Source organism: Paenibacillus sp. JT22N1 (assembly GCF_059692155.1).
In genome coordinates, this window is sequence record NZ_JCAUAW010000016.1 from 115,343 (window position 1) to 173,013 (window position 57,671).

Here is a 57,671-nt window from a genome sequence, read left to right on the forward strand (position 1 = left end):
AAAAGAGGATACAATGAACCGGAAGCAAATGCTCCTGATCAGTACAATGGCCCTTACCTTAAGCATGGGGGGAACCACATGGATTGATCCTTTAAGAGCTAATCAAATTGCAAATAAACAGAATACTGTTCCTATAAAAGAAGATCTGCTGCATGTACTGGGGCTATCCTCAGAGGAAGACATTTACATTGCCCAGTATAATGGGTTATCTCTTGCAGATATTGCCGAAGCCAACAAAGTGGATGTTCAGAAAGTCATCGAGCTTCAATTAGCAGAGTTAACCGAACAATTAAATTTACGGCTGTCCAGCGGCAGCATTACGCCTGAGCAATATGAAGCACAACGTGCAGAATTACCTGAAATTATTATCAAAAGTGTATACGCCATATAAGGATAAAATAAGGATAACCGACTTCGTCGTCCTTCAGGGACAACTAAAAAACGCCCGCTTGGGCGTTTTTTTTATGTTACTAACTTGTTGTGAACACACATCTATGTCACTATCAATGAAGAGAAGCTCATTAGGAAAGGACTACGACTTGATCATGAATTTTCATCAACTTATTCCGCTTATCCCTCTCATTTTGGCCTGATCGCGCCCCATATCGCGCGGAGCATCGTCGGCGCTCGGCATCAATGGCTGATCCCGCTAGCGGCTTTGATCGGCGCAGATTTGATGCTGCTGGGCGACTTGCTCGGCCGCATCATTATCCTCCCGCGGGAAGTGCCTGTGGGCATCATGACCGCCGTCATCGGCGCGCCCTATTTTATCTACTTGCTGCGTAGGGAGCGTCTGCGTAGAGGGTAATACATCAAAAAAAGGATGCAAAACCGATTCACGGTTTGCATCCTTTTTTGCCTAGATTTTTTTAGGATCTAGGGGGAGTAAAGTCAGTTGACTAGGCTTGTTCATGAGCTAAAGTTGTACAACATACAACAATTTCGTTGGTTTCTCCTTACAAAACTGTCAATGTTGTATATTGTGCAACAATTTAACCGTATTTCACCCCATGGAGCTACTTTGGGGAGAAATTGTTGTATTTTCTGCAACAATCACAGGAAAAAAACGGATTAGCTGGCCTAATGTTGTACAAAATACAACTTTTTGTACTCTTGCACCTTCCCCGAATCAGCAACGAGAAGCGACGCCGCTTTAATGGCTCTTTTATGACTGTCTAATGGATAGGCCTATTTTTTTGATCATTAACAATTCGATCACTCCCTTAATAGGTGTTTTTCACGATATTGTCCTGGTGTCATCCCTTCCTGCTTACGAAAATAACGAATAAAATTTTGTGAATTATTATAGCGCAGCCTTTCCGCGATCTCCGAAATTTTCAATTCGGTATCTACGAGCATCTCCTTAGCCTTCTGCAAGCGGAAGTTAGATAAATATTCACTGAAATTGACACCCGCTTCCCTACGGAAAACGCCCCGAATATAGTCGGGATGGTAGCCAAGTCTAGTGGCGCAAAGATCCAGTGATAGATCCGTCTCCACCTCATGGTGAATCATATCCAGCATCAGATCGGAAATTCGCATATATTGCGTTTTTCTTTTCTTTTCGAACAACTCCATCATCGGATAAATTAACGCCTCACGAAACCATTGGCCGATTTCCTTAACGGTTCTCATCCTATAGAGTTGATCGATCAACGACTTTTCTCCATCATACAAAGAGGCGATAGGTTCACCCAGGTTTTGTGCCATACGAACCAATTCGAGCAGAAAGGCCGTCAAAGGGACAAAATACTCCCGATGATTAACTTTCTCTTGAAAAATCTCCTGTAAATAGTTCTCCAGTAATTGATCGACCTGAGCAAAATCAGCCAGCTTCACCGCATCCAGCAGTTCCTGTTCAATCCGCCCCTGAAAGAGGGATAGAATGGTCCCTTCCGGCTCTACGTCCTCGATATAAATAACAGAACCGGCCCCCGTCCTGATCGTATATTTCAAAGCCTCTGTCGCATCCTGATAAGCCATTCTCGCTTCTTCAACCGTGTTGTAGAACCTACTTATGCCCACACTGACCTCAAGCTCCAGAAACTGACCTACCTTCTGCCGAATCTCTGCAGCTAATTCATTAACTCTTTTCTTGTAAGCTTCCTCCTGTTCTCCTCTGCATTCAAGCAAGGTGACTTGAGTTCGGTGAATAACCGTAGGCTTAAGTCGCTCTGAGACAGGAACAATCTCATCCACAATATTATTGATCGCAAACAGGAGCAGATCCTCATCCATTTCATCATAACGCGTGCCATTCAGCGTATCGATCTGGACAGCCATCACGTAGATCCGGTTCCAATCCTTTTTATACGCGAAGCCAGTTAACTTCTCCTGAATCTCCTGAACTCGTACTTCCCCTTGAAAAAGCTTGATCATAAACAGCTCTTCAACCTGCCGACGCTGTCCTTTAATAATGTCGGTCATTCGATGCTTCGTATCTAGCATTTCATTCACCTGACGACCAATAAAGCGCAGCTCATCCCTCTCCGCAGGCTTCGTAAGTTCCGGCTCGGCTTGCAGCGACCGGTACAGCAAATGAATGGGACTGTACATCCGTCTGGAGCCCAGCCAGGATAGCAGCATCGTAACAACAAAAATCAGCAGGCAAGCGGTATAGGTGTACCATTCAATCGCCTTGGAATCCTTCGTAATAAGGTCCACCGAGGAGACTGAAATATAGGTCCAACCATTATAAGGCGATTTACGGAAGGTTACTCCCATATCTCCATGCTGGGAAGAGGTGTATGTACCCACTGCTTCCGCATTACTGAGAATAGATAGTAATTCCCCTCTATCGCTGTAATCGTTACCGATTTGCGTAGAATCACTATGTGCCAATACAAGACCATTCTCATCCAGAATCATGATGTCGCCAAGCTCACTGTTATTAGCCAGCAGCTTATTAATCTCTTTGCTCTTGAATTTAACGATAATTATACCGGAAGGCGTAGAGGAATGAAGCGGAAGCTTTTTGACCATATGTATCTCCTCACTAGCAGAGCCGGCATGTGTCCAAAAGCTCGTCTTGCCAGATTGGGTGTAATTTTTCACCATATCGGCTTGAATAAAGCTTTCTAATCGATGGACCTCCGTTGTATTATCAATCGCCCAGCCTCGATTCAAGCTGACCAGCAGGATATCATGAATACCTAGATCGAAGCTTTGAAGCTGGTGAAGCCCCTGCAGCATGCTGTTCACCGTATCAAACTGATCTGGGGTCAAAGACATATTCAAAGCCGAGTTCACCAGTGATGAGCTCATAAATTGGGTTACCGATTTGTCCGCCGTCTTCAGAATCTGCTCCACCCTCATCTGGGTTTGCTCCAGATTCAGCATATTTCCCTTGGCTACCTTATCCTGAATGATTTCAGAGGATTTCTGGTAAGACAGAACCCCTAATATCAAGACGGGAAGAGTCCCCAAAAGCACGCTGAACAGAAACAACCTTAATAAAAATTTGGGTGGACGAATTCTCATGATCGGGCTAACCTCCAAAGGGTGCGAAATACACGAGGAATTCACTTCCGATAACGAAAAGTGAATTCCTCTGACTCTATTGTAGTCGAGCTAACGTCTTGCGCCTAGCTATGGCTTATTTTTTCAGTTTCAGATATTGAGCGGTGTATTCTTCAATGACCTTGTCCCCGCCACTTTTCTTCCACTGCTCCAAGGCTTGATTCCAGCCTGCCTCATCAATCGTACCCATAATGAACTTAACTCTCGCATCCTGAATGATTTTCGTAATCTCGGAGCCCTTTTCCGCGAGTGTAACCGATTGGAATGATTCAGCCGGATTCGCTACAGCAATCGAGGCATTGTCCTTGAACATTTGCTTGTATTTGCGCACGATAGGAGCATCCTCGCCGGCATCCACCAAACTGCCATCATCAAAACGGATTTGATAGATCGAACTGATATCGGTTTCATAAGCTTTGCCGTCTGTACGTGCAGGCTTGCCATTTTCCACCTTGTAATGTTTGCCTTCTATACCCCATTCGAACAGGTTTTGCAGCTTTTTGTCTGCTAATTTATCCATAAAGCCCAGGATTTGTTTCAAGTCTGCCTCGGTCTTCACACTTGTCTTCGGGAACATATACGTACCGACATAACCGCCATTAAACAGCATTAATCGTTCGCCCTTCGGCCCATTGATCCGGCTGACTACATCAAGCACCGCTTTCGGATTAGCCTTAGCCAAGTCGTTGAAGCCCGCATTGACATCGTCCAACGTACTGATAATTAAACCAGCCTTACCTTGATTCATTACTTCCTGACGCTTCGGTCCCGGCACCACAGCGAAATCCTGGTTGATCAGCTTTTCATCATATAGCCTTTTATACATCTTGAGCGCATCCACATATTCTTTGGTCATGAAATCAGGAACGACCTTGTTATCTTGGATTCCATACAGATTTGGACCTCCATACCAGCTAAGTATCGTCTGAAACCCATTCATACCCCGGCCCTCGTACATTCCGAAGGTATCATCCTTGCCATTCTTATCAGGGTCCTTGGTACTAAAGGCTTTAATCACATTATAAAACTCATCAATCGTTTTCGGCTCCGCCAGCCCAACAGCATCCAGCCAATCTTTTCGTAAAATAACGCCTTCACGCGCCACAGGACGGCTGCGGAAAATACCATATACCTTCCCATCCACAGCAATATTGCTCAGCACCAGAGGATTAAGCTTGCTTAGATTCGGATAGTCCTTCAAATACGGGCCGATCTCCCAGAACATACCAGACCGGACCGCATTAATAATTCCTTGGCCTTTATTACTAGCAATCATCATGATCTGTGGAAGCTCGCCTGCGGCAATCGTCGCGTTGATTTTATCGTTGTAGGCGGAATTGGGCACCCACGTAATATCCAGCTTCGTCCCTGTATGCTCCTCAATGATTTTGACCGCCTCATTGTCTGCTTTTGGCGGTTCGGTTGAATAGTACATGTTCATCATGGAAAGTTTAAGCGGTTCCTTCGGTTTAGCCGATTCCTTGGTGGCGTTGGGTGTGCTGTTAGCTGCTTTCTCTGTACCTCGACTGCATCCTGCAAGCAGAACTGCTGTAAGCAACAATGCCCCTGTGATCCTCAATCCCCTGTGTCGTTGTCCGTTAGATCCCTTCATGGTGATCCTCCCTTTTCTTCCTTGTCATTTTATATTAAAAGATTACACCTCCAGCGTCACTCTGAAATATAATCAAACCTACAACAGAGTGAACCTTCCCTGTTATCCTTTAACCGAACCCAATAGTACGCCTTTTGCAAAATGCTTCTGTAAAAATGGATACACGATTAAAATCGGCAGCGTAGATACCGTAATCACCGCCATTTTGATCGACTGCGGTGGAATGGTGAAGTATTCGCTCCCCTGATTGGAATCGCCGATTCCGCCTTCCGCCATGATGACGACCTGTCTGAGAATGACCTGGATCGGCCACTTGGTCGTATCGTTGATATATAGAATAGCTGAAAAAAACGAGTTCCAATGGCCTACCGCATAAAATAAGGAGAAGGTCGCAATAGCAGGCAGCGATAAGGGCAATATAATTTTGATCAGGATGCCCAGATCGTTGCAGCCATCGATTTTCGCTGATTCCTCAATCCCTTCCGGCATTTGCTGAAAGAAATTTTTCAAAATAATAAGATTGAAGGCGCTGATTGCCCCCGGTATCAATAAGGACCATAGTGAGTTCATCAGCCCTAGTGACTTGACGACAAGGAATGTAGGAATCATCCCACCGCTAAACAGCATCGAGAATATCACCATCAGCATCACTGACCTGCGCCCCAGCAATTCTCTGCGGGACAACGGATAGGCCATTAAAGCGGTGAAAATAATATTGATTAAGGTACCTACCACCGTAATATAAATGGTGTTCAGCAGACTTCGAACAATCGTGTTGGTGGAAAAAATATAGGTATAGGCGTCCAGTGAGAACTTTGTCGGTATCATCACCATGCCTTGTTTGGCAAATTCCTCCGGCGATGCGAACGAGCCGAGAACCATGTATAAGAACGGAAGCACAGTTAAGGCAGCGAATAGAAAAAGCAATGTAATATTAACGGTATCAAACAACCGTCCTCCGAATGATCGATCTTTCATCCGAATTCCTCCTTTCCTCTTAATAAATCCCTTCTTCGCCTGTCTTTTTGGCCAATGCGTTCGTAGCCAGCACCAGCACCAAGCCCACTACGGATTTAAAAAGTCCGACAGCTGTACTGTAGCTGAATTGGGATTGGTTAATACCCACAGAGTACACATAGGTGTCGAAGACCTCTCCTACCTCCCGATTCATCGCGTTAAGCATCAAAATGATCTGCTCGAAACCTGTATCCATAAAGTGCCCTAGCCGCAGGATGAATAAAATAATGATCGTGCTTCGGATTGCAGGCAGTGTAATGTGCCAAAGCTGGCGCCAGCGTCCCGCTCCATCGATCTTCGATGCCTCATACAAGCCTGGATCTACCCCCGCCAGAGCAGCAAGGAAAATAATAGTGCCCCAACCGGTTTCTTTCCAAACCACCTCGGTCATGATCATTGTTCGAAACCACTCGCTGCTGATGAGAAAATTGACCCGTTCGCCTCCAACTCTCACAATAAGCTCATTAACAACGCCGCCCTCTACGGTAAAAAGAATGTAGAAAATCCCTACGACGACGACCCATGAAAAAAAATGCGGGATATAAACCAGCGTTTGCACAAATCGTTTCAGAAACTCTTTGCGAACCTCATTAAGCATCAAGGCAACCACAATCGGCAGCGGGAAAAAGAAAACCAGATTATAAAGCGCAAGTATCACCGTATTTTTAAACAGCATCCAGAAGGTAGGCTCACTGAAAAAACGAGTGAAATGCTTAAGCCCTACCCAATCGCTGTGCCAGAAGCCCAGAAAGGGCTGATAATTCTTAAAGGCGATCAATACGCCCCACATCGGTAAATATTTAAATAAAATGAAATAAATAATGCCCGGCAGTAACATAAAATATAACCATCGGTCGCGAGCGATAATCTTGCTGATCCGCCTGGTGTTTTTCCGCTGGGGCTGAGAGCCGAATCCTGCGCCCGCTGCTGTGAAGGATCTTTCCCCCATTTCCATATATGTCCCTCCATTTATTTAGCGATTTGGTTCATGGCGAACAATCGTATATCCCTCTAGCTGTTCACCCGTCACTTTGAATTCATTTTGCTTCAAATCGTAGGTCACTATCGCTACTTTATCCAATGAATCCAAAATAACGGAAAACTCCTTTGTAATCAGATAACCAGCGACGGTAAATACGCCAGAGCTCGGTATTTCTATAGGGGCTTGATGCTTATAACGATTGTATTCGCTGCGCTCTCTCATCGCCTGCATCTGTTCTTCCGTCGAATTTCCCCAGTGCTCTCTCGTTCCAACGCCTTCCAGCTCCATATAGCGGACTCGTTCGCTAAAGCCAAGCTCCTTGGCTTTCTCCATGTACATCCGTGCATGCTCTACCGGGACACGAACATCCGTTTCGCCATGAGCAATAAACAAGGGAGTTAGCACATTGCCAATCAAGGCCAGCCCGCTTCGTGATTGATAGGCGGTAGGGTTCGTATGCGGCGGAAATCCGATCCACACATCTAATTCATCCCGAAACTCGCCGATCTCATCCTGCTCATACCAAACCGTATAATCGGTAATCCCGCACATTGCCGTAGCAGCAGCAAAAAAATCAGGAAATTTACCTATAATCGCATACGCATTCCCACCGCCACCGCTTCCACCTTCAAAATAAACAATCTCAGGATCAATAATGCAATCGGCATAATGCTTGCGGACGTAATTCACAGCATCAATTACATCCAGCAGCTCCCAGCCGTTGCAGTCCGGTTCTCCGTCAGAGAATGCTCTGCCGCGCATATCGACCTCAACCATTAAATAATCACCCTCATGATGAGGTGTATCCATGTACGTAAAGGAAGGGATACTCATATGCCAACCATGGGTGGTTACACATATCCGGGATGGCCTTTGCGGTTTCAGAATCCTCATTGCCAGGCTAAGCTCCGGTTGGATTGAAGAAGGATAATAAATCAGATCACAATAGGGAGAATATCGATTGATCCGCTGCTCTCCGCTTTGCTTTTGCAATCTGACCCTATCCTCATATTGCTCATAAGTCATGCAACACTTGCCTCCTGTCATATCGATTGACTACACCGAGCTTAACGAACACAGCTCATTGCCGTCTACAATCATTAGCGAGCGAGTTCAAGTAATTACGCCTAATAATCTTCAGCGAGTGGCTGATAATCATTAGCGAGGTATACAAAAAAGCCTTATCTGCAGCTGGTTAGCAGACAAAACGAAAAAGATGCTAAACCAATTCACGGTTTGCATCCTTTATGCCATTTTCACTTCGCGGGTTACTCCCCTAAACCATACCGCGCAGCCGATCTGCAATAACTCTCAGTTGCTGTTCGGACACTAAAAACGAAAAGAAACCGCTCCAGCAACGGAACGGTTCTATGCGATGACGATTTTCTTTCAGTTCATCTCTTTAAGGCGAAGAACTGAGCCCTACTAGATGACTGATCTACTCCTTATTTGGATCCCTCATGCTCTTGCGTGCCACCCCTGTACGATAGGCTGCTTCAACAACAGCCTCCCTTACCTTCTCCACCACTTTCTGGTTAAAAACGCTGGGGATAATATAAGTTTCGTTCAATTCTTCATCGGTTACTACGGATGCAATGGCCTTAGCAGCCGCGAGCTTCATTTCCTCATTAATCTCACTCGCCCTGCAATCCAAAGCACCGCGGAAAATACCGGGAAAGCAAAGAACGTTGTTGATTTGATTCGGCTTATCAGATCTCCCCGTAGCCATCACTCTCACATATGGCTTGGCAAGCTCGGGATCGATCTCCGGCGTTGGGTTCGCCATCGCGAAGACAATCGGGTCCCTCGCCATGGATCGGACATCATCTACCGTTAAAATGTTCGGAGCGGAAACGCCAATGAATACATCCGCATGTTGGATAACGTCGGACAAGCTCCCTGCTTCCAAGTTCGGATTCGTCATCTGGGCAAACTCGGTCCAATGCGCATTGTCGTACTGTGTATTTCGGTTAATGGCGCCATAGCGGTCCACCCCGATCAAGTTACGCACTCCGGCGGCGAGCAGCATCTTAGAGCAAGCGATACCTGCCGCCCCAATGCCGTTAACAACAACTTTAATGTCCGACATTTGTTTACCAGTTATTTTCAACGCATTCAACAAACCAGCTAGCAGCACGACCGCCGTGCCGTGTTGGTCATCATGAAACACGGGAATATCGAGTTCACGCTTCAGCCGTTCTTCGATCTCAAAGCAGCGAGGCGACGATATGTCCTCTAGATTGATGCCTCCAAACCCCGGAGCTATCGCTTTGATGATGCTGACGATTTCGTCCGGGTCCTTCGTGTCAAGGCAGATTGGGAATGCATCCACGCCCCCGAATTGTTTGAACAGCATCGCCTTGCCTTCCATCACCGGCATCGCGGCCATCGGTCCGATGTCGCCAAGCCCAAGTACAGCTGTACCATCCGATACCACCGCGATCATATTCCGTTTGATCGTAAGCAAATAGGCTTTGCTTGGCTCTTCCGCAATGGCGGTACAGATTTGAGCGACCCCAGGGGTGTACACCCGAGACAAATCATCACGGTTTTTGACTGGGATTTTCGAATTAATCTCAATTTTCCCACCTAAGTGGACAAGGAAGGTCCGGTCCGATACGTGAATCACCTTTACACCGCTTAAACTTTGAAGAGACTCGCCGATAAGCTGGCTATGTGTTTGATCGAAAACATTCACAGTAATATCTCGGACAGTACTCGTGCGGCTGGAAGAAATGACGTCTATGCCTACAATATCTCCTCCTGTCTTTTCTATCGTAGCCGCGATATCGCCGAGCGAGGTTAATTCTTTATCGATTTGAAGCCGAAAAATCATATAAGTCGTTGCACCGCTTGGAACTGACATGTTCCTGTTCACTCCCTTTAATTTTGCTCTTGTTAAGCTTTACCTTCAAGTAACTCAGCTCCCGCGATCCCCGGGTTTGTCATCTCATATGGATCGAGAATAATCTGCAGTTCCTCTTCCGTCAGAACATTATAGATCAGACAGAGCTCTCTAACAGGCTTTCCTGTTAAAATGGCTTCACGCGCGATTCGCGCCACTACTTCGTAGCCGAGATGTGGATTAAGCGCCGTAATCACGCCTACACTTTGCTCCACATATTGTTTGCAGCGCTCCACGTTAGCTTCGATCCCTTCCAAACAATGCACACGGAATGCTTGGAATACTTGATTCATCATGCTAAGCGATTGCAATAAATTGAACACCAGCACAGGCTCCATCACATTAAGCTCAAGCTGTCCCGCCTCGGACGCCAGACATATCGTGTGGTCGTTGCCGATGACCTGGAATGCTACTTGATTGACGACCTCTGCCATTACGGGATTCACCTTGCCCGGCATAATCGAAGAACCCGGCTGGCGCGCAGGCAGCTGAATCTCCCCGAGCCCAGCGCGAGGTCCTGAAGCGAGCAATCGCAAGTCGTTGGCAATCTTGGACATATTGATCATGCACACCTTCAATGCAGACGACACTTCGGTGTACGCATCCGTATTCTGCGTCGCATCCACCAGATGCTCGGCATTGATAAGCGGCAATCCACTCAGCTCGGCAAGCACTTCCACAACCCGTTTAATGTAGCGCGGGTCTGCATTTAGGCCAGTTCCAACGGCTGTTGCGCCTATGTTGACTTCATATAAATGATCACGTGTTTGCTTAATCCGCTTAATATCGCGAGCCAGCACTCGACTGTATGCCTCAAACTCCTGTCCCAGTCGAATGGGTACGCCGTCCTGCATATGGGTCCGGCCCATTTTGATAATACCGTCGAATTGAACGGCTTTGATGCAAAACGCCTCGAGCAGCTCTTCCATCGTCACAAGCAGCTTCTCAATCTGAGAGAGTGTGGCAATATGAATCGCGGTCGGAAACGCATCATTGGTTGACTGAGCCATATTCACATGTGTATTGGGACTTACTGCAAAATAATCTCCCTTAGTACCCCCGAGCAGCTCGATAGCCCGATTGGCGATAACCTCGTTGGCATTCATGTTGATGGACGTACCTGCTCCGCCTTGTATCGGATCGACGATGAATTGATCGTGCCATTTCCCATCTATAATTTCCTGTGCCGCTTGAACGACAGCATTCCCGATTCGAGGGTTTAACTGCCTGATCTCCATGTTCGCTACTGCTGCCGCTTTTTTCACAGTCGCCATTGCACGAATTAATTCTTCATGAATGCGGTAACCTGTTATCGGGAAGTTTTCGACTGCACGCAGTGTTTGAATCCCGTAATAAGCATCTATAGGCACTTCCTTTGAACCAAGAAAATCTTTTTCCACCCTTAGCTGAGCTGTTGTCATTGTCTTATCCCCCAAGTGATTTCAATTACGCAGCTTTCTTAACAGACTCTACATATTGCTTTCCTTTTTTCTTATCGTACTGCCCTTCCCACTTCGCCATAACAACCGCGGCAATGGAATTACCGATCACATTGACTGCCGTACGGGCCATATCCAGAATACGGTCAATACCTGCAATAAAAGCAAGCCCTTCTAGCGGAATCCCAACCGATCCCAGCGTAGCCAGCAGCACGATAAAAGATGCACCCGGCACACCGGCAATTCCTTTGGATGTGAGCATAAGAGCAATCATCAAGGTGATCTGAGCGCTGATCGACATGTCAATGCCATACATTTGAGCAATAAATAGAGCAGCTATGGCTTGATACAGCGTAGAGCCGTCCAGGTTGAACGAATAGCCCGTAGGTATGACGAAAGAGGTGATAGCCTTCGGTACACCGAATTTCTCCATTTTCTCCATCATCTTAGGCATTGCCGTTTCAGAGCTTGCTGTTGAGAAAGCGAGGATCAGCTCGTCTTTTAGAATGCGAATAATGGTCATTACACTGGTGCCGCATAACTTCGAGATCAAGCCGAGTACGACGAACACAAACAGGAACATCCCGAGATACACAGCAAACACCAACTTACCAAGTGGAACCAAGGAGCCTACCCCGAATTTGGATACCGTCACACCAATCAATCCGAAAACACCAAGTGGTGCGAATTTCATAATTTGGTTGGTCACCCAAAACATCGATTCTGAGAGTCCCTGAAAGAAGGATAGAACCGGCTTCCCTTTCTCACCAACTGCGGCAATACCCAAGCCAAGAAATACCGAGAAGAAAATAATGGCCAGCATATCACCTGCAACCAATGATTCAAACACGTTTTTCGGAACGATATTGACGAACGTATCAACGAAGCTGTGACTGGTCATCTTCTCCGTCGCATCGACGTACTTGCTAATATCCGTCTTTGCAAGCGCAGACATATTGACGCCCGCTCCAGGCTTCAACACATTGGCCACGACTAATCCAAAAATAATGGCGATCGTCGTTACGATTTCAAAATAAAGAATCGTCTTTCCGCCAAGCTTGCCCAGCCTTTTCATATCCCCAACGCCCGCTACTCCGACAACAAGCGAAGAAACGACGATAGGAACGACAATCATTTTAATCAAACGGATGAAAATATCGCCCAATGGCTTTAAGTAGCTCTCAACAGTTGGGTTTCCAAAAAATATAGCTCCTACGATAATCCCCAAGATGAGACCAAACAAAATTTGAAATGCTAATCCGAACTTTTTCATGATGATTCCCCCTTTTGTTAAGCGCTTTCTTTTTCATGAAAGCTTGGTGGTGCTTTAATAGATTTCATCTTAGTGGGGAATCTACAGAAAGCTAGACGAATCTACAATTTCTTAATAATTTTTTTTCAAAAAAATATACGTATGTAAAAGCAAGCTATAGGTATAGAAGGAATAACGCAAACTATGTCGAATGACTTTTACTTCATGTGAGAAGGAGGGAAACAAGACACTTTGAAGGAAAAATGGTTCCTGCTTATACTCATGATCATTTCGGTTCCGATCGCAGGTGAGTTGAATTTCTATCCGTTTCGAGATGAGTTTCGGGTTAGTTTAGGCACCCCCACCTTCTTCCTTTTCCTGTTGTGGCTGCGGACTCCTTCCCCTCTTCTCTCAGGTCTTCTTGTCGGGATATCGGTTGCGCTCTTTCGCACAGGGCTTCAGGCGTTCCTTTACTCGGATTGGGACTGGTCCGCTTCCTTTCATCATCATTATCCGGTATTCTTCTACTACCTGACCTATGGAATCGTCTTCACGGCGGTTCGTATGAACCGGTATCATAATCGGCCGCTTATCGTCGGCTTTCTCGGCGTTTCGATTGAAATCGCCGCGACGTCGGCGGAACTTCTATTTCGATACTCATCCATCGCCGAGATGACTTCCCTTACCACCTGGAATCAGATTGCATTAATTGCTTTTTTTCGCAGTTTTTTCGTGCTAGGTATTTTCAATATCGTGAAGTTGCGACATTCGAGGGCAGCTGAAGAGCAGCAGCGTAAAGAAAACGAGAAGATGATCATGCTTATCTCCGAGCTCTATGAAGAATCTATTCAGTTGAAGAAAACGCTGCACAATGCGGAATATATAACGCGGGTTAGCTATGAACTGTATCAGTCTCTAAAGGATGCGCATCTTCCGGGACTCGATGACCTGTCGCAAAAAGCGCTCCGAATCGCTGGTCAGGTTCATGAAATCAAAAAAGATAATCAACGGATTTATGCGGGGTTGTCCGGTTTAATTTCACATGATAGCGAGTACTTACCAATGGATGAATTGTCCGGAATCGTCTTACGTTCTAATGAGAAATATGCCAGATCCCTCGGCAAGAAGATTGCATTCTCACTACAGATAGATGGCGAATGTCCATCATGTCACGTGTATGCCACCTTATCCTTGCTCAATAACCTAGTGACTAATGCCGTTGAAGCAATTCGTGAAACGGGCTATATCAGGATTAGCGTAATACGAAACGGAGATGATATCGTTATCAGTGTAGTTGATAGCGGTCCGGGTATTGCGCCTAAGTATCAGGATCGGATCTTCATGCCAGGGTTTACTATGAAATACGATGAATCCGGCAACCCTTCCACGGGTATAGGACTCGCTTACGTGAAACAAGAAGTCGAGCTGCTTCATGGAACCATACGGGTTCAAGCCGGCAGTGACGGAGTTGGTGCTAATTTCATCATCACATTGCCAGTGAGCCAGATAGGAAAGGAGGAATAGAATTATGCGTTTTTTTATTATCGATGACGATCCGGCCGTACGTTCCATGCTGGAGCATATTATCGAGGATGAGGATTTAGGAACTATCGTAGGTGAGGCCCCAGATGGTGCGCACATTGACAGTGATCTACTAGCCCTCAAACAAGTAGATATCGTTCTCATCGATTTATTGATGCCTGATCGTGACGGCATAGAAACCGTTCGTGAGATTTCCGGAAACTTCGAAGGCAAAATCATCATGATTTCTCAAGTAGAGTCGAAGGAAATGATTGGGTTGGCTTATTCCTGCGGAATTGAGTATTACATCACGAAACCGATCAACCGATTGGAATTAATCGCCGTTATTCGTAAGGTTTCCGAGCTGCTTAGGCTGCACCAATCTATAAGAAACATTCAGAAATCACTAAGTGCCATCGGCATGAACGGCGTCCTTACGGAGAAAGTTTCGTCTTCCAGTGCAAAAACGATAGTAACAAGCGGGAATTATGTCTTATCCGACCTTGGATTAATCGGCGAGTCCGGCTGCAAGGACTTATTGGAGATGCTTGATTATTTGTATCGTACCGATATGTATCAACCGCTCGCGCTTAACTTTCCGCCGCTTCATGAAATTTTTCAAAAAGTTGCCGAGAAAAAATTAGCCCCCTCAGCCTCCGACAGCGATTTGAGAAAAGAAGTCAAGGCAGCCGAGCAGCGGGTACGACGGACTGTGAACCAAGCGCTAACAAACCTAGCCTCCCTTGGATTGCTTGATTATTCGAATCCGAAGTTTGAGGAATACTCGAATAAATTTTTTGACCTCAGCGATGTCCGCAAAAGAATGAGGGAACTGGAGAATAAAGAAGATGAATCTCAGAGTATAATCCGACAAAATACCAAAAAGTTTATTCAGGTGCTTTATTTGGAAGCCAAAAGATTGATTAGCCAGCAGTGAGGAAGTTCCGAATAATTTGACCCAAAAATCGTAAAAAAAAAAAAAAAAAAAAAAAAAAAAAAAAAAAAAAAAAAAAAAAAAAAAAAAAAAAAAAAAAAAAAAAAAATGGCAGAGCAAGAATAAACCTTGCACCACCATTTTCTACTTTTCTAACATAAAGGAGCCTTACTATACTCGATAGTTATCGCTTCTCCAGCTCTTGATCGACTTCTTAATCGCGTCAGGTGACAACTGCTCCGCGGCAGCTTTCTTACAAAGTGTAGGAAACTCCTCATCGGAAGCAAAACGCAAAGCCGTAATTTGCCCCATCGTGAGCTTGGCATCCAGCAGCTTCTGGGTCAACACAAAGTGCCTGAGATTCTCTTCTGCCCGTATCGCGCGATCCTGCGCTTTTAACGGATAGGACCGTACAAGCAGGAATACAATGACTAAAATAATAGAAATGAGCAGAAAAATAACCGCGGGCAGCACATCTGCCCCAGATTGCACTGACCTAACGAGCTGAGTAAGTGATAAAATCACTAAACCAAGCGCCAGTACACTGTAAACAAAGTGAAACAGCGGATGCATTCTACGATGATTCGCATAGTTTTGATTGTCGTTATTCATGATTTCCCCACAATCTCATCAATCTCACTTTTTAATAACAGGTAACGATGCACACTTCTCATAATAGGCACTTTGGTTAACTTGTTTTTGTCCACATAGAGTTTCATTTGATCTTTGGAGAGACCCAATGATTCTCCTGCCTCCATAACCGTTAATACGACTTCATTACTAGTAGCGTTGAACGTTGACTTCACTTTTTGATTCCAGTCTTCAAAAGTATTCATTTACTCGCACCCTTCTAATTCCGTTACTTTGATTATACCACAGAAATTAAAAGAGGCATCATCCAATTAGCGGATACTACTTGACGTCCTCATCATTTAAAAGCTCCAGCAGCGCTTGTGGCAAGGCAAATTGCTGGTTGTTAATGATAATTCGATTCAACTTATCGTCCATTGTTTCCGATTGCTCTTCTTTTATAACTTCAATTTCGGCATGCAAGCGTTCCATTTGCAGATCCAACGCTGACGCGGCTGCAGCCGCTTGCTTTAATTCATCCAGAAGCCGTGCTGGTACAGCTTGATTGCCTTGATTAAACTTATAATAGATTTTATGCTCCAAACTTGCCCAAAAGTCCATCGCAATCGTTCGAATCTGAACTTCGATGCACACACTTTCTAGTCGATCCGACAGATGTACAGGCACTTCGATGATCAAATGAAGACTTTGGTAGCCATTAGGCTTCGGGTTCTTAATATAATCTTTCTCATCCAGCACTTTAAGGTCGCTTTGACTCTTCAGCATCTGGCTTATGACATAAATATCAGAGACAAACGAACACGTAATCCGCATACCTGCAATGTCCTTAATACTCTCCTTAATCCCTGAGAATGAGAGATCTCCTCCCTTTCTATTGAGCTTGTGAAAGATACTTTCCGGAGACTTCAAGCGCGATTTAGTATGTTCAATCGGATTATATTCATGCAGCATTTCGAACTCCTGCACGAGAATTTCAATTCTGGTCTCTATCTCATCCAGTGCGAACTTATACGTCATCATAAATCGTGTCAGTTCGTTCTTGAATCGTTTTAAATCATTGATCGAAAGTTGATTCATCATAGTTGTTTCCATCCTTTGGTCGTGGTTATTTTACCAGTCCTAGCTAGTGTAATTCACATGTGTCACTCGGCGCAAATTTGGTGTTCTTATTGACATCTTCCATGGCGTCTTGGTATAGTACTCCTATCATATTCGAGTGAATACTTACGACGGAAGCACCCGTAAGATAAGGCCGATGGCCTTTCTTGCAGGTGCTTTTTTTGTTGTATTTACATCGCATTTTCAAAATTGAAGGAGGTTGTCTATTGAAAAATTTCACTGCTTTGCTCACCGCTTTAGCCCTCGCCTCGGCCATTCCAGCAGAATTGGCTTCAGCCGCTTCATTCGAAATCACAACCACGATTCAATCCTCTCTCGACAAAACGATTGCCGGCGCGACTCAAACTCAAGCTAATAGAATCAATTCACTTTACACCGAATTCCTCACCCTTCAGAAACAAGAACAGGACTGGGACGCCAAGATCAATACGCTGCATAGCAGAAATAAGGATACATCGGCTGAGCTGGGCAAGCAGGCCAAAGATATCGATTCCGCCAAATTGGCGAAATTGGAGGAGGAGATCACACGAACGAGAGCTCGGCATCAGCCCTTATTATCTCAATACGCCGCGCTAAACAAACAGATCGAAGCCGCCCGATCACTGAAAAGTAAAAGCTTGAGCGCCCTGCTAAGATTCCAAGCTGCTGCTATGAAAATCCCCGTACAACTAGCTCGTATCGACATCAGCGCCAAGGTAAAAGCTTCCCAAGCTGCTAAAGACAAAGCATCCAAGGCGACGAAAAAAATCCGCAGCAGCCTGAATGACATTGACCCCATAAACGTACAGATCAAAGCTAAGCAAGGTGCTATCAAAACGATCCAAAACAGCCTCTCCCCGATATGGACCGCATTTAAACAAGGAGCAAAAAAAGAAGATACGAATGCTGTTCAAAGCTCACTCACCTCCATGATTTCTCTATCCCGTCAAATGAATGCAGAAAAAGAAAGCATCTTTAAGCTTGAAACGAAGATAAGTGAGGCACTCACAGTGATTAAGGCTCAAATCCCTTAATGCGACAGCTACGTTAGCCTACACGAATGATTTTAAAACAAATGGAAGCATTTCTGCTATCACTATCAAATAGAAACGTGTATACTCTTCCCTCGCTGTAACACCCATATAAATCAAAAAAGCACCCTCTCAGGTGCTTTTTGTGCGAGCTAGCAAAGTGCCCATTAACGTTCCCACTTAACTTACCTTACAAGACTTCTGGTTTGAAATACGGGGGCGCTTTTAACCACCCTTTTCTCATTAATAAATCTTTTAACGTTATTGCGTATGTAAACTTCTTCATCTGATATTTGGCGAACAACGCCGCAACATCCGGCCGTACTGCCTCTGTCATGCCCCTACAAGCATAATTTATTCCCAGTACAATATTGAAGCTGAGAAGACTCGCTATTTCCTCATCAGACAGTTTGGATCCCTCCGGAATATTCCGAAAATCGCCAATCGGTTTATCTGGTGATGTCTCGGGCATCGGAATGCCTTCTGCTTTTAAAAACTCAATTAACTCTGCAAATATTGGACCATGAACATCGTTAATGACTTCTTTCAGCTTCTCCTTAAGTTCCAGGTCCTCTACAATATTATAAGATACCTGTTCTCCGCGCATGGTTTGATCTGTTGCAGTCAAATAAAACCAAAGATTCATGACTTCTCCTACGTTTAAAGGCGGCTTTTCACCATCCAGAAAAGGCTTAATCGCATCATTAAGTACTTCCATGATATTCATGTTCGCAGCTCCTTTTTGCTAGTTAGCGTTCCCATCTGCCTGGTTTTTATTTCAAAAAATTACTCCCATGGATACTGCGTTACCAAATAATCAGCGAACTTCTTGCTTTCCTCACGGCGGTGTTTCCTCATTTCAGTTCTATGTTCAGCTGTTTCATGCAGCTTTTTTTCTTCTTCAGTCTCAGGTATTATGCGAGGTACAAGTATCGTCTTATTCTGCTCATCCAAGGCAACAAAAGTAAGAAAAGATGTCGCGGCGATCTTCCTCTCACCACTTCTTAAATCTTCTCTGATCACTTTCACAAAAACCTCTATCGAACTCTTGCCCGTCCATGTAATGAAGGACTCTAGAGAAACAGAATCAGTTGGCCTAATAGGGTGTAAGAAATCAACGGAATCCGTAGAAGCTGTCACTGCCGTCACACGACATAATTTGCTAGCAGATATTGAAGCAATATCGTCGATATAAGACATTAGCTTGCCTCCAAACAATGTATTATGGTTATTGACATCCGTTGGAAAAACTCTGGAAACTTTAAAACACCGCGTTTCTCTTACATATTTCTTTTCCAACATATTCACACAACTTTCTTACAGAATGTAGTCCCTTCGGACATTTTTCCCCGTTCATGATGCCGCTATGCTTTGATTAAAAAACACTACCCAATTCATATGAATGGATAGTGTCTTATTAGGAAGATATTCTCCCCCCGCCTTCGCTTGGGTCTAGATTTTAACAGATTTTCCACCTACAGAGGAAAGCCTGCTATCTCTTTTCTTTAAAGTCCCTATCACAATACCAACCGTGGTAAGAATAAAGGCCACAACGTGAATCCAACCAATTTTTTCATCCAAAAAAATAATTCCCCCAACCATACTGGCAAAAGGCAGCCCGTTTAGGAACATAGCTGTTTTATTGGCACCTAGAAATTTAATACCATGATTCCACCCTAGTGTACCCAGTGAAGATGCTACCCAAGCTGACATCAACATAACAGCCCAAGCCATGGCTGGCAAATGAATCTGAGCATACGACGAAGGCCCAAAGAAAATCACTGACCCCAGATTTAACATGACTCCCCCAATTAGCGTGGAATAGGTAGTGACAACTAAAGTTGGCATGGAGGTTGTCGACAACTTCTTGATGAACAATGCACCAACAACATAAGCCAACATGGATAGAAGCATGATGACATCTCCCCATCCAGATAAACCAACCGAACTATCTGCCGATTTGGAAGTAACGACCAAAACGACCCCTGTGAATCCAAAAAGAATGCCGAGGCCCAATCTCATACTGAATTTTTCCCCAATGAAAATGGATGCAAGCAGCGCGGTAGTTAGCGGGTTTAATCCTAGTATCAGCGATGCGTTTGTAGCTGTAGTTGTTACAACCCCGTAAGCTAAAAACAACTGATGAAAGAAGATAGATGTTAGTCCTATAAGAAAAAGAAGTCCCCACTGCTTTGCATTGGGTTTATAGAATCCATACTTTTTAAATACAAACGGAAGCAACACAATTCCAGCGAGCGGTATCCTAATTGCGGCTACAAGCATGGGCGAGATAAACTGTGTAAGGTATTTTACCATTACAATATTTAAACCCCATGAGATGACCACCAAAGCTAGGATGAAATAAATGGTTTTCTCTGACTTTACCAAGTTGATGCACGCCTACCTCTCTATCGATTATCGACTAATATTATCTTATTACACCACAAAAAGACACCTAAGACGGTGTCTTCTTGTACCTATCATCTTACTACACTCTTTGCTTCCATTCTAATGGATCATGTAGTAACTATAGTTTCCTACTAGCGTTTAATTCATAGTTACTTCTATGAAACTTTTTAACCATATCTTTATAACAATTATTTTCTTGTTCACTCAAACCAAACTGATTATCTTTAATAATCAGATTTCCAATGATACGTTTCAAAATTTCGCTCCTGCGTCCTAACATCTCTGTATAGTTCACTCCTGCCAACTCCTTGCTTATTTTCATTTCGCATCGGTCCTATTAAGTATAACAAATAGCGTTTTGGGTGAAAAACCGTCTATGGCTACCTAAAGCCAAGTATTCCGCCCTAAGAATGGATTAGACTTAACCAAGGCTATGTATTCGAAAACATCCTGCTCTATCCTCCCAATTAAGTACCTCATAATGCAAAAGACACCCTCACGGGTGTCTTTGATCCACAATTCACCGCTGCGTGAAGGTTGTCTCGTGGGAAGTTAGACGGAACGATTAACAGGATGCTCAGAAAGAATGGAGCCAACCAAACTCCTCACACTGGGGTGTGGCGATTGAAAAAACTCCGATTTATCTTCGCACAGCTCGACCACTTCCCCCTTCGAGCTGCTTTTTAGATTTACATATCTGTGCATAGACGAGCTAAATGAATCATATTTATCAAAAGAGAATCCCCTGGAAGGATGCGATTTACTACATATGGAACACCTTTTACCACTACAAATAGAACTTATTCTACAGTTTGGCATTGTCTTTTTTTGGACAATCGCTTATATATGGATCATTTATAAAGGGTTCCGGGATCGAACCTGCGGAATGCCAATAGTCGCCCTATGTGCCAATATTACTTGGGAATTTCTGTTTTCCTTCGTCATGCCTTTCAACCCACTTCAGCAAATCGTAACTCTACTATGGTTTTTATTAGACTGTATCATCCTGTTTCAATTTCTCTTTTATTCAAAAAACCTATCTCCAAAATGGCCTACAAAACCTATAATCCTCTCCTTACTTGTCATTGCTCTGCTGCTTCACTACGGAATGGCTATCGAATTTCATGATCCTGAGGGCAAGTATTCCGCATTTGGAATCAATCTAATGATGTCCATACTTTTTATAAAAATGCTGCTACAACAAGATCTACACGGCCAATCCATCTACATCGCCTATTCTAAAATGGTCGGCACCCTGTGTGCATCTATTTGGTGCTATTCCCTAAACCCGCATTCAATCTTGTTAACTATGATGTACATACTTATTTTTATTCTAGACGTCGTTTACATCTTGTTGGTTTATAGCAAGTCAGTAAAGATCATTCATAGATCCACAATAACTCACCGTTCCATCTATTAATGGGCTATAATCTTCCATTGACAAATGTATCTATAGCTGCAACCTGAGCATTGGATATGTAATGAACCATTCCTAAGTCATTAGCTTCTTGTACATCAGCAAGTAACATTTTTGACGCTTCATTCTGTTCCCCATCTAGTGCTTTCTTCATCAAATCACCGTTCGGTAGTAGACACAGAAGAAAAAAAAGAGCTGCAAAGAAGTGAAGAAATCCTATAATCTTGTAGCCCAAGGAGGACATCCTTGGGCTATTTTTATTTGGAAGGATGACTGAAATGAAAGTTGCCTATCTCATTTTAAACAAGCTATCTTAAGAAACATATTAGATCAGTATTTGGTGACTATGTCACTGAAGATCGATTCGAATCCCTATAAATTAATAATAGATCCATCAAATTTTTATGGGAGGTTAACAATGAATCATTATTACAACCGCTCGAATCTAAAACGAATTCCTGAGCTTATGAAGCTCGCCCCACAAGCTGCCGCTTCTTTTTTGTCCTTTGAAAGGGACGTCTTTCATTCTACAGATGCCATACCTTTAAAGATGAAAGAACTAATTGCTGTGGCCATTGCCCACGTGACGGGTTATCCCTACTGTATTGATGTACATGTAAAAAAGTGTAAAGAGCTAGGTGGTACGAAAGAAGAAATCTTAGAGGCAATTTTAATTGCTACGTCTACGCGAGCAGGGGCTATTCTCAGCCATGCGACACATCCCTTAATAGCATTCGAGGATAATCCAGAACAGTTATCTGAACAAACAACAGACCAGCAGTCCTCAGTTCCTGATTGCTTCTGTTAATGAAGTGATACCTGTATTCAGATAACTGCAGAGGCAGGTTCGCTTCCGCATATTATTGAATCATGTGTCTCTTCATCATCTTCGCGATATGGTATAATGAAAACCTATTTACTTGTCAAAACCTAATGTTGGGAGAATATAATGACACATACCAGTAATTCTTCACCTCATATAGATCCAATCAACAAAAGGGTTGTACTATATGTTGTCGTTTTTTTAATAATCGCTATTGTTGGTTTAACGTATGTGAAATGGTGGCCTTACTATCATAAAGCATTCGATGCTGCAACTAAACATTCTATAGGGTCGTCCATAATTTCTGGTAAAAACCCTACAGCCCCCGTCCCTTCTTGGCAAGCTGCATGGGATTATGCGCTTACTTATTACAAATCGGTTTGGAAGGCAGCGCTGCTAGGCATTGTCCTTGGTTCATTGTTGCAGATACTTCTACCGTCTACATGGCTTCTGAGGGTGCTTGGTAAAACTTCTTTCAGAAGTACTTTAATCGGAGGATTTTCCTCCCTACCAGGTATGATGTGCACATGCTGCGCAGCGCCACTTGCAGTTGGGTTGCGTAAAAAGAATGTATCCGTTGGCGCAAGCCTAGCTTTCTGGCTTGGAAATCCGACCATTAACCCAGCAACCTTGGTGTTTATGACCTTTGTTTTGTCTTGGAAGTTCACCTTAATTCGGTTGATATTTGGTTTAATATTAACCTTTGGAGTAAGCTATTACGCCAACCTTTTTGCTGGAAAATCGAAACTTCCAGAGAATCTAACGGTTAAAGCAGAGGAAGTAACAGAAGAAAAATCTGGCTCATTCATACAAAGATGGTTCAAAAGTATGTGGTCGATGATTCTTCATATTGTTCCAGCTTACATCATCGCGGTACTTTTGTTAGGAGCAAGCAGAGCTTGGTTATTTCCTGCGGTTGGGGAAACTGCAGGAAATAGTATTCTTCTTATTATTGGTTTTGCTATTGCAGGTATGCTGTTCGTAATCCCCACAGCAGCAGAGATACCGATTATCCAATCTTTAATGTCCTTTGGCCTTGGGACAGGTCCCGCAGCCGCATTATTGCTTACGTTGCCTTCCATCAGTTTGCCTTCTCTGTTAATGATTTCGAAATCATTTCCTAAGAAAGTCATTCTGTTTGTTACCATTTCAGTAGTTGGGCTCGGTATATTAAGCGGCATAGTCGGTGTTATAATTCTTTAAAATTTACCATTCGAATAACAAAAAGCTTCATCTAGCAAAAACTGTTAGATGAAGCTTTTTATTTAGTTCATTACAATTTCCGCATTGAGTACATCGTCCAGTGGAATCCAATCTATGCCCTCTTCGTGAGAGACCTTTAATCTTCGCAATTCCTGATCGATCTTGGTAATTAGACCGGAGATTATATTCTGGACATCATATTCGGTAAAGCTAGCATTATGATATACCAATAAACATCAATAATTTTTTCTTAATATCTGCTTTTGGTTATATTCTCGGCTATGTAGTTTGCATCAGCTCCAACGCCACCGATTAAGGCAGAACCTCTTCTATATTGCCACGGCAATCCCAAAAAGTATAATCCTTTGCCTTTGAAACTCCTCTGCTTGAATCGGCTTCCCTTTTTCGACGCAAGAGAAATTGAACATATTCTGATCAATCATGTAGGTGCTGATATAGAACAATAAGATCGTACTTTCCCCTTTTTGTAAACAATTTATTTACTTAGTGATAATACTCCAAATACATATGTACCCTACAATTGAGTTATCTTATTGTGGCGGAGGCATCGAAATATGACAGCAAAAATAGTCCTTGTATTTGCCTGTATGTTATTCCTATCTGCCTTTGGTGTCAGTGCATCAGAAAGTCATATTGTTCGTCTGTACTCACCAGAACTTTATAGCTCAACCGAACAATTTGAATATGAATTTGAGTGGCAAAATGGCAAAATCATAGCGAATCCTTAATAATAAGTAATTAATTATTCCACCTAAAGTAGAATTAAACATACGTTTGATACGAGTTCATAAAAGCACCCACTTGGGTGCTTCTTCATTTTGTTTTTAAGTGTCGGTTTCCCCTCTTAACGTAATCCAGAATCTCCTAACAATATTTCCATCATCTTCGATAAACTCTGATTCAAAGGTGCCACCCTGCTTGAGAATTGTCTTCTCAGAACCAATGTTGCCTTTATCGCATACCACTAGTACTTTATCCAAGCCCATCGATATTGCTATTTGTAATGTCTGGTGTAGCAAGGCACTCGCATACCCTCTTCGTCTAAAGGAGGGCCGTATTCCATAACCAATATGACCACCGCTATTTAGAAGCTTTTGGTTCAATCGGTGACGAATGTTTACAGCCCCCACTAGAAAGTTCTCTTCATTTAATAACCAGTAGGTTGAATGGGGAACCCAATTAGAAGTGACTAATTTCTTTTCACTGTCTTCCGAATAGAGAAATTCTAGCATTGTATGGAAATCACTAGGATCTTTTTCAACAACCCAAGGCACGATATCTTCACCACTGCTGATCCAGTCTTTATAGAACGATAAATACTGATCACGGAATTCCATTGAAGGTTTAATTAGTCGGACTTTGTTCATTCGATTCATCTCCTGACTGTTAAACTAAAATTCTCCCCCAGCGCATTCAAGAAGCTATATCTCAGTCACAGCAACGTTATGATAGTTTTCTATCGGCACCGATTTTATGCCCACATGTGTCATTGATTATTTTAAAGTTATCCACTTATTCAAACGAACTACGCCCTTTCATTGTCAAAAAGCGTGATTATTTCTGTGTTTTTCGCTCAATTCAATGTAATCCAGTTCATAGCGATTCATCCACGTTTGGATTTCTTCTTCTGCAAGCTTTTTTTCGAACTTGTTCCACTCGTCCCAAATATCCAATTCATAAAGCGTATCCTTAAACCTTCTAAAAGGTTTATTACCATCAAGAGCATCAAATAACTTATCTTCTGGATCAGATTCAGTACGTTGAGCAAACTTCGTCATCACATAAAATGCCTCATTTGAATCAATCTTTGGAATGTCGATATAACGTTCTTCGTTTTCCTCATCATCCCAGTCAATGCCCGGTTCCCCTGTGTATGCTTCATCCATATCCAGAATGACTTGCCCAGTATGCAGATCCAAATAATACGGGTGCTCAAAGTTGTTATCCAAGTAAGCGTCAATTAGCTCGTCTATTAGATTCATTTCGATCAACCTCGTTTGAATTTTATGATCCCATTTTAGCAGAATCCTGTCAGATTGAACAAGATTAAGCCGATAATCAAGAAGACCGAAAGATTACTTATTGAATGTCGTACTTTTCACTTCATTCTTGGTAATTTCATGACTTAATCTTTTGCAATTCATCCATGAAAGCAGGTCTATTCGGATAAACAAGACGAAACTGTTGTATTAACTTTTCTGCATGAGCCGATCCCTTGGCTTTGATCAGTTGACGGATAATTTGACACACCTTCTGATACTCTTTGCGATTAGTTGCTCGAGCTGCTTGCTCCACAATGTGTTGGACAAACAATCCAAAAACTTCTTCTGCATGCTCGCCTACCAGATGCTTATAAAAGTCCACTACATAACTTTTATGCGTTTGGACATAATTCAGCAGTCTCCGTGTCTCTTTCTCTTCTATAAGTAATTGGGTGTATAAGGAATTTACACGCCAATTTCCTCTCTGATTATTTTCTAGTTTGCTTAAAATCCTCTCATAAACAGATGACCATTCATCCTTGCTAAATAATTCTTTTAATTGCACGTAATAGGAATACTCACCCGATACTAGAAATTCCTCCGCCAGCTTTTTTTGATGTTCAACTTGGTGTGTAAGCTGATATATTTCATAGCGATATCTTTTCCACTGATCAACCAGACCCGGATAACCTTTTCTTGTATCATGACGCTCGCCTTCCTCGGCTAACTGCAAAGCCTTATCATATTGCTGATGTTCCATAGCAGTAACAATCGCCATTTTACGAAAAGCGGTAAATTCGAGATGATCTTGTGAAAATTTCATTGCTTGTTCATCACCATCAAACTTCTGAATCATTTGATACCTGAGCCTAGCAACATTTTCAGCAAAATACGATCTATATGAGGAATTTCGTGTCTCTTTCTCTTCTAATTTCACTACTTGCTGTTCCCACTCTGTCCTCTCCTTATCATTCTTTATCAAACATGCACCACTTTCCAAAAGGGATAATTGCCACTCACTCCATCCTTCGAGGTTCGGATGAAATGCCTCTTTGAGAAGCAGCTGCAGCATGGCGTGTCTATCTATTTCGAAATTGCTTTCGAGATCACATGCCACATCATGAACTAAATCCATACACTGTTGAATCATCCCACCTACAATGCCATCAGAGTCATCACACGACTGAAGCAATTCCCCCATCTCATGCAAAATGCAAAAACTTATTTTAACAGCAGACAGGTGCTGCCCTTTTTCCAATTTTTCCTCGGCTTTTTCAATAACTAGTTCAGCACCAGTTACAGCAGCGGACACATTGCGATAAGGCACAAAACCATTTCGGTCAGAGTTCTGCTTCACATAGGATCGAATCATTTTTTTATATTGAGCTAACCCCTCGTCACTGCCGGAGTCATGAAATTTCAGAGTAAGCATTTGCTCTACTTCCTTAATCTCTTTCGAAAAATGGACAAGTAACGCAACCAACTCCTCTTTACTAAGCTTAGACAGTTCGTCAGATAAACTTACTTTACGTGAGGGCTTAGATTTAGAAGGATCCGAGGCTGTTTCCCTATCAGATAGCTCGTCTCTAATTTCCAAAAGCACAGCAGCCACATGCTTACATATTGCCCCCATGTCGTAAGGGCAGTCGCACGCTGTATATACCACTTCACCGCGGGAGCCAAGATGAACCTCCACATCGTAAAGCTCATTCCCCTCAACTTCAGCTCGGTACAATCCTGGCCCCACCTCTTCAATGGATAAAATATGACCGTTCTCTCGATACCTTTCCCCGCGCTCAAGAATGATAGGATCTATGCTATTCTCAATTACTTTCAATTTCATCTATGTATCCCTGCTTTCTTAACTATATTATCTATTTAAATGTTAAATGAAATGAGCCGTTCACGTTCTCATTTTCTCAAATATGTCTCTTCTTGCCTACTATTTTTCATGGAGGGGACTATTTAAAAGTCAAATGAACTGGTTTATTAAGCAAACTCCACGTCAACAAACTATAGCAGTACACTCCAATGCCGTGCTCCCTCCGCTTACGCTCCAGTCCGCGCGGACTGAACCCTCGAGGGGTTCTCCTCCCTATACCCATACAAATAAAAAAAGCACCCTCATCGGGTGCTTCTTTCATTGTATGGAGGTGAGGGGAGTCGAACCCCTGTCCGAAAATATCGCCACACAGGCATCTACGGGTGTAGTCACAGTTTTGATGTCACCCGAGCAGCGCCCCGTAACCGGCTATGCGTTGGGTCAGCCTGATTGTCTTCCTACGTCCGACCCCAGGCGGAGACCAAACGTCGTATCCCACTATAGTTGAGCCCCTATCCCAGTCACATGGGCGATGCTGAGGAGGAGCACGCTAACAGGTTATTAAGCTGCTAAAGCGTAGTTGTTTTGTGTTTTGCCATTTAATAGGCTTTAGCGTTTTATAGTGGACGCGGCCCCACTACCCGCAACCCGTGCCCAAACTATCCCCGTCGAATCCAAGAACACCCCCGGATTGCCTTCGTTACCGTCATAGACGGTGAAGGTAAAAGACGTGCATGTTGAGCCAAATTGCTTTCAAATCTTTGCTGCTAAATTAGTATAACACATGCTGCTGAAAAATGAACGACTAGGTTCATGGAAGTTGAGGTGTTGCCTTCCAGTATGGGTTGACCACCTATCTGGCAATCTTCTGCTTCTCACGCAGGGCACGTTGAATGTCTCGCTGTGCATCTTTTTTCGCTGCGGATTCACGCTTGTCGAACTGCTTTTTCCCTTTGCCTATGCCAACCAAAAGCTTGGCGTAACCATTTCGGATATACACCTTCAGTGGAACGAGGGTATAACCTTCTTGCTTCGCCTGCCCTAGCATCTTGGCAATCTGCGCCTTTTTTAAGAGCAGCTTCCGCGTCCGTGTTGGATCTTCCGGATTGCTTCGGTTGCCTTGATCGAAAGGACTAATGTGCATGTTGTGTACAAATGCTTCCCCATTGCGAATAGTCGAAAAGCTATCGCCTATGTTTGCTTTACCTGCCCGTAAGGATTTGATCTCCGTGCCGGTCAGGACAAGACCGCATTCATACGTTTCTTCAATAAAGTAGTCGTGTGAAGCCTTTTTGTTCTGGGCGAGTAATTTGCCATCTGCCTTTTTCGTTGCCACGTGAGACCCTCCTCCCGCACGTTCAATGCAGGTAAATACTGCTACAATGTGCATCCTATTGTAGCAAGATCAAGGCGGAAAAGCAAGAAGCGGCGTTATCTCCGCCGCTTCTTGCTACCATCGCCGTCGTCACTCCGACGACGACCACCCTTGGCGAGCGCGTTCACGCCGCTCGCCCAATCACTACCGCCTGTGCTGCGCTCAGCAGCAGGCGAACCACCACCCGCTTGGGCTTCGCCCCCAAGCGCAATCCCACCGCGGCCGCGCTTGCTTTCGCCGCGAGCAGCTCCGCTCTCTGTCCGCCCCGCGCCGACAGATTCAAGCCTTGCGCTCAAGCTGCCGCCTTCGCTCAGCTTAGGACCGCCCGCTTTGCCGCGGCCAGCTCCACCTTTGCCGCGCTTCTCGCTCCACGGCGTGCTCCCTGCCTTACCGCGCCGGGATTTGCCTTGTCCTGCTCCACCTTCTGCACGTCCTGCTCCACCTTCCGCTCGTCCAGAGCCTTCACCGCGACCTTGCCCTGCTCCGCCTTCCGTGCGTCCAGCAGCTTCTATTCTCCGAGCTGCGCCACCTGCAGTACGTCCTGAGCCTCCAGCACCGCCACGCCCTTGACCAACTCTTTCAGCTCTTTCCTTACCTTCAGCCGTACCCCCGGCTCCTGCTCTTTCCTTGCTACGCTCTCCACCAGCAGCACCAGCGCCCTGAGCTTTCGCATAGCCGCCCTTGCCTTTAGCGGCAAATCCGCCTTTATCGGATCCCCCGCGGAAGCCTTTAAACCCAGCCGCACCCTTAAATGGAGGTTTTCCACCGCGGTTTGAACTTCCGCCACCACGATTAAACCCGCCCTCTTTGCGAGGCTTCATATCGAGCAGTTCAAAATCAATCGTATGCTCATCCATATTGACACGAGCAACGCGAATCTTGATCTCATCACCGATTCGATAGATCTTGGATGTACGTTCACCTATGAGAGCAAACTGTCTCTCATGGAAATTGTAATAATCGTCTGTCAAATCGCTAAGACGAATCAAACCTTCAACCGTATTGTCGAGCTCCACAAACATTCCGAAGCCGGTAACGCTGGAGATAATACCTTCGAATTCCTCACCGACTTTATCCAGCATGTATTGAGCTTTCTTCAGCGCTTCCGTCTCGCGTTCAGCATCAACGGCAACTCGCTCACGTTCCGAGGATTGCTGTGCAATATCACTCATCCGCGAGGACAAATATTCATGACGCTTATCGGATAACGTACCCCCGCTTTCCAGCACTTCGCGAATCACCCGATGAATAATTAAATCGGGGTAACGGCGAATTGGCGATGTAAAGTGTGAATAAAATTCCGCCGCCAAACCAAAATGCCCCAAACTCTGCGCATCATAGCGAGCTTGTTTCATGGAGCGAAGCATAATTTTACTAAGAACCGTCTCTTCAGGAGTCCCTTTAATCTCTTCCAAAAGCGCCTGCAAAGCCCGTGGATGTACCGAATTCCCTTTACCTTTAACCGAGTACCCGAAGTTTGTCACAAACTCCATGAAATTCATCAACTTTTCAGCATCAGGGTCTTCATGAACACGGTATAGGAAAGGTACTTTCATCCATGAAAAATGCTCAGCAACCGTTTCATTGGCGGCTAACATAAACTCTTCGATCATCATTTCTGCGACGGAACGTTCTCTTTTCACAATATCCGTAGGCTTGCCTTCGGAATCGACGATAATTTTAGACTCCTCAAAGTCAAAATCTATCGCCCCACGCTTCATCCGTCTGGAACGCAGCCTTGCAGCCAGCTCTTCCATTCGTTTGAAATCTTCCATTAAGTAGTCATATTTCTCGACAATCTCCGGTTCGGCTTCACCCGTCAGAAGCTTACGCACATTCGTATACGTCATGCGTTCGCTAGTTTTAATAACACTCGTGAAAATTTCGTGGTTCACTAGTTTTAAATCCTCATCGAACTCCATCTCACAAGACATGGTTAAACGATCTACACGAGGGTTCAACGAACATATTCCGTTAGACAATCTATGAGGCAGCATCGGAATAACACGGTCAGTCAAATACACGGAGCAGCCGCGATTATATGCTTCAATATCCAGCGCAGTACTTTCCCGGACATAATAGCTCACATCGGCGATATGAACACCCAAACGAAGATTCCCGTTTTCCAAAAGCTCCACATTTACCGCGTCATCCAAGTCTTTCGCATCTTCACCATCAATTGTTACAATGCGCTTAGAACGAAGATCCCGCCGTCCTTGACCAATAATCTCTTCTTCACTGATCGAATCCGGTGCTTTCTCAGCCTCTTCAATAACTTCCTCTTTGAATGCCTCAGGCAGTTGGAATTTACGTACGATGGCAAGGATATCAACGCCTGGATCATCTTTGTGACCGAGGATTTCGATAACTTCCCCTTCAGCCGCAGAACGGCCCTCTGGGTAGTTAACAATCTTGACAACGACTTTTTGCCCCGTAACAGCTCCCATGAAGGCATGCTGAGGGATGAAAATATCCCGAGACACACGCTTATCATCCGCAATAACGAACCCAAACGTCTCCTGACTCTGAAAAACACCAACAATTTGCGTATTCGCACGCGTAATAACTCGTACGACTTCGCCTTCCAGACGGCCTCCGCCTTGACTCCTTGCGGTTACCTTTACGAAGACAATGTCACCATTCATCGCGGTATTTAGATCATGTGCATTAATATATACGTCCGGGTGGTCTCGATCATCTGGAATTAAGAAACCGAAGCCTTTGGCATGAGCTTGCAGCTTACCTCTCACCAAATTCATTCGTTCAGGAACACCGTAGCGGTCATTGCCGCCTCTGACAATGTGACCACTTTCCTCTAATTGATTTAACAATTTAATAAAATCCTTAAACTCATTCGCACTTTCAATTCCAAAATGCTTCTCAAGTTCTTTATAGGACATAGGCTTATAAGCCTCTTCTTGCATCAAACTTATGATTTCTTTATCTGTCATCATACTCTTCACCTTCTTGTTGTTGTTGAGCCTAGCTTTCTAATTCGCCGTACTTGTTTCCTTTACTCCATAGTATGTCACTTTCAGGGAAAGGATAAACGCAGTGATATCGGCATAGATAAGCTCTCTCTCTTGATCCAGCAGCATTCCGTGGGATGACTCTGGGTAATAACGAAGTTCTTTCATTTGGGAACTAATGCGCTTATGTAAAAACGCTGCGCTTTCCTGATGGACCACGCCATCCTTGCTCCCTTGACCAATCCATATCGGTACTTCGACTTGAGGCAGCAAGCTTTTCACTTGTTTTAACAGCTTACGCAGGCTTACGACGCAACGAATCGGCGTTTTGGTATATGCACATGACTCATCTAATAACGTGGAGATTTGTTTGGGTTTCTTGGCTACATATTTGATAAAATATTGCAGCAGTACGGCCAGCGCCGACTTCCTTGACGTCAGAAAAATAGGCGTAGCCAGCGAAATAACACCAGCTGTACGACGTTCCACAGCCAGCTTCAAGGCGAGTAGTCCGCCCATTGAATGTCCCATAACAACAACGCTTTTGCATTTAGCTGCAAGCTCGTCATAACTCTCCAGCACATGCCCATACCAATCCGTCCATCCGGTTCGTATCATTTCTTCGGGTGAGGTACCATGTCCTGGAAGCTTTACAGCTTGGATGGTGTAGCCTTCATCTTTGAGTACATACCCAATCCGTCTAAACTCCGAGGGAGACCCCGTGAATCCATGGATCATCAGTATGCCTGTCTCTTGATTATCTCCACTTCCTGACCAAAAGAATGGTTCTGTCGACTTGTAAATTCTGCTCTCGATGGTAACCAGCTCCTACTCCTAACACCCATTTAAAATGAAAAAACAGCAGGAGTAGATTTCCCCTGCTGTTATCGTTTTATGTGTGTTAGGCCTTCACTACGTATGCTACGACAATGGAAAGAATGAAAAATGCAGCAGCAAGCCCCATCGTAAAACGGGACAAAAATAGTTCCAAACCGCGTGCTTTTTGCTTACCAAATAAGTGTTCTGCACCACCGGAAATGGCACCGGACAAACCTGCGCTTTTACCTTTTTGTAAAAGTACAATCGCAATTAATCCAACCGAAGCTATGATTAACAAAATTTTCATAAAGATTACCATGTTATTAGCACCCCAATTGCCTGTTCTTTGCCTTATACAACTAGCATGAGTATTTTAACATAGTTCGTCCTAGAATACAACAAAGAGGCACCCTGATGGTTTCTCTTCTAGTCACGGTAGGATGGTGTTGGTGATTGTCGGCTAGAGCTCCTTGCACGCTTATTGCGTCCTAGAAAAGCTTGCACGGCCTGTTTCGCACACCACAATGCAAAAAGCGTAAATCCGATTGCCCACACTATAGCCGGAATACCGGTATGCAATGCCAAATTGGTGGCATCACCTGCTTGCCGCGCATTTCCCCATGCATAGATGATCAAGGAGAACGGGCCAAACACAGACTCTTCTAAGCATAAGAAAGCGAGCAGTAAGTAGTAGAAATCACGCAACCACTTTGGCGTAAGCGCCAGAACAATTATTGTCAGCGCAATGAAACCGACTAAGAACATGATTCCGAAACCATTCCGCACGAACAATATTAACGAGAGACCGGATAGCGCAATCATAACCTGCAAACCTAAACGCTGCTTGCCCTTCGAATAAGCCGAGAACAGGAACCACGCAAAGAGTGATGCCGTTATATAACCTGCTAAGGCTACCGGAATGATCGCCCATTGCTTCGTAATTGAAGAATAAGTAACCCCACTATGATCCTGATAGAGCTCAATGTACATCACTTTCCCCGATAGCGCCAAGGTCACCACAGCATGCCCAAACTCATGAACCATCGTGTCTATGTTGCGAAAAAAAGAAGAAGGGATCCAGTGCGTGAGCAACGCGGAACCTATCAGAAATAAAATAGTTTTCACCCAGTTGCTCACACAGCAGACCCCCTTAGTATTTAATTAACTACTACGTACAATATTATTTAAAGTTTCTCAAGTTGTAGAATGCTTTTTTACCAGCGTATTGAGCTACAGTGAACAACTCGTCTTCGATACGAAGAAGTTGGTTGTATTTCGCTACACGGTCCGTACGGGACGGAGCACCTGTTTTGATTTGACCAGCGTTGGTAGCAACAGCAATGTCAGCGATTGTGCTGTCTTCGCTCTCACCGGAACGGTGGGAGATTACTGCTGTGTAACCAGCGCGTTTTGCCATTTCGATTGCATCAAAAGTCTCAGTAAGCGTACCGATTTGGTTAACTTTAACCAAGATGGAGTTACCGATGTTTTCTTCGATCCCTCTGGAAAGACGCTCAGTGTTCGTAACGAACAGATCGTCACCAACCAGTTGAACTTTGTTACCCAATTTCTCAGTAAGCAATTTCCAACCTTCCCAATCGTCTTCGGAACAACCGTCTTCAACAGTGATAATTGGGTATTTATCAACCCATGCAGCAAGGAAGTCAACCCACTCAGCGGATGTGAAGGATTTGCCTTCGCCCTCAAGGTGGTATTTACCATCTTTGAAGAATTCTGTGGAAGCAACGTCCATACCCAAGAATACGTCAACACCTGGTTTGTAGCCAGCGTTTTCGATTGCTGTGAGGATCGTTGTGATAGCTTCTTCGTTGGAAGTGAAGTTAGGAGCGAATCCGCCTTCGTCGCCAACAGCTGTGTTAAGGCCTTTTTCTTTCAATACGGATTTCAAGCTATGGAAAATCTCTGCGCCAATGCGAAGAGCTTCTTTGAAAGTAGGCGCGCCTACTGGCAGAACCATGAACTCTTGAACGTCAACGTTGTTATCGGCATGTGCGCCACCGTTGATGATGTTCATCATTGGAACTGGAAGCGTCTTAGCGTTGAATCCGCCAAGGTATACGTAAAGTGGAACATCCAAAGCGTCTGCTGCTGCGCGAGCTACAGCCATGGAAACAGCTAGGATTGCGTTAGCACCTAATTTTGCTTTGTTAGGAGTACCGTCAAGCTCGATCATTTTGTGGTCGATGCCAACTTGATCAAGCGCGTCTAGACCGATGATTTCAGGAGCGATGATTTCGTTCACGTTCTCAACGGCTTTCAGAACGCCTTTACCAAGGTAACGACCTTTGTCACCATCACGAAGCTCAACAGCCTCGTATGCGCCTGTGGAAGCGCCTGAAGGAACGATTGCGCGGCCGAAAGCGCCGGACTCTAGATATACTTCTACCTCTACTGTTGGGTTACCGCGGGAATCCAATACTTCGCGTGCATAAACATCAGAAATAATCGTCATTGTTAGAAAACACTCCTTTAATATTATGTTTGAATTAGCGCTTTATGATGGTTGTCCCGGTCATTTGTTCCGGTTGTGTAACCTCTAAGAAGTCTAGCATCGTTGGGGCAATATCTGCCAAAATTCCGCCGTCTCTTAGTGTAACAGATTTGTCCGTAACAATAAAAGGCACAGGATTCGTTGTATGTGCTGTGTTGCGTGATCCATCTGCATTCGTAACAACATCTGCATTCCCGTGATCTGCTGTAATGCACACCACGCCGCCTTTGGCGAGGATTGCTTCTACAACTTGACCTAGACAAGCATCTGTTGCTTCGATTGCTTTCACTGTAGGCTCCAGCAAACCGGAGTGACCTACCATGTCAGGGTTTGCGAAGTTGAGAATGATCACGTCATGACGCTCATCTTCGACTTCCTTAACCACAGCAGCTGCCAACTCATATGCACTCATTTCTGGTTGCAAATCGTACGTAGCTACTTTCGGCGAAGGAATAAGAAGACGAGTTTCGCCTGGCAGTTCAGCATCCCGACCACCACTGAAGAAGAAAGTCACGTGTGGGTATTTCTCTGTTTCCGCTGCACGAAGCTGCTTTAGACCATTCTGAGCCAGCACCTCACCGAGGGTATTGTCGAGATCCTTAGGCTTGTAGGCAACGAAGCCGTCTACGGATTCACTGAACAGTGTCAGACATACGTAGTACAGGTTCTTAGCTACTTTAGGACCACGGTCAAAACCGCGGAAATCTTCATTCGTGAAGACTTGCGAAAGCTGAATCGCACGGTCAGGGCGGAAATTGAAGAAGATAACCGCATCCCCTGATTCTACAAGACCTACCGGCTTGCCATCCTCGGAGACGATAACCGTTGGCATAACGAACTCGTCGAAGATCGATTTCTCATAGGATTCAACAATAGCTTTCATTGGATCTGTGTAAGCAGGGCCCTCGCCATAAACCATGGCACGGTAGGATTTCTCCGTCCGCTCCCAACGTTTATCGCGATCCATCGCATAATAGCGGCCTTGAACGGTCGCAATATGCCCTACGCCGACTTCCATAATTTTGTGCTGCAGGCTGGCCATATAACTCTTTGCAGAATCTGGAGCCACGTCGCGGCCATCTAGGAAAGCATGGATGTACACATCATCAAATTGTTCTTTTTTAGCCAAGTCCAGCAAAGCAAACAAATGCTGAATGTGACTATGTACGCCGCCATCGGAGAGCAACCCGTAGAGGTGCAGCTTCTTTCCGTTTGTTTTTGCATGACGAAATGCGCCTAGAATCGTTTCATTATCGTAAAATTCACCATCACGAATCGATTTGGAAATCCGCGTCAAATCCTGATAAACGATACGGCCAGCGCCGATATTCAGGTGTCCCACTTCAGAATTCCCCATCTGGCCTTCCGGCAAACCTACGGCCTCACCGCAAGCAGTAAGGGTTGTATGTGGATAACTCGACCAGTAACGGTCATAGTTAGGCTTTTTGGCATGAGCAACCGCATTCCCCTGCTCTTCCGAGCGGAGTCCGAAGCCATCGAGAATGATGAGTGCTACCGGTTTCGGTCTCGACATGTTACTTCGCCCCCTGGACAAGCTGGATGTAGGAAGCTGGCTCTAAGCTCGCTCCGCCTACAAGTGCGCCATCAATGTCAGGCTGTGCCATGTACTCAGCAATGTTGTTTGGCTTCACGCTGCCGCCGTATTGAATGCGAACCGCATCAGCTACGGACGCGCCGTATAAACCACTTACAAGCTGACGGATGTAGCCGATGACATCTTGTGCATCTTCAGCAGTGGAAGATTTACCTGTACCAATAGCCCAAATTGGCTCATAAGCGATAACAACTTGCGCGGCTTGCTCTGCGCTAAGACCAGCAAAAGCTGCTTCTGTTTGCACTTTACAAACATCTTTCGTTTGACCCGCTTCGCGTTCTTCCAACTTTTCGCCTACGCAAAGGATTGGAGTTAAGCCGTGTTTGAAAGCCGCAACGACTTTCTTATTCACGATTTCGTCTGTTTCAGCGAAGTAAGCTCTACGCTCGGAGTGACCGATAATGACGTACTCTACGCCTAGATCTTTCAGCATAATGCCGCTGATTTCACCTGTGAATGCGCCATTGTCTTCAAAATGCAAATTTTGCGCTCCTACGCGAACGTCTGTACCTTTCACAGCTTCAACCAAAGCAGGCAGATTCGTGAATGGGGAGCAAATTACGCTCTCAACGCCTTCTACTGTGCTGCTTTTTACTTCATTCACGAAGCTAACTGCTTCGGAAACGGTTTTGAACATTTTCCAGTTACCCGCGATAATCGGTTTTCTACTCATTGGATTGGCTCTCCTTAAAGTTATTCGCCAGAATAACTGGCATCGTAAGCGTTCACTGTGTGAAAATCATTATTTATCGTTCAAGGCTACTACGCCTGGTAATGCTTTACCTTCCATAAACTCCAAGGAAGCTCCGCCACCTGTGGACATATGGTTCATTTGGTCAGCCAAGTGGAATTTCTCTGTTGCTGCAGCGGAATCGCCACCACCGATAACGGTGTAACCCTCAGTTGTAGCACAAGCTTGTGCTACAGCACGTGTACCATGGGAGAAAGGCTCGATTTCGAAAACGCCCATCGGTCCGTTCCAAACAACCAATTTAGATTTCGCGATTACATCTGCGTATAGTTCACGTGTTTTCGGTCCGATATCAATACCTTCCCAATCGGCAGGAATGCCGTCAACGCCAACGATTTGTGTGTTCGCATCTGCGCCGAATTTATCAGCAACAACGATATCAACTGGAATCAAGAAGTTAACGCCTTTTTCTTTGGCTTTCTCGATGAAGCTAAGCGCCAGGTCGAGTTTCTCGTTATCCACGAGGGATTTACCGATTTCGTGACCTTGTGCTTTCAGGAATGTATAGGACAGACCACCGCCAATAAGGACGTTATCTGCAATGTTCAGGAGGTTCTCAATGACAGCGATTTTGTCTTTCACTTTGGATCCGCCAACGATGGCTGTGAAAGGACGCTCTGGGTTGTTCAATGCTTTACCTAGAACATCAAGCTCTTTCTCCATCAATAAGCCGGAAACCGCTGGAATGAAGTGTGCGATTCCTTCCGTCGAAGCATGCGCACGGTGAGCAGCACCGAATGCATCATTGACGAACAGGTCTGCAAACTCAGCAAACGCTTTTGCCAATTCAGGATCGTTCTTCTCTTCGCCTTCATTGAAACGAACGTTTTCAAGCAAGAGAACGTCACCATTTTCAAGAGCATCCACTTGCGCTTTCACAATTTCGCCAACCGATACATCCGCTTTAATCACGGATTGACCAAGCAATTCAGCCAATTTTGCAGCTACAGGTGTTAAACGCAGTTCTTCAACGACTTGACCTTTAGGACGTCCGAAGTGACTTGCAAGAATGACTTTCGCGCCTTTTTCGACTAAAAATTTAATCGTAGGCAGTGTTTCTCTGATCCGTGTATCGTCAGTGATCTGACCATTCTCTACAGGTACGTTGAAATCAACGCGAACAAATACTCTTTTACCAGCTACTTCAACATCGCGAACACTTTTCTTACTCATAGGTCAAAGCCTCCTGAACGTGTATGGTATACTTCCGGTCAACCTTTATATGGGAAAATCGCACATAAAGAGGAGAATCTCTTCTCCCCTTCATGTGGTTTTTCATTGATGATCTATGAAATTACAGACCTTTTTTAGCGATGAAAGCTACCAAGTCAACAACACGGTTGGAGTAGCCCCACTCGTTATCGTACCAGGAAACCACTTTCAGCATGTTGTCGCCAACTACCATTGTGGACAGAGCATCGATTGTGGAGGAAGCTGGGTCGCCATTGAAATCGCTGGAAACCAAAGCATCTTCTGTGTAGTTCAGAATGCCTTTAAGAGGGCCTTCGGAAGCTTGTTTCAGAGCTCTGTTTACTTCGTCAACCGTTACGTTAACTTTCAATTCAACAACCAAGTCAGTTACGGATACGTTAGGTGTAGGAACACGCATAGCCATACCGTTCAATTTGCCTTTGAGTTCAGGAAGAACAAGACCAATTGCTTTTGCTGCACCAGTGCTGGAAGGAATGATGTTCTCAGCTGCTGCGCGAGCACGACGAAGATCTTTATGAGGAACGTCAAGCACGGATTGGTCATTTGTGTAAGAGTGAACAGTTGTCATCATACCTTTTACGATACCGAAGCTATCGTTGATAACTTTCGCGAAAGGAGCCAGACAGTTTGTTGTACAAGAAGCGTTGGAGATAATTGTGTGTGCTGCCGGATCGTATTTATCTTCGTTAACACCAAGTACGATTGTGATATCTTCGTCGGAAGCTGGAGCGGAAATGATAACTTTCTTAGCTCCGCCTTTCAAGTGAAGGGATGCTTTTTCTTTAGCTGTGAAAATACCAGTAGATTCGATAACGATTTCTGCGCCTACAGATGCCCAAGGCAGGTTCCCAGGGTCACGCTCAGCAAAAACTTTGATGGAACGACCGTTAACGATCAATTCGCCTTCACCAGCTTCAACTGTAGCGTCTAGTTTACCGTGAGTTGTGTCATATTTGAGCAAATGAGCCAATGTTTTAACGTCAGTCAAATCGTTTACTGCAACGATCTGTACTTCTGAGTTGTTCAAAGCTGCGCGAAATACGTTACGACCAATACGTCCGAAACCATTAATACCTACTTTTGTTGTCATAGCCAATTCCTCCTAAGATTAAATAAATAATTATATTTCAAAACGCAGCTGATGAAGGCATACGTTATGATGTCTTTCGTCTTTATTAAACATGCTTCATAATTTCTAAAGCTGCTGCCTCATCGGTCACAAGAACATCTTCCTGTCCATGACGAAGCACTGAAGCGATCGCTTCCCCTTTGCTCTTCCCGCCGGCTACACCAATGACGACTTCAACACGCTGGAGATCCTCCAGACGAAGTCCTACGGTTGGCATCTTGTGAACCACATTTCCTTGACGGTCAAAATAATATCCTAACGCCTCTGCGAGAGCACCTTCGGCTTCCAGACTGCGTGTCGTCTCGGCGTCAACCTTACGTCTTCGCGCCATGACCATAGCATCTCCGATACCGTGTACAACGATGCGACAACTGCGTACAGCGTCAACAACTTCTTGAATTTGCGGATCTTGGATAAGCGATTGGTACGCTTCCTCCCCGAGATGATCCGGTACATGCAGCAATCGGTATTTACCGCCTGTTTTCTTGGCCATAATAGAAGCAATGGTGTTCGCCTGCATATCCACACTCTCACCAAGTCCACCGCGAGCTGGTACGAACCAACTGCCTTTCATGGAAGAAGATATCGCCAGGTTATTAGCAATCTGCGCCATCGTAGATCCGCCGGTTACAGCGATGATATCATCTTTGGACACGTACTTGCGGAGTGCTGCTGCACCTGCACGTCCTAGCTCCTTCTTCGTAAATACCGAAGTATCGGAGTCTCCTGGGACAACAATCACTTGCGAGATGCCATATGACTTAGCAATACTTTCCTCCAAGTCCGTTAATCCAAAAGCCATCTTAATGATGGGCTGCATGTCCTCAAGCAATTGACGACCCGATTCACTAATCTTCATCCCTGTTGCATCCGATTCGAGAAGTCCAAGCTCCTTAAGGAAATCAACTTCCCCGCGCAGCACGCGTTCAGTCATATCGAGCGAAGAAGCTAACGTTCTGCGTCCGACAACACCGGAGACTAAGATGTGATGTAGAATCGAGTACCGCTTCTTCATGATGTCCATGAGATCCGGCAAGAGCTGTTTCTGAATGTCAAGAATTTCTCTCATATGACGACTTTTAACGCTCCTGATCCGTCGATGGACGTTTTATGTCCCGGGTATACATTTTGCGTCCCACCCGGGCGAAAAAAAAGTTCCTTACACAATTCCCACATCAGAAAGATGAATTCACTGAAGATTGCTCGGCGTGAATGCTTTCTGATATCTTACATTTTCATTATAACCAATAATCTTTCCAGATTCAACATTTGTTCAAACATTTTTCACCAATATGGGCTGAAAGGGCTTACTGTCTTGCTTTTTCTGAGCGTCTGACATATAATAACCCTTGCTTCACTTTTTAACTTTTTATGCGCCCGTGGTCCAATGGATATGACGTAGGCCTCCGAAGCCTGAGATAAAGGTTCGATTCCTTTCGGGCGCGTTCATAAGAATTACAGCAGAATCAGCACCAGAATGGCCAAAATCAGCATCCTTGCTGATTTTTTTTGTTGTTAGTTTGACCTTTCTTGACCTTCAGAGGTTTTTTCGTTATCATACTTGTAGATACTGTAAACAGTATGTACAAAAGAGATCAATTTCATTATTCTATGATGACATTGACTCCACGCATCAATCTTTTAACCATGTACCCACCCCAAGGAGGTCATTCTCATGAGTTTTATTCCTATGGTCGTCGAACAGGACGCGCGCGGTGAAAGAGGGTATGACATCTACTCTCGCTTGCTGAAAGACCGCATTATTTTCTTAGGCACGGGTGTCAACGATGTTGTGGCTAATTCCATCATTGCTCAGCTACTTTTCTTGGCCGCACAAGATCCTGATAAAGATATCTCGCTTTACATCAACAGCCCTGGCGGTTCCATTACAGCCGGTATGGCCATCTTTGACACGATGCAGTTCATTAAGCCAGACGTATCCACGATCTGCGTTGGTATGGCTGCTTCTATGGGAGCATTCCTCCTCACAGCAGGCGCCAAAGGCAAACGTTACGCTTTGCCTAACAGCGAAGTCATGATTCACCAACCGCTTGGCGGTGCTGAAGGTCAAGCCTCAGACATCGAAATCCGCGCTAAGCGTATTTTGAAAATGAGAGATAACCTGAACAAAATCCTAGCAGAGCGCACGGGCCAAACTTTCGAGCGCATCGAAAAGGATACAGACCGCGACAACTTCATGAGCGCTGCGGAAGCGGCCGAATACGGACTCATCGATAAAGTCATCGAGCGCGTCTAATTTGTAAAATAAAAACCAGCCTGCAGTGACTGCTCAAACGAGCGGCCGTGCAGCTGGTTTTTTTTATACATTAATGCGCCTTATCAACCCTTATTCCGCATGCTCCACTCCTTATTGACACTTAAAAAAAAGAGCCCCTAGAAACTAGTTAAGCAACTAGTCTCCATTGGCTCTTATCTATTCAGTTCCACCTAGATTCTATCTTACTTCTTCTCATCCAATGGATAGAAAATCAGGTCAATCGGGAATGCCGATCCTGCCGGAGGCGTGAACTCGATGTCCAGCGCGTCTTCCGTACCCGTTGTACGAGCCAGCACTTCCATTCCGTCAAATGCGGTGATGACGCCGGAATATGGAACTGGAATGATCTCACCGTTTATTTTGAACGGTCCTTTGAACACGCCGCCTTTGGCCATAATCATAACAGCCATTTTGCGCGGCTTATCCGCATGGATTTTATAGACTACGCCATAATTACCGCCGTTCTCCACATTCTGCTTACGCATCACGTCATACCCTTTGACGAACGGATCCGTCTTGTTATCCCCTATCGTTAGTACCGATGTTTTCGCGAAACTCGTGGCGTCTATATCCCATTTAATCTCCGATATCGGGAACGTCCCACGCACGTGGCCTGTGAAGCCCAATAACGGAAGCTCTTGTGCTATCGTTGGCGTCAGCATGCGATCCGTTACACCGAATGAGATTTGAAGCTCACCGTCTGTTTCCACATCGTAAAATAAGTTCACACCCTGCCCTGGATAGAAATCCGGAAGCTTCGCATACACGTAAGTCTCATGAGGAGGAACCGTCAGTTCGTCTGTGTACACATTGCCTAAAAGGAAGTCTACGGACGCTTCGCTACCGATCAAATTCGCATAAACGGAAGGATACACCTCTCCTTTATTCGTTGTCTTGATCTTAACCGGTTTATCCGAGTTATTCGTTGCGAATATCGCCATGGTCATCTTTTGCTTCGTACCATTGATGTGATCGGCATACAGTCGTGCCTTACCATTGATGTTATCGCGGTACAGAATACCACTCTCAGTAAACTCTTCCGGACTGTCGCTCACTAGCAGCGTACGCCCTGGAACCTCAGTTACTTTTTTAGGCAAAAGAGGCATCTCATTGAAATGAGCCCAAATTGTGCCCCAGTCTGACTTGATGAAACCACCAACCGGCTTCATATAAATCGGGTATTCAACTTCAGTCAAATAAGGTTCATTAACCACCGTTACAAAGCTTTTGAACAATTTACTTACATGTCCGTGCCCATCTTTAACCGTCAAAGTAACCGGATATTTACCTGGTTTGAAAAAGGCTTCTTGATTGCCAGCCCAATCATAGGATGCAATACCTTCCGCATCGGGATCATAGCTAAGATCGAGATACTTCACAGGCTCTCCAAGACGGTATGTAGGCTTTGCTGTTGCAAACTTAGCTACAGGTCTGGAGTTGCTATCCTGGTCAATGTAGATACCCTCGGGCGTCTTAAAGTGCACGATTTCCACTCGACGGAGTTCATTGTTATACTTGTACTTCGCGCCCATATAGTCTGCTAACCAAGTTAGCTTCACCAGAAGCTTCCCATTTACGATCGCAGCAACCGTGTTGAAAGGCGTATCTACCCCATTGGTCGTCACAGTCTTATGATCAGAATCGAGAACGATGTCGTAGCCCGGAGGAGTCATCTGAATGGTCCGTGATGCATCATTCCATTCCACCTTGAAACCCATCGTATCCCCAAGGAACTTAGCAGGAACGAACGTACTGCCATTGATAATCGTGGACGGAGACTCCAAATGGATTTGCTCCTCATTCACGAACGCTTCTGACTTATCGATATAAAGTAAAATGAAGGACGAGCTTGTCGATACCGCGTGAGCTGCCGGTGCTACGATCGTACTAGCAAGAAACACGATCAGCGCAAGCAGGAGGGTAACCTCTTTTTTTAGCGAATTCAATTTCATTCTTTTCTCTGGCTCCTTTAACATTTGAATGCGGTACGGCAGAAATGGCAAATAGCCCTTTCCTTCGTTGACCACGTTCATTAGACGTCGACAAGAGAAAAAGGTTGCTAATTTCCCTAATTGTTAACAAAATTGACACTTATTAAAATTCGCTGTACTGTATGGCCACTTCACTCGCAAAAAAGCCTCCTCGAAAGGAAGCTTTTGAAGGATTATTGGTTTTCCAATTCTTCCTTGCTAACTAATGTGACTAAAGCGTTTACAGCCTGCTCGGCATCCGAACCTTCTGCACTTATGAAGACTTCGGTTCCTGTACTGATCGCAAGACTCATAATTCCCATGATGCTTTTCGCATTCACTTTCTTTTCATCTTTCTCAACAAAGATCTCAGATGAAAATTTATTCGCCTCTTGAACAAACAATGCCGCAGGTCTGGCATGAAGTCCTGTTCTCAACTTCACAACGACTGGACGTCTGGACATGGAACTAATTCCCCCTAATATGGAGCTTATATGAATTACTATTGATAACAGTGCTAAACCCTATGTTTTAACATTATACCATTTTTCCCTGAAGTACACTAGAAAAAATGAGAAAAACTTATAGATGCGCTGTACAGGGCCTTCTTATCTACGAATTTCGCTGTTTTTCAGCCAATTCGTCGATTTTTCGCAGACGATGATTGACGCCAGATTTGCTTACACTGCCCTTAAGCATGTCGCCAACCTCCTTGAGATTCAGATCGGGATGCTGAAGTCTAATCTCGGCAACCTCTCTTAGCTTCTCAGGCAAGCTATCCAGTCCGACCTCCCTTTGTAGGAGACGGATATTTTCGATCTGTCTAACAGCTGCACCAATCGTCTTGTTGAGGTTCGCTGTTTCACAATTAACAATACGATTAACCGAGTTACGCATATCCTTCATGATCCGGACATCCTCAAAGCGCAGCAGCGCTTGATGTGCGCCAATGATACTTAGAAACTCAATAATCTTCTCGCCTTCCTTGATATACAAGACGAACCCTTTTTTGCGTTCGATGCAGCGGGCATTCAAATCGAATTTGTTCGCTAGCTGCGACAAAGCCTTGCAATGCTCCTCGTAAATCGAGGCAATCTCGAGATGATAAGAAGAACCCTCGGGGTTATTCACCGAGCCTCCAGCCATGAATGCCCCACGAAGATAGGCCCGTTTGCAGCAGTTGCCTCGAATGATCTCTTTATTAATTCCCGTGGTGAAGATGAACCCTTCGGAAACAATTTTCAGATCACTGAGCAGCTCCTGGACCTGACCAGGAACTCTAACAATGTACACGTTATTCTTCTTCAAACGCATTTTTTTACGCACGAGCAGCTCTGTGTGTAATTTGTACGTCTTTTTGATGAGCGTGTATATCCGCCTTGCAATAGCTGCATTTTCGGTGGAAATATCAAGTACGACGCGTTGGCTGGTTATCTGCACAGATCCATTCATTCGAATCAAAGCCGACAGCTCCGCTTTTTCACAACATGCTTCCGCATCTGTAATTAACGTCAATTCTTTTTTGGTTGTTGCCGCAAAGGACAAGGGACTCACTTCTTCCTTAACATCCAGCTTTCGACGAGCTGATAAATATGGTCACTCAATTTCTCTGCATCATGACGAAGGTAGGTACGAAATAGCACGAGTCGATCAGCAATAATCCGATACCCTCTCTTCGTGACTTCTTCTAGGTCCAAATGAACCGCTTTCGAACCCTTTTCCGCATATCTAGCCTGGACTTGCGGAGGGATTTCCCCATTGTTCACAATCACATAGTCAAACAAGTGTTGGCCCAGGTGATCATAAATGGCATCCAGATGATCGCTGACCGAGTAGTCGTCGGTTTCGCCTGGCTGTGTCATCACATTGCAGATGAACAACTTTACAGCATTCGATTTCACAATCTCTTCCGAGATCCCAGGGACAAGTAGATTCGGCAGCAAGCTGGTATATAAACTACCTGGGCCGCATAATATAGCATCTGCTTCGCGTATAGCTTGAACGGCTTCAGCTAGCGGTGTCACGTTAGCCGGCTCGATGAATACACGCTTAATGCGTCCATCCGCTTTTGGAATCTTGGACTCGCCTACGACTAAGGTACCATCTTCCATGATTGCTTTCAACACGATAGCTTGATTCGATGCGGGAAGGACCCGACCTCGGACAGCAAATACCCGATTCATCTCTTGAACCGCAGTGACAAAGTCACCTGTAATATCCGTAAGAGCTGCTAGTATTAGATTTCCCAGACTGTGTCCAGCTAAACCTGTACCCACTTGAAATCTATATTGCAAAATAAGCGACAGCAAGGGCTCGACATCAGCAAGGGCCGTTAACACGCTGCGAATGTCACCTGGAGGCGGCATCTGCAATTCATTCCGGAGAATACCAGAGCTTCCTCCATCATCCGCTACCGTCACAATGGCTGTAATATCAACCGGCTTCTCCTTCAATCCTCTAAGCATAACCGAAAGACCTGTTCCACCGCCAATAACGACTATTCTGGGCTTGCGTTGTAATTCAACATGTTCCATACTTCTTTCACCCTCTTAATCGTAGGACTGCTTATACACGGTCCCGCTCGGCGTCTCGATGACTCAAACGCACGGTTTCGGTTTCGCTGTTCCCCATCACTTTACCGAGATATTCAGTGATGGCGACGGATCGATGTTTACCTCCAGTGCAACCTATGCCTACAACAACCTGACTCTTGCCTTCTTTCTTATATTGAGGCATTAAGAAATTCAGCATATCGAGCAGCTTATTCAGGAACTCTTGCGTTTCGCTCCACTTCATCACGTAGTCATACACATCGGGATCTTGACCTGTTTGTGGACGAAGCTGTTCCACATAGTGTGGATTCGGTAAGAAGCGAACATCGAAGATTAAATCAGCATCAATTGGGACACCATACTTAAATCCGAAGGAGATTACATTTATAGATATGCGGTTTGTTTCCAAATTGGTAAACCGGGAAATAATTCTTTCTTTGAGCTGCACCGGCTTAAGCGTGCTTGTGTCAATAACCTGTGTGGCTAAGCCTTTCAGCTCTTCCAGCAGTTTACGCTCAAGACCAATACCTTCAAGCGGCGCTCCATCGGGAGCTAGCGGGTGACGGCGGCGACTTTCCTTATAACGCTGTACTAGCGTCGCATCGGTAGCATCTAGGAATAGAATTTCATAACTAAGCGTGTAATTCTCTTGAATATAACGAAGCGACTCCTGAAGTGCAGTGAAAAATTCACGCCCTCGCAAATCAATCACCAGTGCCACTTTGCCGATTTTCCCCATCGACTGCTCGATCAACTCAGCAAATTTAGGAATCAGCACAGGAGGTAAATTATCGACGCAGAAGAATCCTAGATCCTCTAGACTCTGTACGGCAATCGTCTTACCTGCACCTGACATTCCTGTAATTATGACCAGTTTCGCTAAAGGGTGGTTTTCTTCCATGAATGACACCTTCCTTTGGAGTGCTTCTCGCAGGCCAACTCAGATCTGCTAACCATACGAACAGTACGTATTACGTTTATCTTAAATTCAAACCAGCAGCGCCTACAATGCCAGCGTCGTTACCAAGTGTTGCAGCAACGATCTCAACACCTTCAGAGGCTGTCTCTGGCGTGTATTTCTTAAAGGTTTCACGAATCGGTTGGAATAAAATTTCCCCTGCTTTAGAAACACCACCACCGATAATGAATCGTTTCGGGTTAATAATAACAGCCATCGCAGCCATCGAACGTCCAATATAGTATGCAGCACGGTTCACGATGCGCAGGGATACTTCATCTCCACTCTTGGCTGCATCGAAGACATGCTTCGCTTCAATTTTCTCATGAAGAGCTAATGACGTTTTCTCGCCGCGTTCCACCGCTTCATTAGCCATACGAACGATGCCTGTCGCTGACGAAACTGTTTCTAGACAACCCATTTGTCCACATCCACACTGAATCGCTTCAATGTCGGGCACAACGGACATATGACCAAGCTCTCCAGCCATACCCGTAGAACCTTGATAAATTTTCCCGTTAATAATAATCCCGCCGCCAACACCTGTTCCAAGCGTATAGCAAACTACATTTGGAATTCCAGCTCCGCTACCAGCCCAAGCTTCGCCTAAAGCAGCTACATTGGCATCGTTGTCAATCTTAACCGTTTTACCAAGAAATCCTTCCAACATTTTTTTCGCAGGGACATTATGCCATAGCAAATTTGGAGAGAATTTGACGAAGCCTTCCGGAATATCCATGAATCCGGCTAAACCTGCGCCAATACCAGCCACTTGCTCCCACTCAAACGGAGACTCTTCGACAATTTGGCGTACATACTGCGCAATTCGCTCAATTACAAAATCAGAACCATTCTCCGCGCCTGTAGGACCTTCAAACGTTTGCAGCAACTTCCCCTGCTCGTCGCAGATACCCACCTTGATATTCGTACCGCCTAAATCTACACCGATATAAATCTGATCTGACATTGCAAGGTCACCTCATGAATATTCATATAATTTTCGGACATTTTCCGGGGTCCCGCAAAGTAATTGTTATAAGCTTCGAAGGCATGCGTCACTTTGTGGGGTTTACTTATGCTCCTGTTCCAACTATAAGTCAAGCCTGTAAACTGGTCAAGATTCAACAGCTCCCAAAGAAATGAGAAAACGTGGAGAGATTAGCCCTCCACGTTTGCTGTAAAGACTCCAGACCACTTACAGCGACTGGCTCCAATCGTGAACGATGTTGCCTTCTAGGAACTTTTCAGCCTCCAAGGCAGCTGCGCATCCACTTCCTGCCGCTGTAATCGCTTGGCGATACTTCGTGTCTTGCACGTCACCACAAGCAAATACACCAGGGATATTCGTCTCCGTCGTGCCCGGCTTCACAATAATATAGCCGTGCTCATCCGTATCGATTTGTCCACCTAAGAACTTCGTATTCGGTGTATGACCAATAGCTACAAAGATACCATCCGTTTCGATGATTTCATCTTCACCGGTTTCGTTATTTTTGACCTTCAGGCCTGTTACACCTTTTTCACCAGCTATAACTTCAAGCGGTGTATTATTCAGTGCCCATTTCACTTTTTCGTTGCCGCGAGCACGGTCCTGCATAATCTTCGAAGCGCGAAGCTCATCGCGACGGTGGACTAAGCGAACTTCCGAAGCAAAGCGAGTAAGGAAATTCGCCTCTTCCATGGCTGAGTCACCGCCACCAACGACAACAATCTTTTTGCCGCGGAAGAAGAATCCATCACATGTTGCGCAAGTACTTACGCCGCGTCCGATGTTTTCTCGCTCATTCGTAATTCCCAGCAATCTGGCAGAAGCACCCGTGGAGATAATCAGTGTTTCTGTCTCGATCTCGCCAAGACCTTCAACTTGCAGTTTAAACGGACGATTCGTCAGCTCAACAGAGTTCACCCAACCGGTTTTGAATTCGGCGCCGAAACGTTCTGCTTGCTTACGCATATTCTCCATTAACTCAGGACCCATAATCCCTTCAGGGAAGCCGGGGAAGTTCTCTACTTCGGTAGTAGTCGTAAGCTGTCCGCCTGGCTCTGGCCCTTCAATAACGAGTGGACTAAGGTTGGCGCGCGCTAAATAAATGGCTGCTGTTAGACCGGATGGTCCTGTTCCTACAACGACTGATTTGTACATATGGTTTCCCTCCTAGGTGCTTTCCTCAGGAAAGCTATCTACGTAAGCATCGCCTGCGTTTTGCTTCAGCAAGACAGCCTTCGTATGCTTCGCTTTATTGTGCTTCATTGCGAGCAGTCGAAACCGCCGCTTTATTTATGTATGAAAGCCAGGTCTTTCGACAAGGCAAAAGACTGGCTATCAAATACTCGTGAATTTGTTGAAAATAGCTTCCATTTTCTCACGTAAACCGCACGTGTCATCAATCAACTTTACATTGCGGCTTACTGTAGAGACTGTAACGCCATAGCGTGCAGATACTTCATGATAGGAAATAGCTCGGCGATGCATTTTGGCAATCAAATATTCTAACGCTGCCGCCCAGCCCTCGGATTTATGAATCTTAGGCACACCCGGGTAGATCTTCGTCAGAAATTCAACCCATAAGATTTCCAAATCATACTGTTGAACCATATCGTAGCGCTTGTGCATATGGGACAGCGCCGTTTCCATCACACTCTGCCATTTGGCATCCCAAATTGGCAAATGCGGCGAGTAAGGCGAGGCCTCTACCATAATCTCTTGGTTCTCAAGATAGGCAGGAAGTGACTCTCGGATCCCCATACTGCGAAGTACGAAAATAGCGACTCGTTTCAAATAGTCATCCTCTTGACGATCTAGGATGAAATCCTGCAAAGCATCTCTCACTTCATTATCAGCAATTAAGCCGAACGCTTGGATCACCTGCAGCTTCGTCTCGATATCACCATGACGCAAAGCCCAGAAGAAGGAGGATCGTACTAGCGGATCTTTCTTCAATTGGTCTGGGATCCCTTGCGTGGATTTCTCCAATACCCTAAACTGCTCTTCGAAAGGCAAATGGTAGTGATAGCTCCATGTTAGCGGCCCTTCGACCTTCTCGCGTGAGCGCAGCTGTTCCAAGTAAAACTTGGAGATTTCGGCGCCTGGATCAAGCTTCTCGGCTTGCTTCCAATAACGGTAAGCTTCGCCGAATCGACCGATATGGCTGGCCGCTACCGCTGCGTAATGATAGAGGCAAGGGTCTGCTGCACCGTCTCCTGCTTTAAGCAGGCGCTTAAACAAGTGGTATGCCTTCTCATGCTCAGAAAGGATGCCCATCGTTGTTGCAAGCTTGAACACATGATCCTGCTGAAAAGGAAACGTCTTGCACAATAGAGATGTTAGCTCAGCTAACTCCTCCTTGTTACCGAAATGCTGATGGAAAATGGCCATGTTACATAGCGCATGCAGATTTCCGGCATCGATGTCGAGCACCGCACGAATCGTTTCCATTGCCTTCTCAAACTGACCCATATAGTAATAAGCAAGGGCCAGATTGTTGCGAGCAGCAGTGAAATCCGGCTGATTCTTCACCAATTTCTCTAACTGCCTCACAGCTTCAGCGAATTTACCCTCTTCGAGAAGCGCACGGGCTTTATCATGCTCGAAGAGCCCTTCTCGACTCTTAATGCTAGTGAGAGGGGCGGGACGTTCAAGCTCGTAGCTCAGCATTTCCATCATTTCTTCGGACTCATCCATGAATTGACCTGTTGGGTCAGTCTCCAAATATCGAACCAACGCTTGTTCGGCCTGCTCGAAATTTTCCATGTTGGCATAGTTGTTTGCCATATAAAAGTGACATTCCGTCATCTCGGGATCGATCGTATCAAGGACATGCTGCAGAATTTGGTTCGACTCGTCATAATTGCCCATTTCGGAGAGAACTCCTGCGAGATTGCAGTGATTCACAGGGTTATCCTGCTCATATTCTGCAGCTCGCCGGAAATATTTCAATGCCTTATCATAATGAAACCGATCCAAAGATTGAACCGCTCTCTCGAAAAAGAATGCGGCATCCATGTTAATTGAGATAACTTTAGGCTTTGGCGCTTCGGACACACGCTTAATCTTTTCCATAGCAAGACACCTCCGGCAATTTGATTACACTCAAATTATACCATAGATCGCTTGGAAGCCAAAAACATAATCCGAAGGTAAGATCTGGTCTATAGTTCTGGTCTTAAACTCCGCTCTAGACCCTTGTTCAATAGTGGCTTTAAAAGTCGGCTTTCAAAACCGAGAAGGTTGGACGAAATCCGAGGAAGGAGGAACGGAGCGTAGGTAAGCCTACGTGAGTACCGGACTTCCCGGATTTCGTTCAAGATTCGACGCCGAATCCACTTCCAGCATCCGCATCGTTTTCAAAGTCGCCTTGTAAAGCTCCTTATACGCCGCCGTATTTGAAGAGGGATGATAGGGATCCGCCTTCGTTGATAATGCGAATCGCATCAGACAACAGCGGAGCTACTGACAGCACATTGAATTTATCGGAATGTCCTTCTGGAATCGCAATGGAGTCCGTAATGATAACTTCCTTAATGCTAGGGTGATCTAAACGCTGCAAGGCAGGTCCGGAGAATACAGGATGTGTCGCACAAATATATACGTCATGCGCTCCTCTTTCCTTCAGACTCTCAACAACGTTGACAATCGTCGTACCGGTATCGATCAGATCCTCGATAATGATCGGTGTACGTCCTACAACATCACCAATGACGTGGGTAATCACAGACTCATTGTGTTCTGGGCGTTTCTTAATCATCATCGCGAATGGCGCATCGAGAATGTTCGCCATTTTTTCAGCAGTTGTCGCACGTCCCGCATCCGGAGATACGATGATCGGGTTAGGTAAATTTTTCTTCTTGATGCAATCACTGATAAGATCAAGAGCCGTCAGATGATCCACCGGAATATTGAAGAAGCCTTGAATCGCAGGTGCATGAAGGTCAATCGTTACAACACGAGTTGCACCTGCTGCACTGAACAAGTCAGCTACTAATTTAGCAGAAATCGGCTCACGCGGAGCAGCTTTACGTTCTTGACGAGAGTAACCATAGTAAGGGATGACAAGGTTGATCGTTCTTGCAGAAGCTCTTTTCGCCGCATCCATCATGACCAGAAGTTCCATCATGTGCTCATTAATCGGATGGGAAAAAGTTTGTACCAGGAATACGTCACAGTTACGAATCGTTTCTTCGTAAAGACAGTAAATTTCTCCGCTTTTAAAACGGGAAAGCTTAATTTGTCCAAGCGGCTGGCCGAGCTCTTTACAAATACGTTCCGCAAGCTTCGGATTCGAAGATCCGGAAAAGATTTTAACATTGTCGCTATGCATGGTTAATGGTTACCTCCGAAGGTTCATTAAATAGATTATACAGTTCCTACTCATTATACATGAAACATGTCGAAATTAAAAAGTCACAAGATGTCGTTTTCGGGCAGAAAATGTGGCTATTTCGTTAAATCCAACGGATTTCAAGAGTTCCCTAGCTTCGTCCAAATATTGGGACAACCGATCCGGCTGGTGCGCATCCGAACCTAGCGTCAAAGGAATTCCCACCTTATGACAATATTCCAGCATCCGGCGGCTCGGGAACATCTCTTTACACGGATGTCGCAAGCCCGAAGCATTCAGCTCGATCGCAAGCCCACATTCTTTCACAGTGTCTAGTGCCGCCTTCTCCAGCTCCCACGGATCCCGATCAGGGACGTAACCAAATCGTTTAATCATATCGATATGACCGATATAATCATACAGTCCGGTTCGGACTGCTTTCTTCACTGCCTCGTAGTATTGGGTATAAACGGCATAAATATCCTTGCCATCCCAACCCGCAAGCTGCCTAAAATCAGAAATATCCCACTCGCCAAGGAAATGGACCGAACCGATAACATAGTCCCATGGGTACGCATTGATAATTGCAGCAATCTCCGTCTCATAGCCTTCGATATAATCGCCCTCTAGCCCGACACGGATATCAATCTGATCTTTGTACTTCTCTTTAAGATGCAGACACTCCTCGACATAGCGAGGCAGTTCTTCCATCGGCATGGCCATTTCCGGCCAATAAGTCGCAGGGTCCACATGCAAAAGCGGCATATGATCCGAAAGCCCCAACTGTGTGAGCCCGATCTCGATGCCGCGTTTGACGTATTCCTCCAGTTCCCCAGAGGCGTGACCGCAGCGCACATGATGTGTATGATAATCAATCAACATCGTGGATCACTCCAGGTCGTTTTATTTATTTTTTGACGTGCCGATTAGCCAGCTCTTTCATAATATCATCCAAAGGCAATTTATTATTACGTAAAAGTACCATTAAGTGAAAAATAAGATCACTCGCTTCATAGCGAAGCTCATCGTTATCTTTGTTTTTGGCTGCGATAATCACTTCGGCCGTTTCTTCGCCGACTTTTTTGAGAATCTTATCGACACCTTTTTCGAAAAGATACGTTGTATAAGCGCCCTCAGGACGCTCAGCGTCGCGCGAAGCAATAACAGCTTCCAACTCGCCAAGGATCGCGAAACGATCACCAGCAGAGGCAGCAGGCGCGGCTTCTTGCGCAGAACCTTCATCTCCAAGAGGAATGTTAGCTGTGAAGCACGTGTAAGTCCCATTGTGGCAAGCAGGTCCCACTTGTTCCACAAGAACCAAAAGCGTGTCTGCATCGCAGTCGTAGCGCAGTGATTTTACCTTTTGCGTGTGACCGGAAGTTGCCCCCTTGTTCCACAACTCTTGACGGGAACGACTCCAGAACCAAGTATCACCCGTTTGTATCGTACGCTGCAATGACTCGCTATTCATGTAAGCAAGCATGAGTACTTCTTTGCTGATTGCGTCCTGCACGATGGCAGGTACAAGACCCTGTGCATCATAAGTAATCTGATCTATTGAAAATGTCATCGGATTTCAACCCCTTTACCTTTAAGGTCATCTTTGACCCCTTGAATCGTTAACTCTTTATAGTGAAAAATGGTTGCTGCCAGCCCTGCATCGGCTTTGCCTTCGGTAAATACATCGTAGAAATGCTCCGCTTTGCCCGCTCCACCGGAAGCAATCACAGGAATCGTGAGCAGCTCGGACACGGCACGCGTTAGCTTCAAATCAAAGCCATCCTTCGTCCCGTCTGCATCCATGCTGGTAAGTAAGATTTCTCCTGCGCCAAGCTCTTCCATACGCTTCGCCCACTCCAATGTCTTGATACCTGTGGCGTTGCGTCCGCCATGCGTAAACACTTCCCACTCGCCCCACTCTGCATTAAACTTCGCATCAATGGCAACGACAATACACTGGGAACCGAACTTCCGCGCTCCATCCGAAACGAGCTGAGGATTGCGAACCGCCGCTGTGTTGATACCGATCTTATCCGCTCCGGCGCGAAGCAGGCGTTTCATGTCGTCTACACTGGAGATGCCGCCGCCAACGGTGAAAGGGATCGTAATCTCCCCTGCCGTTTGACGGACAACCTCCACCATCGTCGCCCGTCCTTCCACCGAAGCCGAAATATCGAGGAACACCAACTCATCCGCGCCCTCTTTATCGTAAATCGCTGCCAGCTCCACCGGATCGCCTGCATCGCGCAAATTAACGAAATTTACGCCCTTGACCACCCTGCCATCCTTGACGTCTAGGCAAGGTATAATTCTTTTGGCTAACATGATGGGCACCTCCTTCCTAAGCTAAACTTCTATTTATGCAAAACAGCTGGATTGCTCATCCTCCACAATAAAGCTCCATGGCTTTGCATCGAATAAGAGTCTCTAAAAGCTTCTATTTCTGCAAAACTGGCTAAATGACTCCAAATAAGAGTCTTTGCAGACTTCTATTTCCTCCGGAATCAAGCCTTTAAACTTTTCATACCGAATAAGAGTCCCTAGATGCTTCTATCTGTGTCAAAACCGCCCGAGTACACAAAATAAGAGTCGATAAAGACTGTTATTTGCTTATTTACACATAGCGAGGAAATTATTGAGCAGCTGCATGCCGATATCCCCACTTTTTTCGGGGTGAAACTGCATGCCGTATACGTTATCTCTGCCTACAATAGCCGTCACTGGCTGATTATAATCCGTTACCGCCAGCAGATCGCTTTCGCGCTCCGGCTTCGCATGATAGGAGTGGACGAAGTACACGTGCCCTTCTTCGATACCTTGGAAAATCGGACTCGCACTTTGTTTGTAGACTAATCGATTCCAACCCATATGCGGCACCTTGTAGTCGCCGCGAAAGCGAACGACCGAGCCAGGTAAAAGGGCAAGCCCCTCATGATCCCCATGCTCCTCGCTGCTGGCGAATAACAACTGCATACCAAGGCAAATACCCAACAGAGGCTTGCCCGATTCCGCATAACGGATGACGACATCATTCAGCCCCGACTCGCGCAGCTGCTCCATCGCGTCCCCGAATGCGCCTACACCAGGTAGGATAGCACCCTCAGCTGCAAGGATCTGCTCAGCATCCCCTGTTACAACAGCTTCGTAACCTAGACGCTCGACAGCCTTGCTTACGCTGTGCAAATTGCCCATTCCATAATCAATAATGGCGATCATTCTTACAGCACTCCCTTCGTCGAAGGAACCCCCTGCACACGAGGATCAATCGATGTCGCTTCATCTAGCGCTCGGCCTAATGCTTTAAACACAGCTTCAATCATGTGATGCGTGTTCTGTCCGTAATGCACGATAACATGCAGCGTGATACGGGCTTCTAGAGCAAACTTCCACAGAAACTCTTGAACAAGCTGCGTATCAAAACTACCCACAGTTTGTGAAGGATACTGCGCACGATATTCGAAATGCGGTCGGTTGCTAATGTCGATAACCACTTGAGCAAGGGCTTCATCCATTGGAACGAACACGCTGGCATAGCGTTTAATCCCTTTTTTATCGCCTAGTGCTTCACGAAGGGTTTGACCTAAACAAATGCCGATATCTTCAACCGTATGATGATCATCGATCTCGATATCGCCTTTTGCGACGACGTTCAGATCGAACTGTCCGTGTTTCGTGAACAAATCAAGCATATGGTTCAAGAAAGGAACATCGGTTTGGAGCTCAGAAACCCCTGTTCCATCTACTTGAAACGCGAGGGCAATGTCAGTCTCATTCGTTTTACGGGCTACACGCGCTGAGCGAGCGATCCCTTTATCTTGTTCAGCCATTATTTCAACTTCCCTTCCTTCTTGAGTCGGATCTCTACTGCTCTTGCATGACCTTCCAACCCTTCGTTACGGGCCAGCGTCATAATCATTTCGCCGTTTGCGATCAGTGCTTCCTTGCTATAGTGAATAACGCTTGATTTTTTCAGGAAATCGTCCACATTCAGTGGCGATGAAAAACGGGCTGTGCCATTCGTCGGCAGCACGTGGTTAGGTCCAGCGAAATAATCGCCGACGGGTTCCGTGCTGTAGGCGCCGAGGAAAATAGCTCCAGCATTCTCAATGCGCGGCAGCAGATTAAAAGGCTCCTGTACCAGCAGCTCGCAATGCTCCGGCGCCAAGCGATTGACAACGTCAACGCCCTCGTCCAAGTTATCCACAAGGAGTATAGCTCCTTTGGTCGCTGTAGACACAGAGGCGATGGCTTTCTTCGGCAGCAGATCCAGCTGCCGCCACAGCTCTTGCCGAACTGCTTCGGCAAGCTCTCTTGATGGTGTCACCAGAATCGACGGTGACATCTCGTCATGCTCGGCCTGCGCCAGCAAATCGGCCGCGACGTATTCGGGATCGGCGTGCTCATCAGCAAGCACGACAATGTCGGTTGGTCCGGCGATCATGTCGATATCGACGACGCCGAACACGAAGCGCTTCGCCAGCGCGACGTAGATGTTGCCGGGCCCGACGATCTTATCGACCGGCGGGATCGATTCCGTGCCGTAGGCCAGCGCGGCTACCGCCTGCGCCCCGCCTACGCGGTAGATCTCTTTCACACCCGCTTCGGCTGCTGCCACGAGGATATGCGGGTTGATGC

At 45.4% G+C, this 57,671-nt stretch carries 54 protein-coding genes, 1 tRNA gene, 1 other RNA gene and 2 pseudogenes (1 of these 58 cut by a window edge); 11 read left to right on the forward strand and 47 right to left on the reverse strand.

Going from position 1 to position 57,671, the window contains the following annotated elements:
- Positions 1-13: 13 nt before the first annotated feature.
- Positions 14-391, forward strand: coding sequence for a hypothetical protein (locus tag AC58UU_RS27935; RefSeq protein ID WP_497320506.1), 378 nt, complete (start codon positions 14-16; stop codon positions 389-391).
- A 195-nt stretch (positions 392-586) separates the two neighbouring features.
- Positions 587-808: pseudogene (locus tag AC58UU_RS27940) on the forward strand (iron chelate uptake ABC transporter family permease subunit); the annotation flags it as partial.
- 407 nt (positions 809-1,215) lie between these two features.
- Here the strand turns inward: AC58UU_RS27940 and AC58UU_RS27945 are convergent.
- From AC58UU_RS27945 to AC58UU_RS27980, 8 genes are all read right to left on the reverse strand, one after another.
- A complete protein-coding gene (locus tag AC58UU_RS27945; protein WP_497320507.1) occupies positions 1,216-3,480 on the reverse strand; it encodes a helix-turn-helix domain-containing protein in 2,265 nt (754 codons plus the stop codon).
- Positions 3,481-3,595: 115 nt separating this feature from the next.
- Positions 3,596-5,131 (reverse strand): extracellular solute-binding protein, encoded by a 1,536-nt coding sequence (locus AC58UU_RS27950; RefSeq protein ID WP_497320508.1) that lies wholly within the window; start codon positions 5,129-5,131, stop codon positions 3,596-3,598.
- A gap of 102 nt (positions 5,132-5,233) precedes the next feature.
- Positions 5,234-6,109 carry a carbohydrate ABC transporter permease gene (locus tag AC58UU_RS27955; RefSeq protein WP_497320509.1) on the reverse strand — a complete coding sequence of 292 codons (876 nt, stop codon included), beginning with the start codon at positions 6,107-6,109 and terminating at the stop codon, positions 5,234-5,236.
- Between the two features lie 19 nt (positions 6,110-6,128).
- Positions 6,129-7,097 carry an ABC transporter permease gene (locus tag AC58UU_RS27960; protein WP_497320578.1) on the reverse strand — a complete coding sequence of 323 codons (969 nt, stop codon included), beginning with the start codon at positions 7,095-7,097 and terminating at the stop codon, positions 6,129-6,131.
- 24 nt (positions 7,098-7,121) lie between these two features.
- Positions 7,122-8,156 (reverse strand): alpha/beta hydrolase family protein, encoded by a 1,035-nt coding sequence (locus AC58UU_RS27965; RefSeq protein WP_497320510.1) that lies wholly within the window; start codon positions 8,154-8,156, stop codon positions 7,122-7,124.
- Between the two features lie 412 nt (positions 8,157-8,568).
- Complete coding sequence (locus tag AC58UU_RS27970) at positions 8,569-9,996, reverse strand: NAD-dependent malic enzyme (RefSeq protein WP_497320512.1); 1,428 nt, start codon at positions 9,994-9,996, stop codon at positions 8,569-8,571.
- A gap of 32 nt (positions 9,997-10,028) precedes the next feature.
- Positions 10,029-11,456 carry an aspartate ammonia-lyase gene (aspA, locus tag AC58UU_RS27975; RefSeq protein ID WP_497320514.1) on the reverse strand — a complete coding sequence of 476 codons (1,428 nt, stop codon included), beginning with the start codon at positions 11,454-11,456 and terminating at the stop codon, positions 10,029-10,031.
- A gap of 25 nt (positions 11,457-11,481) precedes the next feature.
- Positions 11,482-12,747 carry a cation:dicarboxylate symporter family transporter gene (locus AC58UU_RS27980; protein WP_497320515.1) on the reverse strand — a complete coding sequence of 422 codons (1,266 nt, stop codon included), beginning with the start codon at positions 12,745-12,747 and terminating at the stop codon, positions 11,482-11,484.
- Positions 12,748-12,978: 231 nt separating this feature from the next.
- Here AC58UU_RS27980 and AC58UU_RS27985 point away from each other — a divergent pair, with 231 nt between their 5' ends.
- Together AC58UU_RS27985 and AC58UU_RS27990 are read left to right on the forward strand one after the other, a co-directional pair.
- Positions 12,979-14,250 (forward strand): sensor histidine kinase, encoded by a 1,272-nt coding sequence (locus tag AC58UU_RS27985; RefSeq protein WP_497320516.1) that lies wholly within the window; start codon positions 12,979-12,981, stop codon positions 14,248-14,250.
- Between the two features lie 4 nt (positions 14,251-14,254).
- Complete coding sequence (locus AC58UU_RS27990) at positions 14,255-15,184, forward strand: DNA-binding domain-containing protein (RefSeq protein WP_497320517.1); 930 nt, start codon at positions 14,255-14,257, stop codon at positions 15,182-15,184.
- Positions 15,185-15,352: 168 nt separating this feature from the next.
- Here the strand turns inward: AC58UU_RS27990 and AC58UU_RS27995 are convergent, their stop codons facing one another.
- The 3 genes from AC58UU_RS27995 to AC58UU_RS28005 form a co-directional block, all read right to left on the reverse strand.
- Positions 15,353-15,793: a DUF6526 family protein gene (locus AC58UU_RS27995; protein ID WP_497320518.1), complete on the reverse strand. Its 441-nt coding sequence runs from the start codon at positions 15,791-15,793 to the stop codon at positions 15,353-15,355.
- Positions 15,790-16,017, reverse strand: coding sequence for a DNA-binding protein (locus AC58UU_RS28000; RefSeq protein ID WP_497320519.1), 228 nt, complete (start codon positions 16,015-16,017; stop codon positions 15,790-15,792). Before AC58UU_RS28000 ends, AC58UU_RS27995 begins: the two co-directional genes overlap by 4 nt.
- A 76-nt stretch (positions 16,018-16,093) precedes the next feature.
- Positions 16,094-16,849 (reverse strand): GTP pyrophosphokinase, encoded by a 756-nt coding sequence (locus AC58UU_RS28005; protein ID WP_057302645.1) that lies wholly within the window; start codon positions 16,847-16,849, stop codon positions 16,094-16,096.
- A 248-nt stretch (positions 16,850-17,097) separates the two neighbouring features.
- Between AC58UU_RS28005 and AC58UU_RS28010 the strand changes: the two genes are divergently transcribed.
- Positions 17,098-17,904 (forward strand): hypothetical protein, encoded by an 807-nt coding sequence (locus AC58UU_RS28010; protein ID WP_497320520.1) that lies wholly within the window; start codon positions 17,098-17,100, stop codon positions 17,902-17,904.
- Between the two features lie 187 nt (positions 17,905-18,091).
- Here AC58UU_RS28010 and AC58UU_RS28015 read toward each other — a convergent pair whose 3' ends face one another.
- From AC58UU_RS28015 to AC58UU_RS28030, 4 genes are all read right to left on the reverse strand, one after another.
- Entirely contained in the window at positions 18,092-18,628 is a 537-nt protein-coding gene (locus AC58UU_RS28015; RefSeq protein WP_497320521.1) for a DUF3231 family protein, read from the reverse strand.
- Positions 18,629-18,687: 59 nt separating this feature from the next.
- Positions 18,688-19,200: an acyl-CoA thioesterase gene (locus AC58UU_RS28020; RefSeq protein ID WP_497320580.1), complete on the reverse strand. Its 513-nt coding sequence runs from the start codon at positions 19,198-19,200 to the stop codon at positions 18,688-18,690.
- Positions 19,201-19,353: 153 nt separating this feature from the next.
- Positions 19,354-20,289 carry a DMT family transporter gene (locus AC58UU_RS28025; protein WP_497320523.1) on the reverse strand — a complete coding sequence of 312 codons (936 nt, stop codon included), beginning with the start codon at positions 20,287-20,289 and terminating at the stop codon, positions 19,354-19,356.
- A 139-nt stretch (positions 20,290-20,428) separates the two neighbouring features.
- A complete protein-coding gene (locus tag AC58UU_RS28030; protein WP_261303643.1) occupies positions 20,429-20,605 on the reverse strand; it encodes a hypothetical protein in 177 nt (58 codons plus the stop codon).
- Positions 20,606-21,079: 474 nt separating this feature from the next.
- Here AC58UU_RS28030 and AC58UU_RS28035 point away from each other — a divergent pair, with 474 nt between their 5' ends.
- Positions 21,080-21,730, forward strand: coding sequence for a transmembrane-type terpene cyclase (locus AC58UU_RS28035; protein ID WP_497320524.1), 651 nt, complete (start codon positions 21,080-21,082; stop codon positions 21,728-21,730).
- 4 nt (positions 21,731-21,734) lie between these two features.
- Here AC58UU_RS28035 and AC58UU_RS28040 read toward each other — a convergent pair whose 3' ends face one another.
- A complete protein-coding gene (locus AC58UU_RS28040; protein ID WP_497320525.1) occupies positions 21,735-21,962 on the reverse strand; it encodes a hypothetical protein in 228 nt (75 codons plus the stop codon).
- 183 nt (positions 21,963-22,145) lie between these two features.
- On the opposite strand from AC58UU_RS28040, the gene AC58UU_RS28045 reads away from it, so the two are divergent.
- Both AC58UU_RS28045 and AC58UU_RS28050 read left to right on the forward strand, forming a co-directional pair.
- Entirely contained in the window at positions 22,146-22,535 is a 390-nt protein-coding gene (locus AC58UU_RS28045) for a carboxymuconolactone decarboxylase family protein (protein WP_497320526.1), read from the forward strand.
- Positions 22,536-22,676: 141 nt separating this feature from the next.
- Entirely contained in the window at positions 22,677-23,753 is a 1,077-nt protein-coding gene (locus tag AC58UU_RS28050) for a permease (RefSeq protein ID WP_497320528.1), read from the forward strand.
- A gap of 250 nt (positions 23,754-24,003) precedes the next feature.
- Here AC58UU_RS28050 and AC58UU_RS28055 read toward each other — a convergent pair.
- Positions 24,004-24,120, reverse strand: a pseudogene (locus tag AC58UU_RS28055) (oxidoreductase); the annotation flags it as partial.
- Between the two features lie 208 nt (positions 24,121-24,328).
- Here AC58UU_RS28055 and AC58UU_RS28060 point away from each other — a divergent pair.
- Positions 24,329-24,502, forward strand: coding sequence for a hypothetical protein (locus AC58UU_RS28060; protein WP_497320529.1), 174 nt, complete (start codon positions 24,329-24,331; stop codon positions 24,500-24,502).
- 96 nt (positions 24,503-24,598) lie between these two features.
- Here AC58UU_RS28060 and AC58UU_RS28065 read toward each other — a convergent pair whose 3' ends face one another.
- The 15 genes from AC58UU_RS28065 to AC58UU_RS28135 all read right to left on the reverse strand — a co-directional run bounded on the left by AC58UU_RS28065 (position 24,599) and on the right by AC58UU_RS28135 (position 41,029).
- Complete coding sequence (locus AC58UU_RS28065) at positions 24,599-25,141, reverse strand: GNAT family N-acetyltransferase (protein WP_497320530.1); 543 nt, start codon at positions 25,139-25,141, stop codon at positions 24,599-24,601.
- 174 nt (positions 25,142-25,315) lie between these two features.
- A complete protein-coding gene (locus AC58UU_RS28070) occupies positions 25,316-25,756 on the reverse strand; it encodes a UPF0158 family protein (RefSeq protein WP_497320531.1) in 441 nt (146 codons plus the stop codon).
- Between the two features lie 136 nt (positions 25,757-25,892).
- Complete coding sequence (locus AC58UU_RS28075) at positions 25,893-27,599, reverse strand: SWIM zinc finger family protein (RefSeq protein WP_497320533.1); 1,707 nt, start codon at positions 27,597-27,599, stop codon at positions 25,893-25,895.
- Positions 27,600-27,901: 302 nt separating this feature from the next.
- Positions 27,902-28,266, reverse strand: a transfer-messenger RNA (tmRNA) gene (ssrA, locus tag AC58UU_RS28080).
- A 165-nt stretch (positions 28,267-28,431) separates the two neighbouring features.
- A complete protein-coding gene (gene smpB / locus AC58UU_RS28085; protein WP_047679001.1) occupies positions 28,432-28,914 on the reverse strand; it encodes an SsrA-binding protein SmpB in 483 nt (160 codons plus the stop codon).
- Positions 28,915-29,009: 95 nt separating this feature from the next.
- Positions 29,010-31,907: a ribonuclease R gene (gene rnr, locus AC58UU_RS28090; RefSeq protein WP_497320535.1), complete on the reverse strand. Its 2,898-nt coding sequence runs from the start codon at positions 31,905-31,907 to the stop codon at positions 29,010-29,012.
- A gap of 36 nt (positions 31,908-31,943) precedes the next feature.
- Positions 31,944-32,660, reverse strand: coding sequence for an alpha/beta hydrolase (locus tag AC58UU_RS28095; RefSeq protein WP_497320537.1), 717 nt, complete (start codon positions 32,658-32,660; stop codon positions 31,944-31,946).
- Positions 32,661-32,823: 163 nt separating this feature from the next.
- Positions 32,824-33,060 (reverse strand): preprotein translocase subunit SecG, encoded by a 237-nt coding sequence (secG, locus tag AC58UU_RS28100; RefSeq protein WP_029196004.1) that lies wholly within the window; start codon positions 33,058-33,060, stop codon positions 32,824-32,826.
- A 107-nt stretch (positions 33,061-33,167) separates the two neighbouring features.
- Positions 33,168-33,878, reverse strand: a complete 711-nt coding sequence (locus AC58UU_RS28105; RefSeq protein WP_497320540.1) for a M50 family metallopeptidase — start codon at positions 33,876-33,878, stop codon at positions 33,168-33,170.
- Between the two features lie 43 nt (positions 33,879-33,921).
- Positions 33,922-35,214 (reverse strand): phosphopyruvate hydratase, encoded by a 1,293-nt coding sequence (gene eno / locus AC58UU_RS28110; protein WP_171641369.1) that lies wholly within the window; start codon positions 35,212-35,214, stop codon positions 33,922-33,924.
- A gap of 34 nt (positions 35,215-35,248) precedes the next feature.
- Positions 35,249-36,787 carry a 2,3-bisphosphoglycerate-independent phosphoglycerate mutase gene (gpmI, locus tag AC58UU_RS28115; RefSeq protein ID WP_497320541.1) on the reverse strand — a complete coding sequence of 513 codons (1,539 nt, stop codon included), beginning with the start codon at positions 36,785-36,787 and terminating at the stop codon, positions 35,249-35,251.
- A gap of 1 nt (position 36,788) precedes the next feature.
- Positions 36,789-37,541 (reverse strand): triose-phosphate isomerase, encoded by a 753-nt coding sequence (gene tpiA / locus AC58UU_RS28120; protein WP_497320542.1) that lies wholly within the window; start codon positions 37,539-37,541, stop codon positions 36,789-36,791.
- Positions 37,542-37,610: 69 nt separating this feature from the next.
- The gene (locus tag AC58UU_RS28125; protein WP_497320543.1) at positions 37,611-38,792 is read right to left on the reverse strand and encodes a phosphoglycerate kinase; all 1,182 of its coding nucleotides are present in this window, start codon (positions 38,790-38,792) and stop codon (positions 37,611-37,613) included.
- Between the two features lie 121 nt (positions 38,793-38,913).
- Positions 38,914-39,921 carry a type I glyceraldehyde-3-phosphate dehydrogenase gene (gene gap, locus AC58UU_RS28130; RefSeq protein ID WP_497320544.1) on the reverse strand — a complete coding sequence of 336 codons (1,008 nt, stop codon included), beginning with the start codon at positions 39,919-39,921 and terminating at the stop codon, positions 38,914-38,916.
- 85 nt (positions 39,922-40,006) lie between these two features.
- Positions 40,007-41,029, reverse strand: coding sequence for a sugar-binding transcriptional regulator (locus AC58UU_RS28135; RefSeq protein WP_497320545.1), 1,023 nt, complete (start codon positions 41,027-41,029; stop codon positions 40,007-40,009).
- A gap of 304 nt (positions 41,030-41,333) precedes the next feature.
- Here AC58UU_RS28135 and AC58UU_RS28140 point away from each other — a divergent pair.
- Together AC58UU_RS28140 and clpP are read left to right on the forward strand one after the other, a co-directional pair.
- Positions 41,334-41,405 (forward strand) — tRNA-Arg (locus AC58UU_RS28140).
- A gap of 230 nt (positions 41,406-41,635) precedes the next feature.
- Positions 41,636-42,217, forward strand: a complete 582-nt coding sequence (clpP, locus tag AC58UU_RS28145; protein WP_029195996.1) for an ATP-dependent Clp endopeptidase proteolytic subunit ClpP — start codon at positions 41,636-41,638, stop codon at positions 42,215-42,217.
- Positions 42,218-42,420: 203 nt separating this feature from the next.
- Here clpP and AC58UU_RS28150 read toward each other — a convergent pair whose 3' ends face one another.
- The 15 genes from AC58UU_RS28150 to hisD form a co-directional block, all read right to left on the reverse strand.
- Positions 42,421-44,271: a stalk domain-containing protein gene (locus tag AC58UU_RS28150; protein ID WP_497320547.1), complete on the reverse strand. Its 1,851-nt coding sequence runs from the start codon at positions 44,269-44,271 to the stop codon at positions 42,421-42,423.
- A 131-nt stretch (positions 44,272-44,402) separates the two neighbouring features.
- On the reverse strand, positions 44,403-44,672 hold the full coding sequence (locus AC58UU_RS28155) for an HPr family phosphocarrier protein (RefSeq protein ID WP_028555561.1): 270 nt from the start codon (positions 44,670-44,672) through the stop codon (positions 44,403-44,405).
- Between the two features lie 148 nt (positions 44,673-44,820).
- On the reverse strand, positions 44,821-45,753 hold the full coding sequence (gene whiA, locus AC58UU_RS28160; protein ID WP_497320549.1) for a DNA-binding protein WhiA: 933 nt from the start codon (positions 45,751-45,753) through the stop codon (positions 44,821-44,823).
- Between the two features lie 5 nt (positions 45,754-45,758).
- Positions 45,759-46,742, reverse strand: coding sequence for a gluconeogenesis factor YvcK family protein (locus AC58UU_RS28165; RefSeq protein ID WP_497320550.1), 984 nt, complete (start codon positions 46,740-46,742; stop codon positions 45,759-45,761).
- Between the two features lie 31 nt (positions 46,743-46,773).
- The gene (gene rapZ / locus AC58UU_RS28170) at positions 46,774-47,661 is read right to left on the reverse strand and encodes an RNase adapter RapZ (protein ID WP_171641358.1); all 888 of its coding nucleotides are present in this window, start codon (positions 47,659-47,661) and stop codon (positions 46,774-46,776) included.
- Positions 47,662-47,737: 76 nt separating this feature from the next.
- Entirely contained in the window at positions 47,738-48,685 is a 948-nt protein-coding gene (locus AC58UU_RS28175) for an ROK family glucokinase (protein ID WP_497320551.1), read from the reverse strand.
- A gap of 228 nt (positions 48,686-48,913) precedes the next feature.
- Entirely contained in the window at positions 48,914-49,861 is a 948-nt protein-coding gene (trxB, locus tag AC58UU_RS28180; RefSeq protein ID WP_029195990.1) for a thioredoxin-disulfide reductase, read from the reverse strand.
- A 180-nt stretch (positions 49,862-50,041) separates the two neighbouring features.
- Positions 50,042-51,778 (reverse strand): tetratricopeptide repeat protein, encoded by a 1,737-nt coding sequence (locus AC58UU_RS28185; RefSeq protein WP_497320553.1) that lies wholly within the window; start codon positions 51,776-51,778, stop codon positions 50,042-50,044.
- Positions 51,779-52,085: 307 nt separating this feature from the next.
- Entirely contained in the window at positions 52,086-53,036 is a 951-nt protein-coding gene (locus AC58UU_RS28190; RefSeq protein ID WP_057302624.1) for a ribose-phosphate diphosphokinase, read from the reverse strand.
- A 75-nt stretch (positions 53,037-53,111) separates the two neighbouring features.
- The gene (gene hisJ, locus AC58UU_RS28195) at positions 53,112-53,918 is read right to left on the reverse strand and encodes a histidinol-phosphatase HisJ (protein WP_497320554.1); all 807 of its coding nucleotides are present in this window, start codon (positions 53,916-53,918) and stop codon (positions 53,112-53,114) included.
- Between the two features lie 25 nt (positions 53,919-53,943).
- Positions 53,944-54,606 carry a bifunctional phosphoribosyl-AMP cyclohydrolase/phosphoribosyl-ATP diphosphatase HisIE gene (gene hisIE / locus AC58UU_RS28200; RefSeq protein WP_497320555.1) on the reverse strand — a complete coding sequence of 221 codons (663 nt, stop codon included), beginning with the start codon at positions 54,604-54,606 and terminating at the stop codon, positions 53,944-53,946.
- Positions 54,603-55,361, reverse strand: a complete 759-nt coding sequence (gene hisF / locus AC58UU_RS28205; RefSeq protein ID WP_057302627.1) for an imidazole glycerol phosphate synthase subunit HisF — start codon at positions 55,359-55,361, stop codon at positions 54,603-54,605. The genes hisIE and hisF overlap by 4 nt, the downstream gene beginning before the upstream one ends.
- A gap of 285 nt (positions 55,362-55,646) precedes the next feature.
- Entirely contained in the window at positions 55,647-56,252 is a 606-nt protein-coding gene (gene hisH, locus AC58UU_RS28210; protein WP_497320557.1) for an imidazole glycerol phosphate synthase subunit HisH, read from the reverse strand.
- Between the two features lie 2 nt (positions 56,253-56,254).
- Complete coding sequence (gene hisB, locus AC58UU_RS28215) at positions 56,255-56,863, reverse strand: imidazoleglycerol-phosphate dehydratase HisB (RefSeq protein ID WP_497320559.1); 609 nt, start codon at positions 56,861-56,863, stop codon at positions 56,255-56,257.
- Positions 56,863-57,671: the 3' portion of a histidinol dehydrogenase gene (hisD, locus tag AC58UU_RS28220; protein ID WP_497320581.1), read on the reverse strand. The gene runs 478 nt beyond the window's last position; the window shows 809 of its 1,287 coding nt (coding positions 479-1,287); its start codon lies beyond the right edge, outside the window — the gene reads right to left on this strand; it ends in the stop codon at positions 56,863-56,865. Before hisD ends, hisB begins: the two co-directional genes overlap by 1 nt.

Coding starts and splice junctions, on each gene's coding strand:
- AC58UU_RS27935 (WP_497320506.1), top strand. CDS start 14: ATGAACCGGAAGCAAATGCTCCTGATCAGTACAATGGCCCTTACCTTA.
- AC58UU_RS27945 (WP_497320507.1), bottom strand. CDS start 3,480: ATGAGAATTCGTCCACCCAAATTTTTATTAAGGTTGTTTCTGTTCAGC.
- AC58UU_RS27950 (WP_497320508.1), bottom strand. CDS start 5,131: ATGAAGGGATCTAACGGACAACGACACAGGGGATTGAGGATCACAGGG.
- AC58UU_RS27955 (WP_497320509.1), bottom strand. CDS start 6,109: ATGAAAGATCGATCATTCGGAGGACGGTTGTTTGATACCGTTAATATT.
- AC58UU_RS27960 (WP_497320578.1), bottom strand. CDS start 7,097: ATGGGGGAAAGATCCTTCACAGCAGCGGGCGCAGGATTCGGCTCTCAG.
- AC58UU_RS27965 (WP_497320510.1), bottom strand. CDS start 8,156: ATGACTTATGAGCAATATGAGGATAGGGTCAGATTGCAAAAGCAAAGC.
- AC58UU_RS27970 (WP_497320512.1), bottom strand. CDS start 9,996: ATGTCAGTTCCAAGCGGTGCAACGACTTATATGATTTTTCGGCTTCAA.
- aspA (WP_497320514.1), bottom strand. CDS start 11,456: ATGACAACAGCTCAGCTAAGGGTGGAAAAAGATTTTCTTGGTTCAAAG.
- AC58UU_RS27980 (WP_497320515.1), bottom strand. CDS start 12,747: ATGAAAAAGTTCGGATTAGCATTTCAAATTTTGTTTGGTCTCATCTTG.
- AC58UU_RS27990 (WP_497320517.1), top strand. CDS start 14,255: ATGCGTTTTTTTATTATCGATGACGATCCGGCCGTACGTTCCATGCTG.
- AC58UU_RS27995 (WP_497320518.1), bottom strand. CDS start 15,793: ATGAATAACGACAATCAAAACTATGCGAATCATCGTAGAATGCATCCG.
- AC58UU_RS28000 (WP_497320519.1), bottom strand. CDS start 16,017: ATGAATACTTTTGAAGACTGGAATCAAAAAGTGAAGTCAACGTTCAAC.
- AC58UU_RS28005 (WP_057302645.1), bottom strand. CDS start 16,849: ATGAATCAACTTTCGATCAATGATTTAAAACGATTCAAGAACGAACTG.
- AC58UU_RS28015 (WP_497320521.1), bottom strand. CDS start 18,628: ATGAATATCATGGAAGTACTTAATGATGCGATTAAGCCTTTTCTGGAT.
- AC58UU_RS28035 (WP_497320524.1), top strand. CDS start 21,080: ATGGAACACCTTTTACCACTACAAATAGAACTTATTCTACAGTTTGGC.
- AC58UU_RS28045 (WP_497320526.1), top strand. CDS start 22,146: ATGAATCATTATTACAACCGCTCGAATCTAAAACGAATTCCTGAGCTT.
- AC58UU_RS28050 (WP_497320528.1), top strand. CDS start 22,677: ATGACACATACCAGTAATTCTTCACCTCATATAGATCCAATCAACAAA.
- AC58UU_RS28060 (WP_497320529.1), top strand. CDS start 24,329: ATGACAGCAAAAATAGTCCTTGTATTTGCCTGTATGTTATTCCTATCT.
- AC58UU_RS28065 (WP_497320530.1), bottom strand. CDS start 25,141: ATGAACAAAGTCCGACTAATTAAACCTTCAATGGAATTCCGTGATCAG.
- AC58UU_RS28070 (WP_497320531.1), bottom strand. CDS start 25,756: ATGAATCTAATAGACGAGCTAATTGACGCTTACTTGGATAACAACTTT.
- AC58UU_RS28075 (WP_497320533.1), bottom strand. CDS start 27,599: ATGAAATTGAAAGTAATTGAGAATAGCATAGATCCTATCATTCTTGAG.
- rnr (WP_497320535.1), bottom strand. CDS start 31,907: ATGATGACAGATAAAGAAATCATAAGTTTGATGCAAGAAGAGGCTTAT.
- AC58UU_RS28095 (WP_497320537.1), bottom strand. CDS start 32,660: ATGATCCATGGATTCACGGGGTCTCCCTCGGAGTTTAGACGGATTGGG.
- secG (WP_029196004.1), bottom strand. CDS start 33,060: ATGGTAATCTTTATGAAAATTTTGTTAATCATAGCTTCGGTTGGATTA.
- eno (WP_171641369.1), bottom strand. CDS start 35,214: ATGACGATTATTTCTGATGTTTATGCACGCGAAGTATTGGATTCCCGC.
- gpmI (WP_497320541.1), bottom strand. CDS start 36,787: ATGTCGAGACCGAAACCGGTAGCACTCATCATTCTCGATGGCTTCGGA.
- tpiA (WP_497320542.1), bottom strand. CDS start 37,541: ATGAGTAGAAAACCGATTATCGCGGGTAACTGGAAAATGTTCAAAACC.
- AC58UU_RS28125 (WP_497320543.1), bottom strand. CDS start 38,792: ATGAGTAAGAAAAGTGTTCGCGATGTTGAAGTAGCTGGTAAAAGAGTA.
- gap (WP_497320544.1), bottom strand. CDS start 39,921: ATGACAACAAAAGTAGGTATTAATGGTTTCGGACGTATTGGTCGTAAC.
- AC58UU_RS28135 (WP_497320545.1), bottom strand. CDS start 41,029: ATGAGAGAAATTCTTGACATTCAGAAACAGCTCTTGCCGGATCTCATG.
- clpP (WP_029195996.1), top strand. CDS start 41,636: ATGAGTTTTATTCCTATGGTCGTCGAACAGGACGCGCGCGGTGAAAGA.
- AC58UU_RS28150 (WP_497320547.1), bottom strand. CDS start 44,271: ATGAACGTGGTCAACGAAGGAAAGGGCTATTTGCCATTTCTGCCGTAC.
- AC58UU_RS28155 (WP_028555561.1), bottom strand. CDS start 44,672: ATGTCCAGACGTCCAGTCGTTGTGAAGTTGAGAACAGGACTTCATGCC.
- AC58UU_RS28165 (WP_497320550.1), bottom strand. CDS start 46,742: ATGGAACATGTTGAATTACAACGCAAGCCCAGAATAGTCGTTATTGGC.
- rapZ (WP_171641358.1), bottom strand. CDS start 47,661: ATGGAAGAAAACCACCCTTTAGCGAAACTGGTCATAATTACAGGAATG.
- AC58UU_RS28175 (WP_497320551.1), bottom strand. CDS start 48,685: ATGTCAGATCAGATTTATATCGGTGTAGATTTAGGCGGTACGAATATC.
- trxB (WP_029195990.1), bottom strand. CDS start 49,861: ATGTACAAATCAGTCGTTGTAGGAACAGGACCATCCGGTCTAACAGCA.
- AC58UU_RS28185 (WP_497320553.1), bottom strand. CDS start 51,778: ATGGAAAAGATTAAGCGTGTGTCCGAAGCGCCAAAGCCTAAAGTTATC.
- AC58UU_RS28190 (WP_057302624.1), bottom strand. CDS start 53,036: ATGCATAGCGACAATGTTAAAATCTTTTCCGGATCTTCGAATCCGAAG.
- hisJ (WP_497320554.1), bottom strand. CDS start 53,918: ATGTTGATTGATTATCATACACATCATGTGCGCTGCGGTCACGCCTCT.
- hisIE (WP_497320555.1), bottom strand. CDS start 54,606: ATGACATTTTCAATAGATCAGATTACTTATGATGCACAGGGTCTTGTA.
- hisF (WP_057302627.1), bottom strand. CDS start 55,361: ATGTTAGCCAAAAGAATTATACCTTGCCTAGACGTCAAGGATGGCAGG.
- hisH (WP_497320557.1), bottom strand. CDS start 56,252: ATGATCGCCATTATTGATTATGGAATGGGCAATTTGCACAGCGTAAGC.
- hisB (WP_497320559.1), bottom strand. CDS start 56,863: ATGGCTGAACAAGATAAAGGGATCGCTCGCTCAGCGCGTGTAGCCCGT.